Consider the following 55838-nt stretch of genomic DNA (forward strand, 5'->3'; position numbering starts at 1 on the left):
GAAAAGTCGGTAGAATTGCACCTAATATTTTAGAGCGTAATTTTCATACAGATGCACCGAATCAAAAGTGGGTAACAGACATCACAGAGTTTAAATTGTTTGGAGAAAAACTGTATGTATCACCTGTATTAGATTTGTATAATGGTGAAATTATTACCTATACAATTGGTTCTAGACCGACGTATTCGCTTGTTTCAGACATGTTAGAGAAAGCATTGGAACGTTTACCTGAAACGCACCAGCTACTGATGCATTCGGATCAAGGATGGCATTATCAAATGAGACAATACGTCCGTACACTAGAATCAAGAGCTATCGTCCAGAGTATGTCTCGAAAAGGCAACTGTTACGACAACGCAGTAATAGAAAATTTCTTTGGGATTATGAAATCGGAGTTCCTCTACATAAAAGAATTTGAAAATGTAGAGCACTTTAAAATAGAATTAGAAAAATATATAGATTATTATAATACGAAACGGATTAAGGCAAAATTAAAAATGAGCCCGGTACAATACCGGACTCACTTTTATCAAGCTGCCTAATGAAATAACCGTGTCTAACTTTTAGGGGTCACTTCAATTATATTCCATCTTGAACAGATTTCTTTACAATTACCCATGTGTCTTTCTTTTTAACCGTTATAGCTACATTAGTTCCATTAGATTCCTTATAAAAGATATATCCATTGTTTGAGTTTACATATGTAACTGGTTCACCTATGCAATCTCGCGAGCAGGATTTGTTGACTAGTTCAATTAAGGATAGTTCACTTGGATCGGTTTTACTGGCTTCTATAACAGCATCAAGGGTTGTTTTTCGATAACCTTGCAAGTTTATATGAAAAAGCTGCTCTATTTCTCCTGTAATGCTAGTGTTCATTACTTCTACTGAATTCTTTTTTTCTTGAAGAAAGCCGTTTTCATAAAGTAATTTTGTATAGCCAATCCATGCTATTAACACTAGCATGAAAAACATACCCGTCATTTTAAGTATTCGAAGTCGTTTGCTTATAATTGTTTCTGAGTATTTCATTCACTCTAATCCTCCAATGTTTTTAATTTAAAATATGCTTGGATACATACTTTTAGAAGAGGATGAAAGTTAATGAGTTTTTAATAAAAAAGAAAACATCCAGGGTTAGATGCTTTCTTTTTTTGGTATTTTTGGCTATCTGTTAGTTACTTGTTTCATAAGTGGTCTTATTTCTTTAACTGGTGGTTTCTTATCATAGGCATCAACGTAAGAAAAGTAGTAGTTTAAGTTTCTTAGAAGACCTTTTCCTATTTTTGCACTTAAGAAAGGAAAGACTTGTCCGGTATAATCATCGAGAGATTTACAGTAATATTTTTCATCTAAATATATACTGTATTTACATGTTAGTTCTACTAAAGGATTCCCTTCATCATCAAATACTTCTTTAGAATCAATAATATCTATTAGTGCAAATTTTTCATTTAAGTAAACTTTCTTTTTTTTCTCGTGTTTATTTGTAAGTATAAAAACGAGACCAATCGCGTTAATCAAACTATTTCCTCCTATAAAAAACGGATATTAATAAAATATATCGATATAAGCTAAATGTAAAGAGGAGAGGTGAAATATCATGGAGAGAAAACTAAATAAGCCGATTGGTGAGAGCTGATAATCAGTGGGGGATGAACAAACCCCTCACTGATTAAAGTTTCACTTTATTGAAATACTTGCGGGAATTGTTTTACGATTGCGTTTGTTATCATGTCAGCCATTTCTAATGCTTCTTTTTCAATTTTATCGTAAAGTTTTACTCCTGCTTCATAATCTTTATTTAGGAAGGCAAGTGCTTCTGCTTTCGTTAGTGCTAAATGTTCATAAAACATTTTTCTAAATTCTTCTTTATCTATATATGGGTTGATCCTGTTAAGGAATTCAATAATTGCGTCACCATTAGCGTACCATTTTTTCTCTATAGCGGCCGCTGCATTTTGATTACCAGCTTTTGCGGCTTTAACAAGATCCGCTGCAATTACTAAGTGATCTTTAATTAATGCACTATATTTTTTCACTGCATCCTCACCGTAAAATGGTTCAAGTGATAGTCCCATATGTGTTGCGTTTTGTAGAAGTCGTCCAACAGTAACATTAACATCTGGTAAATTAAATACTATACTTATAATAGCCAATCTCGTCCAAGCGACGTGTTGTTCCCATAAAGAACGCATATACCCTTTTAAAAAATTCTCATTTTTACTAATTCGGTAGTTCCGTACGGATAAATCATAGTTTACATAAGGGTTATGGTAGGGGGAGTAATACGATTGCCAATAAGAATACATAAATAGTAACACTCCTTTGAACATGTATAACTCAAAGTATGATGAAGATTTATTTTTAGTTACGTGTCCTAGATTATTTTTAGGGAATTTGAAATGGAGAAATTCAATGAATGGTGTTGTGGTATATATGAATAAATTGAATATAAAGTAAAAGAGGGTCTGTAAGGGAAGTTGCAGACCCTCAAAAGGGTATTGCCGAGATGTCGGACTCGACTACGTAATGTTATCATAAAATTCTTTTGAAAAAACCTGGTAAATGTGTCCAAATGAAATTGGGACCTTAATACAGTCAAAGGGACCTGCTTCCCGCGGCAGGCCCCATTAACTAGATAATGTCGATGAGCAAAAACTCATCTGGAGTACTTTCATAGTAACAAGTAAAATGTGTTTTGTGTATTGAGAAAGAAGAATTGCATAATTATATGTGAACAATTAAAATCCCAACAATTTATGATTATCATTAATTGTTGGGATTTAAATATGGTTATAAAATGGAAAAAAGACTTGGAAGTGAGATTGAGGTGTAGAAGTAAGTAATCATGAAAAAGACCTGCTAATATAAGCAGGTCAACTTAAGGGGTTTATCCAACAGATTATTATATATGGTAACAACTGAATTGTAGTAAGTCTATACATTTAATATTGAGAAAAATTCTGCGAATGATATATTTTTTGCGCATATATTAACATCTAAAAAGTTGAGAAAGAAAATTAAAAAGCTTTTTATAAGAGAATAATGGTTGGTACTTATAGTATGATTCATATTTCCACGCATCATTATTAGAGAATTGGAGTTGTGTTGTTTTCTTTTTTGCCGTGATGGAACTCATATTATGATGTTTCATATAGAAACCTCCTGAATTTATATGTATACGATTAGTAGTATTCAAGAAAGGGAAATAAAATGAATATTTAAATTGAAACTCTTTCTTCATGTTTACTGGATTTACGTTATAAATGTTGTAAAACATATAAAACATGGATGCTAATTCATATTAAATAGGTGGAGAAACATAGAATAATGAAAAAATAATAAGCATCTATTCATCTCTTTCAAGTCGCATAAGTGATTGATATAATAGAAGTAGATGAAAGATAAAGAAAAGCAGGTGACTCTTTTTTGTTTACTAAAGCACAAGAACTTTTAGCGTCCTACTTTGGTTATTCTTCGTTTCGAAGAGGACAAGATGAAACAATTAAAAATGTACTAGATGGGAAAGATACAGTATGTATTATGCCAACGGGTGGCGGTAAGTCGATTTGTTATCAAATTCCGGCATTAGTATTTGAAGGAACGACGTTGGTTATATCGCCTTTAATATCACTTATGAAGGATCAAGTAGATACATTGGTACAGAATGGCATTTCAGCTACATATATTAATAGTTCTATTTCTATTGCCGAAGCAAATCAGCGAATTCAATTAGCGAAACAAGGACATTACAAATTACTTTATGTCGCGCCTGAGCGTCTTGATTCGATGGAGTTTGTTGACCAACTTATCGATATGAAAATCCCTATGATTGCGATTGATGAAGCACACTGTATTTCACAGTGGGGACATGATTTCCGTCCAAGTTATTTACATATACATCGCATATTAGATTATCTTCCAGAAAAACCGCTCGTATTAGCATTAACAGCAACAGCAACACCGCAAGTACGTGAGGACATTTGTAACACACTTGAAATTAATCAAGAAAATACAATTATGACAACGTTTGAGCGTGAGAACTTATCGTTTTCTGTCATTAAAGGGCAAGATCGAAATGCATATTTGGCGGATTATATTCGTCAAAATCAAAAGGAATCTGGGATTATATATGCAGCTACTAGAAAAGTAGTCGATCAGTTATATGAAGATTTAATGAAGGCTGGAGTTTCTGTATCAAAATATCATGCTGGTATGAGTGATAGTGATCGAAATGAGCAACAAGAACTCTTTTTACGAGATGAAGTAAGTGTAATGGTAGCAACATCTGCATTCGGGATGGGTATTGATAAATCGAATATTCGTTACGTAATTCATTATCAGCTTCCAAAAAATATGGAAAGTTACTATCAAGAAGCAGGACGTGCTGGTCGTGACGGATTAGATAGTACATGTATATTGTTATATTCTTCTCAAGATGTACAAGTACAGCGTTTTTTAATTGATCAATCAACTGGAGAATCACGTTTTTCAAATGAACTTGAAAAATTGCAAAATATGACCGATTACTGTCATACAGAACAATGTTTACAATCATTCATTTTGCAATACTTTGGAGAAGAACCGAAAGAAGATTGTGGACGCTGTGGTAATTGTACAGACGATCGCGAGAGCATTGATGTGACAAGGGAATCACAAATGGTTTTATCATGCATGATTAGAACGAACCAACGCTTTGGGAAGCAAATGATAGCGCAAGTATTAACGGGGTCGAAAAATAAGAAAGTTATTGAATTTAATTTTCATACTTTACCAACGTATGGGCTTTTATCGAACCGTAGTGTAAAAGAGGTCAGTGAGTTTATTGAGTTTTTAATTTCAGATGAGTTAATTGCAGTTGAACATGGCACTTATCCGACGTTAAAAGTAACAGAAAAAGGGAAAGAAGTATTACTTGGTAAAGAGAATGTTTTACGAAAAGAACGAGTAGAGACAAGACAAATTGTACAAGACCATCCTTTATTTGAAGTGCTTCGTGAGGTACGTAAAGAAATTGCACAAGGAGAAGGTGTACCTCCGTTCGTTATTTTCTCTGACCAAACATTGAAAGATATGTGCGTGAAAATGCCGCAAAGTGATTCCGAATTGTTGACGGTAAAAGGTATCGGAGAACACAAACTTGTGAAATATGGCTCGCACTTCTTACAAGCAGTTCAGCATTTTATTGAGGAAAATCCAAATTACGCTGAAACGATTAAGACAGAAGTAGTTGCAGAGCGTAAAAAGTCAGGAAAAGCGTCCGCAAATTCTCATTTAGAAACGTATGAAATGTATAAACAAGGTATTGATTTGAATGAGATTGCAAAAGAACGTAACTTATCAAGACAAACAATCGAAAACCATTTAATTCGCTGCTACGAGGATGGAATGGAAGTAGAGTGGCAAAGTTTTGTTCCAGCAGAGTATGAATCTCTTATTGAAACTGCCGTTCAAAATGCTGAGGGTGGTCTGAAATCTATTAAAGAACAGCTTCCGAATGAAGTGAGTTACTTTATGATTCGTGCTTATTTACAAATAAAAAAGTAGAGACATATAAAGGGGATAAGATTTTATGTATCATGTTTTCGTTTATGGCACGTTAAGAAGAGGACAAACGAATGCTCATTATATGTTAGGTGCAACGTGCATTGCAGACAGAGCTTGGACATATGGAAAATTATTTGATACGAATGAAGGATATCCGGCTATGACTTATTCGATTGAAGAAAAGGTGTATGGAGAAGTTTATGTAGTAAATTATGAGATATTGTGTAAGTTAGATGAACTAGAAGAATATACAGGTAATGCGGAGACCGATTTATATGATCGAATCACGCAAACAGTATATGTTGCTGATAGGGAAATAGAAGCATATGTGTATATCGCTCAAGATAAAAAGATGATATTGAAAGTTATTGATTCTGGTGACTGGGTGGAGTATCAAAAAGAAAAATAAAAGTAGCTAAAGAGTAGATAGTGGAATAATCCATTATCTATTTTTTATACTTTCACTTTCAAAATTCTTATTATTTTGATGAATTGTAAATATAGGGAAATCAAAAGGAGGATTTTTCATGGGCATTAGAAATTTAGTTTCTCACCTGTAACAGAAAAATAATTTGCAGGAGGAGAATAATAATGAACGAATTAAATGTAAAAGAATTTTATAAAAAACAATTTGAACTAATAAGCTATGATATAAATAATGAAAATTGGTTACAGGAAGTTGCTAAAGAAGTGCAAGAACAAGTTGGATATCCAATTCAGACGATGTTAGAACTAGGAGCTGGAAATGGCGGATTTGCAAGGGCGATGTCTAATTTGAATGTAAAAATGACTACTGTTGAGCTTGTACCGGAGTTAGCTATGTTTGCAAAAGAACATGCTACTAATGATATTGAGGTTCATTGCGCCGATTTTTATAAAATTAACTTTAAAGAAAAGTTTGATGTTGTTATTTATTTAGACGGATTTGGTGTAGGAACAGATGAGGAACAATTGATTCTATTAAAACGAATTAAAAATTGGATGATGGATGATGGATGTGCACTTATTGATATTTATCAACCGTTATATTGGGAAAAGGCCAATGGACAAGAAATGCCGATAGGTTCTGCAATGCGAAAGTATGAATATGATAGTGAAAATGCAAGAATGCTAGACCATTGGTGGGAAATAGATTCTTCAAATGATATCGTGACACAATCTTTACGCTGCTATGCTGTAGGTGAGATTAGTAATTTATGTGCCGAGGCTCATTTAAGTATAGTTGGGATTTTCCCAGGAGGAGCGCATGATTTTGAAGCTGGGAAATATAAAGAGCGATCCTCTTTAAATGAATGTTTATCATATCGAATAAAAGTAAAAAAGAGTAGGGATTAAATCCTTACTCTTTTTACTTTTATTGTGTGAATAATTGTCGTTTTTGTATACATCAATTTAATATATGTGTAGTTGTGTGATTTAAATGTTGCATATTCTTTTTAAATTAGAAAGATGAAAAGTAAGTTTTTTCGGAAAATTTAAATAGAAACTATTGACTTTATGATTGGATTTTTAATACAATGATACTTCGACTGAAAAATTAGAACGGACAGGAGGGAATCGTCGAAATGAGCAACATATTTGAAGATGAGTTACAAAAAATGAAGGATACTTTGCATACGATGGATGAGCAATTGGATAAGCTTGAAAAAATCCCAGTTTATTATGGAGAAGATTTTAAGGAGCAAATTCTTGAAAGTATGAGAGAGTCTAATAGACAAAATTTACGTATTGGTGTGCAAGAGCCGTACTTTGGAAGGTTAGATTTTCAGGAAGATGGTAAAGAAGCAGCTATGCCGATTTATATTGGAAAAGTAGGGGTTTCGGATATGGACACGATGAAACCAATCATTATTGATTGGAGAGCACCTGTCGCAAGTATGTTTTATTCATTTACCGGTGGAGAAGAATTAGCATTTTATCAATCACCAGATGGGTTAGTAGAAGGTGATGTGTATTTAAAACGAAACATTTCTATTCGAAAAAGAGAACTTGAACGTGTCGTTGATACATATGTAAAAGGAAATGAAGATGTATCACATGCCGATGATTTTCTTCTATATCGATTAGGTGAGAATAAAGATAATAAACTAAAGGATATTGTTTCAACGATTCAATCGGAACAAAATGATATTATTCGTGCGGAAAGAAACTTGCCATTATTAATTCAAGGGGTTGCAGGGAGCGGAAAGACAACAATTGCTTTACATCGCCTTGCTTTTTTGATTTATGAATATCGTGAGCAGCTAGAAGCTGAGAGAATGATCGTATTTGCGCCGAATAGTCTGTTTTTAGACTATATTTCGAGTGTACTTCCTGAATTAGGTGTAGGGAATATTAGTCAAACAACGTTTCCGGATTGGGCATTACGTACGTTAGATGATTCAGTGAAACTAAAGCAGACAGAAGAAAAATTGAAAGAAGCATTTTCAATTAATCGTGATGAAGAAAAGGTTATGCTCGGTAAATTGAAAGGTACACTGGAATTTAAGTTCTTTATTGAAGAGAGAATGATTCAATTTGAAAATGAATTAATACCAACAAGTGATTTTGAGGCATGGGACAAAGCTATTATTCCAGTAGAAGACATAAAAAAATGGATGCAAGTTGAATATAAACATTATCCATTAAAGAAAAGAAGAGAAAGATTAGTCGGCCGAATGAAGCGCTGGATTGAAATTGAACTGAAAAAGTATGGAGAAACAAACGAGAAGAAATTATTAAAAAAAGAAGCGACAAAGAGATTGAACACTTATATGAAGTTTTGGCCGAAAATGAGCCCACTTTCACTATATAGTTCAATATTGAAAAGTAAAGAAATACTCGAAGTATTGCCTGAAGAACTTGTGAAAGAAACTGAAAAGAGTTGTCGTAAAAAAGAAGTGTATGTAGAAGATTTACCAGCTTTAATTTACATACATCACCGCATAACAGGTATTGAAATCGGACAGAAATTCCATCACGTCGTTATTGATGAAGCGCAAGATTTTCCACCATTCCAAGTTTATGTATTAAAAGAAATTACACTAGGTAATTCTTTTACTATATTAGGTGATTTATCTCAAGCAATTTATGATTATCAAGGAATTGAAGATTGGAGTGCTTTTAAAGAAGTATTCCAAGAAACAGGTTATTATGAACTGACGAGAAGTTATCGTTCTACAAAAGAAATTATAGAATTTGCGAACGAAATAATTAAAAATGCAGAGATTCCAGTTGGGCTCGCAACACCAGTTTTTCGCAGTGGTGAAGATGTTAAGGTAATCCATGCAGAAGATCAATTTAATGAGATTATGAAGACGTTAAAACATCTACAAAACGAAGATGTGAAAACCATTGCGGTAATAGGAAGAACAGACGATGAATGCCGCGATATATATGAGAAATTAACAAAAGCAGGATTGGCTGTAAACGTTATTGAAGCAGATCAAAGTAAATATGAAGGTGGTATTTCAGTAGTACCTGTCTATTTAGCGAAAGGTTTAGAATTTGATGCGGTGCTTTTAATTGATGTGGATGAAGAACATTACAAAAACACAAAACATGATGCAAAGTTACTATATGTCGGATGTACGAGATCACTTCATGATTTATGGATTTTCCATAGTGGGGAAGCGTCACCTTTAATTAAAGGATTAAAATAAAGTGAAACTATAATCAGTGGGGAGTTTTACTGCAAGCTAATGTGGGATAAATATAAAAAGAGGATTTTCTAGTACTGTATGAAAATCCTCTTTTTTATATTGAAATGGTAGATGTGTAAAATGACAATAAAGTTATTTAATTTTAAAACCTAAAACAAGTATAACCCCGCTCTAAATTTAGGACGGGGTTAAAACATAGTTATTTAATTTTCGATATAAGATACTTCACTGTACTTAAAAATATAACAATAAAGTCGTTTGAAAATCTAAGTTTTATTCAACAATATCGCCCATTGTTGAATAATGTTCAATTTTAAACGAATAAAGCCATTAATATTAAATTTTGATAGCTATCATCCAATTTTACACCCTTTGCTTTTCTACCCTCTTCAAAGAAGCCTAGATTCTTATATAACTGGATTGCACCTAGATTATCTTCCATTACCTCAAGACAAACTTTTTCAATCTTACTGTTATTTTTAGCCCAATTGATTAACGTTTCTAGAAGAGCTCTTCCAATACCATAATTTCGATATTCAGGTAGTATGGTCATCGCAAAAGCCCCTTGATGACTAATTTTTTCTTTGTTTCCGTTCTTAAAATCTATTGCACCGACTAACTTACCATCAACTTCAGCAATAAACTGTACATAATTTGGATTTTCATGATAAGCTTTTAACGTTTTTTGAATAGCATCGATACGCACCTTTTTTACATCCTCAACCGTACTTAGCGTGTATGGAGCGTTTATTAAAGCTTTTGAAGCAGAATCTAGTATTCTTTCTGCATCCTGTTCTTTAGCTTCTCTAATTATTACTGTTTTTCCATCCTTAGATTTATAAGTAAAAACATTAGTTGATAAGATACTACACACACCCTTTCGGAATATAATTAATTAAAATTTTTAACTGTTTCGCGATTCTTAAGTAAGAAAAAGTCGTATCACCTTTTTCTGCATTCGCTCTGCTTCAACTTAATAACGATTATTTCAAATGTTTCTAATTTTTACAATAATTTATTCCGTTATATAACCCGATTTTTGAATAACATGACTGGCGTTTTTTAAACAAATTCATTATCTCTGTACAAGATGAATTAACGACTTGAGCTGTTGTATAAATAATATACAATGACCTTTTCTAATTCCTTAGTTTGTCCTTTTTCCCGTATACGAACGGCATCTACTGGAATTTGTGTATGTTTTAACCAATCTAGAATAAGGTGTAGTTGTACTTGTATTTGACCAATGTGTAGCTTCTTTATGTTCTTATTCTGAATTCTATTAATTAATTGCAGCATATAGGGAAGTTTTTCTATACATTCGCTTAAATCTCCGCAATAACCTGAAGGGAATTCATTTGTACCAAATTCTAAAGTATTGATGTAATTAGAAACTAGGTATATCATGGCTTTTTGTTCGGTATAACCACCTAATTCAATCGCTTTTCGAAGGGATTTTTCTAAATCGTCTTCTTTATTGCTAGAGTCCATATAAATTCCTATCCATCTAAAAGGTCTTGAATCAATCGGATTGTTTTCTGTCCATCTATATAGAATATCAATTAGAAAACTATTTAGTGAGAAAGTTAAGACCTCATCTTTTTCGTTTAATGCATCTAAAATAGTAAACAGCGAAATGGCAAACTCTTCTTGATCTTTTGATTCCCATTTCTTTGCATTTGAAATAAATGTCTCTAAATGTTTATAAGCTAATTTTCGAAGTCCCGCTTCGCGATGCTGACAGTAACAAATAAAATCATGCCAATGTTCATTTGTATTCATATTTATAATAATGGTTTGTAATGCAGTATGAGGTTTATGTATTATAAGTCCCCCAATCTATTAAGAACGTGTTGAAAATTTAGTGTTATTATATCATTACATAAATTAAAAAGGGAGAGTTACTATGATTACAAAAGTAATTACGAAAAGTAATTGGGAAATCGCAAAAATAATTGGAGAAATTAATGAAGATTCACTTATAGAAGAGGGATTTATTCATTGTTCATTAGTAGATCAAGCTTTAAAAGTTGCAGAAAAATATTTCAAGCATGAAGAAGATGTTTTATTACTTACAATTGATCCAACCCTATTAAAAGCAGAAGTAAAATATGAACTTGCTTCTAACGGTCAAGAATATCCGCATGTTTACGGAGTAATTAATGTTGAGGCGATTGTAGAGGTTGTTCCATTGCATAAAGAAAACGGAGAGTTTATCCCGCATTAACAGACAGCTCGATTGGTGAGGGCTGATAATCAGTGGGGAATGAACCAAACCCCCACTGATTAAAAAAGATAAGTATGTTATATATGTTAGTGAGAAAAGCGCAAATCATATAGTTAGTGTATTTCATTATCCGTTTTTTTGTAAAAAATATTGTTTTTATCACACTAATACTGTACGATACATAGTATAAAACATATACTGTATGACATATAGTAATGGGAAAGAGGTGAGTGAATGGATGCTTTATTAAATTCGTTAATTACTGAACTAAGAAGAGGAACATTAACATTAGCGGTTTTAAGCCAGTTAAGAACACCGCAGTATGGGTATTCACTTGTCCAATTATTGGAGAAATCAGGGATCACAATCGATCAAAGTACTTTATATCCACTACTTCGCCGATTAGAAAAGCAAGAGCTAGTGACGAGTAGTTGGGATAAAACGGAGAGTAGACCGCGTAAGTATTACGTTTTAAGTGAATACGGATTAGAGATATTTTTGCAGTTAAAAAAGGAATGGATAAAGGATTCGAAGGAACTTTATAACTTATTAAAGGAGGAGGACAAGAATGAATTTAATTGATATTTATGTCGAGGAAGTAGCGAAGAGATTACCTGAAAAAAATCGTGAAGATATTATTCTTGAACTACGGTCAACAATCGAGGATATGTTACCGGATGATTATAATGAAGATGATGAAAAAAGAGTTCTTGAAAAATTGGGAAGTCCAGTTTCATTAGCTAATGGGTACTTGGATAGACCAATGCATTTAATTGGACCACGTTATTTTGATGTATATATGACATTATTAAAAATGATCTTACCAATCGCAGTTGTAATTGCGCTTATTTCAATGGTTGCAGAAAATTTTATTAGTTATAGTGGTGATCAGGCTGTATTAAATGTTATTTTAAAATTGATAGGTGAAGGCATTGGAAGAACGTTTGAAGTAGGTTTCCAAGTATTTTTCTGGCTGACAGTTGTGTTTGCTGTTATAGAAAGAATGGATAAAGAAAAGGACCCACAACCATTAACAACAAGTTTAAAAAAATGGACGCCAGATGATTTGAAAAATATTGCGTATATCCCGAAGAAAAAGGCGATCTCAAAGTTTGAAGTGTTTGGAGGTCTAATGTGGACGGCAATATGGGCTACACTTTACTTTTATGCGAATCATCTCGTTGGCGTATACAATGGTACGGAAAATGGACTGAAGTTTGTCTCGCCAACTTTTAATCAAGATGTTTTACTGCAGTACTGGCCAATCGTTGTAATTATGATCGTTTTTGAAATAGGTATATCCCTTTATAAATTAGTGCAAGGAAAATGGACGCAAAGATTGGCGATTGGAAATGCTATTCTTCAAGTAGCTGGGACGATAGTATTCATTGTAATTGTAGTAAATCCACATTTATTTAACACAGGATTTATTACGTATTTGGCAAATGCATTTACTATTTCCACAGAGGAGTTTAAAACGTGGCTCATTGGGGGAGGAATTTTCTTCTATACGTTATCTGCTGCAATAAATATATTTGATGGTTTCCGAAAAGCTAGTATTCGTACTTAGATAAAAATCGGAAATTTCGGTAAAATAAAACTATTAAAAAGATAGTGAAATAAGATGAACATGATGAAAGGAAGAAAACAATGATAAGGGAAGCAACGAAAAGAGATTTAGCATACATTTTAGATATTTATAACGATGCGATACTTTATACAACAGCTGTATATGCGTATAAACCTGTAACCCTTGAAAATAGAATAGATTGGTATGAACAAAAAAAGGCCGAAGGGTATCCAATTTTCATATACGAATTAGATAATAAAGTAGTAGGATTTGCGACATTCGGCCCATTTAGAGCGTGGCCTGCTTATAAATATTCAGTTGAACATTCTGTGTATGTAGATAAGACATATAGAAAAAATGGCATTGGGTCTTTATTCATGAAAGAATTAATTAAAATTGGGAAGGAACGAGAGTATATGACCTTAATTGCTGGAATTGATGCAGAGAATGAGAAAAGTATTGCCTTGCATCAAAACTATGGATTTGTTCATGCAGGGACAATAAAAAAAGCTGGTTATAAGTTTAATAAATGGCTAGATTTAGCTTTTTATCAGCTGGAGCTTAACGGTCCTGAAAATCCTATAGAAGAATAAATATTTTTCGGTAGCAAGAAAAAATTCATGCTACCTTTTTCTTATTTTAATAGCTGATGAAAAGGTTTTTTATATTCAATATTGAATTATTAGAAGTTAATATAACGATATGAAAAGAGGGATGGAAATGGAAACTGTCATAAATAAAATAAAAGAGGTACAATCTAATTATGTGGGAATGGAAATTTATTCTACAAAAAACAATCGTATAGTTGCTTCATATAATAGTGAATTAAATATTCCGTTAGCATCAGCAGCAAAATTAGTTATTGGATTTGTAGTAGCACAAATGGTGAAGGAAAATAAACATAATTGGAATGATATACTTCATCACATTAAATTTAATCCGCATGAAGATAGTACGCAGTTATATCCGCATTTACAAGGAAGAACTTCTTTAACACTTAGTCAAGCGGTCGAGGTAATGATAGCTTGTCATGATAGTTACGTTGCACAGTCAGTTGTAATGCACTGTGGTGGATGGGATGCTGTGAAAATGTATGTACAAACGTACTTTTCAAAAATTCATATACAAGAGAATGCTAGAGATGAGAAAAATATTGGAGACTTAAATGAAGTTCTTGCCCTTTTGATACAAACCTTTCAAGGTTATAAATCAGAACCAGAATTATGGGAACCAATTATTAGTGGCATGGTAAGACAACAAGGAGAGTATGAAGAAATCCCATATTATCATTTAGCTCATATGACAGGTGGATTGCTCACAGCTACAATAAATATTGGTATAATAGGAATGTTTAACGAATTTCCGCTTCTTTATGTGATTGGGGGAAAAGATTTACCGAATCGACGTGAAAATAAAGAGGTAGATGAAGCTTTTGCAGTAGTTTTAAAGTACATATACAAAGAATATAGTGAAAACATGCTAGGAGTGAGCGGTTGAAAAGAAACTTAAAGATTTCAACAATCATTATTTTAATTTTAACGATTATTGCTCTTGAAGTTGGAATCGCACTATATAATCACAATTTGTCATTAGATACAATTTACTTTGCAGCAATCCTTATTTGTATTGTATTGCTTTTTGGTACACGTGTTTCTGAAGGGAAAGAAAGTAAATCGAAACGAGGGCGAAGAAAAACAGCTCTTATATTTTGGCCATCTATTTTATTGTCTATCATTTGTTTCGCAGTTATAAGTTACATAAGGATAGGCTATGTCTCTGTACCAGGGATAATTGGCTTTTCATGCTTTGTTACATATGGTGGATTCGTATGTATTAGTATTTTAAAGAGAAAAAATAAAATGTAGCTTACTAAGCTGAAAGGAAGCAATATATATGAAACATATAAAGAACGGTACACGCACTGAAGGAGAATATATTAAAAATAAAGTTATTCAATATAATATGTCCATCTTAACAGATGAGGCAAGACAGACGATGGAAGAAGTAAGCCTCGTAGTAAAAAATGAAGAAGGAAAAATTTTTGGTGGCGTAACAGGTACAATGTATTTTTATCACCTTCATATCGACTTTTTATGGGTTGATGAATCAGTTCGTCATGACGGTTATGGTAGCCAACTTTTACATGAAATTGAAGGTATTGCGAAGGAAAAAGGGTGTAGATTAATATTGCTAGATTCATTTAGTTTCCAAGCACCAGAATTTTATAAAAAGCACGGTTACAGGGAGTATGGTGTCGTTGAAGATCACCCGAAAGGTCATAGTCAGCACTTTTTTGAAAAGAGATTATAAAGTGAAACTTTAATCAGTGGGGGTTTTACGGGTAGCCGGATCCCACCAAACTTCTTTGCTTTTGCTGAATTTTGAGGTGGGGTCTTACTGCACGGCAAATAGCGGGATAATAATATTATGTATATTGGTTGATGGGAGAAAGCATATGTACACGTATAAATTGCAACAAGAACAACCAGTCTGTGCAGAAAAAATAAAAAAACTTTATGATTCTGTCGGTTGGTGGCCAGAAAGAAAAGAAGTCGATATTGAAATAATGTTAAAGAATAGTATAGCAATTGGAGTATGGGAAGAAAATGAATTAATTGGATTTGCTAGAGTCGTTTCTGATGGTGTTTTTCGAGCATACATTGAAGATGTTGTCATACATGAGAGTGTAAGAAATAAAGGTATTGGAGAGAAGATGCTTACAATATTACTTCGAGAAATATCTCATATTGATATTGTTAGTCTATTTTGCGGAGAGAAGCTAATAAAGTTTTATGGTGAGCAACAATTTCAAGCAACGAAGCAAATTGTGATGCATCGTAATCAAACAGGGAAAGAATAAGAGGTGCCAATTAAAATGAATGCAACAAGAGCGTACTGTTTATCGAAAAGAAAAGCGACAGAAGATTCTCCAGATGGTTGGAGTGCAACATGTATGAGGCTTAATAATAAAATATTTGCGATAGTAAATCATGAAGAAGGTGAAAAAGCTGCGATTACATTGAAGTGTGATCCAGAAGTCGCATTAAGAATAAGAGAAGATTATCCAGAAACAATTATTCCAGGGTATCATATGAATAAAAAACATTGGAATACCGTTTATATTCGTAAGGGTATAGAACAGGAGCAAATAAATAAAATGATTGATTGGTCGTATGATTTAGTACTACAATCATTTTCAAAGAAAAAGCAGCAGGAGTTAATGAATTAATATGTATTAGGAGTGTGTGTAATGAAAGATTCGATTAAAGATACGTATGATAAATTAGCGAGTACATATAAAGAAAATCTAGATTTCGCAAATCCATATAACAGTTATTATGAAAGACCGGCGATGATGGAGCTTATTCCAAAGGAACTAGAAGGAAAAAAGATACTAGATGCTGGATGTGCAGCTGGATGGTATACTTCTCAATTCATAGGAAGAAGAGCAAATGTTACAGCAATTGATATAAGTCCTGAAATGGTAAAAGCAGCAAAAGAAAATATAGGAGAAGAAGCAACGTTCCTTTGTCATGATCTGCAAGAAACATTGCCATTTGAAGATAGTACGTATGATGTGATTGTAAGTTCGTTAACTCTTCATTACTTAGAAAATTGGAATCAAGTATTTCAAGAATTTCGTCGTGTACTGAAGCCAGGTGGAGAACTTATTTATTCTATTCATCATCCTTTTATGGATTTCACAAAGTTTCCATGTGAAAATTATTTTGAAAAACAGTTATTAATAGATACTTGGGTTAAACCGAATATTACTATTGAAGTCAAGTTTTTCAGAAGGTCACTACAAGACATAATAAATGAAACTACAAATTATTTTGTATTAGAAGAGATAGTGGAACCGAAGGCAGTTGAAAAGATGAAAGAAGTAGACGAAAAATCATATTATTATCTAAATATGAATCCACATTTTCTTATCATAAAAGCAACTAATAAATAGCTAGTAAAATAACTTTATTTTACTAGCTATTTACAGTTATACATTATATATTAGGAGACTTTAAAATGAATACGAAACGAAATAGAGTATTATATGCACTATTTACTATAGTTGTTATTATTTTAGGTCTTAGCTCAAGGAAGTTTTCTTTTGCACTACCACATCTATTAAATGATTACTTAGGCGATGCTTTATGGGCATTAATGATTTTCACTGGCTTTGGATTTTTGTTTCTTAAAACAGAGACGAAGAAGTTGTCTTTTATTAGTTTAATGTTTTGCTACGGGATTGAAGTGAGCCAATTGTATCATGCTGAATGGATAGATAGCATGCGTGCAACGACTTTGGGTGGACTCGTGTTGGGATACGGTTTTTTGTGGAGTGATTTAGTGGCTTATACAATTGGTGTTGGAGTGGGAATACTGTGTGAGGTTATTTTTCGGAAGAAATAAGAATTGTAAAAGGAGTATTTGTAAATGGAACAAGCACTGGAAATTGCAAAGTTTTGGTTTCAAAATGAACATGTCACAGCTACTATAATGCAACCAAAAGTAGCGAAGGTTATATGCAAGAATAAAGAGTATATTTTAAAGAGAACGGGATCGATAGACCAACTTCTAGTTGAATTCGATGTTTTGGATCAACTGTATGAAAAGGGAATTAAAGTACAGAGAGTAGTAAAGACAGAAAATGATGAACAATATGTATTATATAAAGAAAAATATTATTGCTTATATGAGTATGTTGCCGGAAGTGTTTTAGAAATAAAAGATACGGATAAGCTGGAAAGGCTAGCAAGTACAATTGGAGAAGAAATAGCTAATCTGCACAAAGCATTACATTCGGTGAATAGTGATCATGAGTTAATAAAAAGAAATTTATATAAGACGGTATTTGAATGGGCTATACCAATTTTAGAAAAGAATGAGTATGTTCATCGAGAGGTAATTCAAAAGATGGAGCGAATGCACACAGATTTCAAGGAAACGGTCCATCCATTACCGAGACAAATTATTCATCGTGATATGCATCTATCAAATGTAATCTTTAAAGATGATAAACTGGAAGGGTTTATAGATTTCGAGATTTTAGAAAATAATGTAAAAATATTTGATGTATGTTATTGCTGTACAAGTGTATTAAGCGAGCTATTTAGTGATGAAAGATTAAGAGGAAAATGGTTACATATCGTTAGCAAAGTCTTTGAAGGTTATTATAAACAAAATGATTTAACGAAAGAAGAACTAAAAGCTATTTGGTATGTTATGCTTTCAATTCAAATTATCTTTATTGCTTATTTTGTCCAGTTACCAGATTTATTAAAGTTAAATGAAGAAATGTTCTTCTGGATCTTTGCTAATAAGGAAGATATTGAAGAAGTTATAGAAGGTATCGTAAAGGTATGAAAAAAATAATATTAATTGGTTCTGGTGGTTCAGGAAAATCTAAACTAGCAAGACAGTTAGGAAATAAATTAAATATTAAGGTGCATCATCTTGATGTATTATTTTGGAAACCGAATTGGGAAGGTGCTCCGAGAGAAGAACAAATAACAGTTCAAAATAACTTAATTAAAGATGAGAAGTGGATTATTGATGGGAATTATGGCGGGATGATGGGTATCAGACTGAATGCAGCTGATACAATTATTTTCCTTGATATTCATAGAACAATTTGTATTTATCGTGCTTTTAAAAGAATTGTAAAATACCGAAATAAAACAAGACCAGATATGGGCGCGGGATGTGAAGAAAGATTTGATTTGCAATTTTTTAAATGGATATGGGAATATCCTAATGCTAAACGACCTACAATTTTAAAAGAGTTAGAGCAATTGCCCGAAGAGAAAAAGGTTATTGTTTTAAAATCTCCAAATGAGGTTCGGAAATTTTTAGAGCACATATAATAATAGAATGTAACACAAAAATTCTTTGTGGATCTTACCGATTAGTTTAATAAAACTAATCGTTTTTTATTATGAAAAATTTAACGCTTTTTGAAAATTGTATTTTGTAATGAGTATATGACTATAAGTTCATATAAAATGAACGTTTGGAGGAATAGAAAATGACTAACGATTTAATTCAACTAATCGATTCATTAATGGTCAATATTCCAGCTGGAGAGGTAGTATTAAGAGATGATCGAATAAAAAAAGAATGGCTAGTACAAATTCAACCATTTCTTCTTGCAAAGTATGCTGTAACAATGGAACTATATGATGCTATTACAAATAGTACATTAAATAATTTTGAAAAAAATCATAAACCAGTTGTAAATATTTCATGGAACGATGCCATTGCGTTTTGTAATGTACTTTCAAAAATAGCGGGATTAAAAGAATATTATTCTATTAGTGATGTTGGTCAAATTGTGAAATGTAATTTAGATTCGAATGGCTACCGATTACCATCTGAGGCAGAGTGGCAATATGCATGTAAAGCAAGTACAACCGGATATACATACGGGAAACTTCTTGATATAGCGTGGTATAATGAAAATTCAAATGGACAAATTCATGACGTTGGCCAAAAGGAACCGAATGCATGGGGACTTTATGATATGCTAGGGAACGTTTGGGAATGGTGCTATGATTTGTATGATGAAAAAGTATACGGATCATACCGCATTTTTCGTGGAGGTAGTTGGGCGGAGGCAGCGAGAGGTTGCGGCGCTACTTGTCGTCGCCGAAGCCATCCCACATTTCATATAGAAGATCTCGGTTTTAGACTTGCTAGGTCAATTTAGCAGGAATATGATACGAACAACAAAGAAAAGAGTATGGAGAGAATCCATACTCTTGCTAACATAGAAATGATTTAACGTAAGGAGTGTTTATAATGGCGCGTGTTTTATGTATTAACGCTGGATCAGAAGGACATATAAATCCAACTTTACCGGTTGTAGAAGAATTGATTTCTCGCGGTGAAGAGGTCGTTTATTTCTCAATAGAAGCTTTCAGGGAGCGGATTGAAAAGACAGGTGCTACTGTACGAACGATTGATGATCAAAAATTTATAAAAGCGTTTCTATCTGGAGGCAGAAATTATTTACAGGAAAGAATAAACGGTCTTCTACATACAGCGGATATTGTTATACCTAGTGTTCTAGAACAAATTGAAGGTGAACATTTTGATTACATAATTCATGATTCTATGTTTGGCTGTGGGCACTTAATTGCTCAAATTCTTAAACTGCCATCCATAAATTCATGTACATCTTTTGCGCAGGATGAAAAATCTTTTGAACAAATGTTAGGTCATCTGTCAAAAAATATTCCAGTAGAAATTCATGATAAAATACAGAATGATTTTCAAAACTTAACGAAGGGAATTGCTGAAAAATATGGTGTTGAAATAAAATCACAGTATGAAGTTTTCTGTAATCCTGCACCCCTTACTATTGTGTATACAATTAAGGAGTTCCAGCCTTTTGGTGATACGTTTGATGAAACATATAAATTTGTAGGACCATCTATCTCTGCACACGTGAAAAACAGAGACGTTGATTTTACTTCAATTGAAGAAAAAAGTCCGATTTATATTTCATTAGGTACTGTTTTTAATGAAGCGATTGACTTTTATAAACTGTGTATGAAGCCCTTTGAGAATAGTGAGCATACAATTGTTATGTCTATTGGTAATAAAACGAAAATAAGTGATCTAGGCGAAATTCCTAAAAACTTCATTGTGAAACACTATGTGCCTCAAACCGAACTGCTTACTTATACGAAACTATTTATTACACACGGCGGGATGAACAGTACGCATGAAGGACTATATAACGGGGTTCTGCTCGTTGTAATACCGCAAAGTGCAGATCAGCCAGCAATCGCAAAGCAAGTGGAGAGTCTTGGAGCAGGAGTTCAATTACATATGAATGAATTAACCGTGGAGAAATTGCGTGAAAGTGTGGAGTTAATTTTAAATAACCCTTCATATAAAGAGGCTGCTTTGAATTTGAAGGAATCATTCCGAACATCGGGTGGATATAAGGAAGCTGTTGATGAAATTTTTACATTTGTAGGTCAGTAATAAATATAAAGTTATACATGAAAAAAGTGTCTATATTAAATGATATAGACACTTTTCTGTTGTAAGAAGAGAAGAATTGTTTAAATGGAAAAAATGAAAATACTAAATGTGAATTTTGAGAACTAAGTCTACAATTTCTGCTGCACACTTTTATTTTATCCCGTATTAACCGACCGTAAAACCCCAACTAATTAAAGTTTTACTTTATGATTTCAGGATGTGGTTTTATATGTTAGTAATAATTTCACTGTTTCTGCACAACTTCTGCACATGCTTAGGCGAGTTCTATGTCATTATATATTCATAAAGTGAAATATTTCACAAGGAAAAAATATATTTTCACTGCGGTGTATGCATAATTAATACATACATCGGTACAAGTTTGTCTCTTGTTATTCTTTTACATCAAAGCCCACATTCCACTACAAAGTATAACAAGAAGGAGACATGAACATGAATAATCGATTTTTAAAACAACTACAAAACATGAAAATGAACAAAAAAAGTTTAGGAGCTGTAGCATTAACAGCTGGAATTATTAGTACGACACTTATTCCTCAAAATGCTTATGCGCACGGTTTTGTTGAAAAGCCCGGTAGCCGATCCGCTTTATGTAGTCCAACTTATGGTGCGCTAAATGTAAACTGCGGAAGTGTTATGTATGAACCACAAAGTTTAGAAGCTCCAAAAGGGTTCCCACAAGGTGGTCCAGTAGATGGACAAATTGCTTCAGCAGGCGGAAAATTTGGTGGTATTTTAGATCAACAAACAGCAAATCGTTGGTTTAAAAATACAATCACTGGTGGGGAAAATACATTTACTTGGAAGTATACTGCGCCTCACTTAACGAGTAAGTGGCATTACTATATTACTAAAAAAGGATGGAATCCAAATAAAGCGCTAACAAGAGCAGATTTTGAACCAATTGGAACTGTGCAACACGATGGTTCTGCAGCTTCAAATAATTTAACTCATAAAATTAATGTACCTACTGATCGTAGTGGATATCATGTGATTTTAGCAGTATGGGATGTAGCTGATACAGCAAATGCATTCTATAATGTAATTGATGTTAATCTTATTAATGATGTGAAACCAGACATAGAAGCGCCAAGTATTCCAAATGGACTTCAGACGAAAAAAGTAACAGCGAATAGTGTAGAACTAACATGGAACTCTTCTACGGATAATGTAGGGGTAAGAGGATATCAAATCTTCCGTAACGGAGAGATGATCGATACAATACTAGGCACTCATTTTATTGATAAGAAATTACAACCAAGCACAGAATACTCTTATACTGTAAAAGCAATTGACGCAGCTGGAAATGTATCGAAAGAAAGTACAGCGCTTACAGTAAAAACAACAGTTGCGACTCCTGATACAGAAGCACCAACACAACCAAAAGGATTACATAGTATGGGAACGACAGCATCAAGTGTGGATTTAATGTGGAGTCCATCTGACGATAACATTGGTGTAGACCATTATGATATTTATAGAGAAATAGAAGGATTAATGAAAAAGATTGCAACATCCAATACAACTTCTTATATGGATAAAAATCTGCTTGCTAATACTACTTATAAATATGTAGTGAAAGCTGTTGATGTAGCTGGAAATGAATCCGTACAGAGTGATATATTCACAATTACTACAAAAGATGAAAGCGCTTCATATGAAGCGTGGGATGCAAAAAAAGCATATAAAAAGGGAGATAGAGTTCTACACGAAGGAAAAGTATATGAAGCAGTCCAGAGTTATCAAGGAAATGGTGATCCAAACTGGATTTATGCATTATCATTATGGAAAACAGTGTAAGCTTTACCTAGGCATGAACTAAGAGATGATGGGCTTTGATGCAAAAGGGAATCTTGAGAATTCGCTTTTCTATTTATAAAAAAGACGACGTATTCAGCGTCGTCTTTTTTTCTAAATTTTACTTCCCTTCATTCAATGATGATAAGTCCCGTAATTAATTAAACTAAAGTGTTATTTTAATAAAATAGCGGGAAAAGGAGAGATTTATAGAAAAATCGTTGTGTATGATTCTAAAATGTTTTTGAAAATGTATGGAGTGAAATAAAAAGAACCCTTTGTAAAACGGGTTCTTTTGGTGCGTTAATCTATTAATTACAATCTTGATGATATTCATCACACGAATCTTTATTATCGTTACAGCAAATACAAAATGTTTTTTGCACAAATAAACTAACTATACTAGTAGGGCCTTCCTGTTTCGTAAAAGTAAGACTTTGAAAATCTTCAACTTGAAATATTTTTGTTTGAACAGGTTGTAATGTTGTAGTAATTGGGCGGCTAGATTTTCTTGTTAGAATAGTTACTTGAACGGGTGCACTCATCCCGACAACGAATAACTGAATTAATGTTTTATTATGATTGTTTGTGAAATCCTCAAATACAGTTTGTGGAGCGGTGGTTTCAAGGAAAACAGATAAAGGTATATTTCCATTTGCATTTTCTTCAGAACCAGTTATCGTATGAGTTTCAATAAAACAGTTATTTTTTTGATCGTTCGAATACGATTGGTTTTTATAATATTTTTTACCATCTTTATAAAAATAATTAGCCATAATTATTTTGCTCTCCTTTCTTTGGGATATCAATATATAGTATTAATTAAAAGGAAAGAGTGCTTGTACTAAAGAATAATATCCGCTCTTGAAAATAATTGAAAAAACAATTTGATATGCATACTATTTGAGAATGTTGTAGTTTCTAACTAAAAATAAGCACACATTAAAGTGTGCTCTAGATAAGAAAGGTAAGAATCTTATGAATGGAGAATCTCCATTCAATAGCATATGCTTGTCAAATTTTAAGGTGAAAACTTTTTAACAAGAAAGTTATTCAGAAAATTTTCCTGTGATGATAAAATTATATTTTTGATTTTAAATGTTTGGAATTATGGATGTCGAGATGGATTTTTAAAAAAATTATAGAAATTTAATTTTACTATAAATAAAGGAGCAGTTAGCCAAGTTTAACTAATCGATATATAGATATTATATTGAGTTATGTATTGTATTCGAGGAGGAATAAAGAATGTGTACGTATTGGGAAACGTATTTAGAGAATTCTCCGAGAAGCAAGAAAAAAATAAATGAGCCGTTAGCAAAAGCTAACGGCAAACAGGGATGTCATACTAGATGTATTTATAATATTAAAGAAATATTGATTTTTATTCAAATGGAGAGAAGTAGGCTATTAACATGGAGATGCATAAATTCATATCCTGTAAGTAGTAAATTAATGACGGGATAGATTGAAAATGGATGATCCGATTAAGGAGATAGTTGGTGCTTGGTTTGTTGCAGTAGGGACAATTATTGCTGCGGTTGGTAGTACACCTTTTAAAAAATTGAATGACGAATTAAGAAGAGATTTAAACGTATGGGGGAATGTATTACAGGCAACAGGGAACGGCCTAGAAGCTGATGGACAAGGGGAAATATCTCTTGAAAAAATCGGTAATGAAATCCAATCAATTGGTAATGTAACGGTTTTAACAGGACTCATTATAGAATTTGAAGATAATACACAAAAAAAAGTAGTGATTGCAGGGAATTGGATTCAAGCATTAGGTGGTATTACATCAATAGGTGGTGAATTAGAGGATAGTTCCGACATAGATGAATCGTATAACATTTTTGGGAATGTGTTACAAGCGACTGGAAATTCATTACAGGCAATAGGTGGAATAGATGAATTGAAAGCTAGTCGGGATAAAGTGGAAGAAATTTCGGAAGGAAATGAGGAGGATGGACAGATTATAGTGATTACGGGGAGCTGGATTCAAGCGGTTGGTTCAGTAGTTTCATTAATCGGTCAAATAAGAGAAGAAAGACAAGAGATTTTAGACAACAATTCATAGTGAGTTTAATAAAATATTCTTTTTAAAGTGAAAGCAAACAGAATATAGTGCGAATAGAAAACTAGAGAATGCCAATTTCATTAAGGGTGTTTTAAGACTATGTATGCTAGGTTCTTTGCTTTCAAGTTAAAAGTTCTTTCATTGGAATATTCACTAAAGAGACTTTCAAGTGAATAAGATACAGAGAGGTGACTATATGAATAAACAATATAGTCACCTTTCTATTATGATAACATTTTCGTCATAAGTATATGTGGAATGCTATCTTCCATGAATATATCAGAAGAAGTTTGATAGCCTAATTTTTTATAAAATCCTTCAGCTTGTGTTTGACCGTGTAGCTTCACTTTTGTAACTTGTTCGTTACGAGCAATTTCTTCTAACGTTTGAATGATAACTTTACCTAATCCGTATGTACGATAATCTTTTAAAATACAAATACGTTCTAATTTTCCGACACCATCAACAAATCGTATACGCCCTGTGCCTACAGGAAACTCATGATAATAAACTAAAATATGTTTACATTGCTCTCCGATTTCATCGAATATATCGAATTCATCTGCAAGAGGGACACCTTGTTCTTTTACAAATACTTCTTTTCGAATGTGAAAGGCAGTTTCTAAATCAGTAAGTTCTGTTATAAGTTTGGATTGCAAAATGTTCAGTCCTTTCTAGTGTAATCAGCTTGTGTTTTCATAGTATATCATAATAAAGTGCTATTAAGAGAAGATGAACATACTAAAAAGCCAACTTTAAAAAGTCAGCTTTTATTACAATTCCTTTATCCCATTTTTAGTGCCGATAATTGCTTTACTCGTCATACTTATAAACAATCCTGTTTCAACTACACCAGTAATCATTTTTAATTGGGTGTGTAAATGGGCAGGATTAGAAATATGATTAGAGAATATACAATCGATAATCATGTTATTGTTATCGGTTATATAGGTTTCATTATTTTTCAAACGTAATGTTGTTTGACACCCTAAAGACTGAATTTTATTTTCGGTTTGTTTCCATGAAAAAGGGATGATTTCAACAGGTAATGGAAAATTACCTAAATGTGTTACAAGTTTCGATTCATCAGCAATGATAATTAGTTCTTTAGAGGAAGAGGCAACGATTTTTTCACGAAGTAATGCACCACCACCGCCTTTTATAAGTTGTAAATTTGAATCAATTTCATCCGCTCCATCAATTGTAAAATCAAGACTTTGTACGTCGTTTAACGAAATTAGGGGGATATTTAGTTGCTGTGCTAATGCTTCAGTTTCCTTTGATGTCGGTACAGCTTGAAATGATAATCCTTCTTTTACATACTCACCTAATTTTTGTATTGTCCAATATACAGTAGAACCTGTACCAAGCCCAATCTTCATGCCATCATTTACAAAGTTAGCAGCATATTCGCCAGCGAGTTGTTTTAAATTCATTGCTTTACTCCGCCGGACGTGGCCCAGCATCAAGACTTGAATTTTCAACTGTAAGTACCGGACGAACGACTATATCTTTATGTACACGCATTTGACAAGATAATCGTAAATGATCTTCAATCCCTTTTTCCGTCATTGCATGTTTCTCATTCGCACTCGCTTCACAGAAATCACCTGCTAGTATTTCTACTCTACAAGTCGTGCAACGTGCATTCCCGCCGCAACGATGGAGAATGTTGACACCGCTATCTTCAATTGCTAATACTAACTTTGTTCCTTCTTTCACATCAAAAGTTCCCGCACCTTCAATTGTTAATTTTGGCAAATTTGTTCCTCCTCACGTAAAATTGTACATAACATATTTATGACCGCGAATTCTTGAACATAAACATTATTTTTTTATACCCCCGTAACTTTTTTAAATGTAGAATCGTTTATTAAGTAAGCGCTGAAAAGGAGTGGTTATTTTGTGCACAAAAGTAACTCATGTTTTAAAGAATCATATCGATATGAATCATTCAAATATAAATTTTTTAATTGAACAATATGGAGAGCTAAAAAGATACTGTACTTTTTTAACGAAAAACAAATGGGATGGGGAAGATCTCGCCCAAGAAACGGTGTGTAAAGTGCTTCAAAAATATAGAAATAAAGATATTTGTATGACACTCGTCTATAAAATAGCTAGAAATCGTTGGTTAGATCAGATGAAGTCTAAGTCTGTTCATGAAAAAATAAGAGAACAAATCACTGTTGAAGAACCACATGAGAACATTGCAGATTTGCATGAAATGGTAGGGAAAGTATTGTCTTCATTAAATGTACAGCAATCCGCAATTTTATTATTAAAAGATGTTTTTCAATATAGTATCGCTGATATTGCTAAATTGTGTTCTGTATCAGAAGGTGCAGTGAAAGCTTCTTTATTTCGGAGTAGAAATAGGCTGAAAACTGTAAGTGAAGAAGGGATCGAGATAGTCGAATTCACAGAGGATATTGAAGTTGTTGTAACGTCTATTCGTGAGGAAAGACCGGAATTGTTAACGAAACTTCTTCCGACAATAGATTTTACTAAGTTACCATCTAAACAGCCAGTCTTATTATTTAGTGTAAAAGAACCTTCTTCCTACAGTTGTATGCTTTGCGTTGCATAACAAGTATTGGGGGGATTTAAAATGAATGCAATTCCATATGTAGTAGAACAAACAAAATTAGGAGAACGTTCCTATGATATATATTCAAGGCTATTAAAAGACCGCATTATTATTATCGGTTCAGAAATTAATGATCAAGTAGCGAGTAGTGTCGTAGCTCAACTATTATTTTTAGAAGCAGAAGATGCAGAAAAAGATATATATTTATATATCAATAGCCCAGGAGGTTCAACGACAGCAGGTTTTGCAATATTAGATACGATGAATTTAATTAAACCAGATGTACAAACGCTATGCATGGGCTTTGCGGCATCATTTGGTGCATTGTTATTATTATCAGGAGCAAAAGGAAAACGGTTTGCGCTCCCTAACAGTGAAATTATGATTCATCAGCCGCTTGGTGGTGCACAGGGGCAAGCAACAGAAATTGAAATAACAGCAAAAAGGATATTAAAGTTAAAGCATGATATTAATAAAATGATTGCAGAAAAAACAGGCCAACCGATTGAAAGAGTAGCGCATGATACAGAAAGAGATTATTTTATGACCGCAGAAGAAGCTAAGGAATATGGAATTGTAGATGATGTTGTTACGAAAAAATAAGATGAAAAAGGCTAGAGGATATGTTAATTCTCTAGCCTTTTTATTAATCTTTTACCCATTCATCAACTAATGCTTGATTTTTTTTAATCCATTTTCGCGCAGCTTCTTCAGGATCTTTTGTTTTATTTAACATGACCATTAACGTACCAAGTTGTTCATCGGTCATTTTCCATTTATCAAAGTATTTTATAACATCTGGGTGATCTTTTTCGAAACCTTTACGAACGGAGTAATAAATGTCATCTTTTTCACCATATACTTTCTTAGGGTCTTTTAAATATTTTAAGTCAAATTCTGAAAAACCCCAATGCGGATTCCAAAGCGTAACAGCGATTGGTTTCTTTTTCGTATATGCTTTCTTTAATTCACTCATCATCGCAGCTTCTGAGGATTGGACAAGTTTTAGTTTTATATCATATTCTTTCATTGCTTTATTCGTTAAATTCATAAGACTACTACCAGGTTCGATACCGACAATTTTATTATCTAATTCATCTTTATGAGCATTTAAGTCTTCAATACTGTTAATATTTTTCACATAGGAAGGTACGACTAGACCAAGTCCAGTACCTTCGTACCATTTTGATTTTAAGACAATATCATCTTTATAACGATCGTTTAGCGGCTTATCCGTAACGGGTAGCCATACTTCTAAATTCGCATCAACATCACCACGAGCGACACCAGTCCAAATTGCGGCTTTTTCTAAATACATGAGCTCAACTTTGTAGCCTTTTTCTTCTAATAAAACTTTCCACATGTTTGCAGTTGCAATATTTTCTTTCCAACTTGTTACACCAAGTTTAATTTTTCCTTTCGAATTTGCATTTGTTGCATTACATGAAGTGAAAATCATAGTAATAAATAATGCAAGGCATATAAACCAAATTTTCTTTCGCATCGAAAACCTCCTAAGTAGTGTTTGCCTTATAAAATAAATGTATAAGTAAGCATTCTTATTATGAACGGAAACGAGAATTTTAAAGAAATCTTATGAATGTCATTTTTATGTAATATTTCTTTGCAAAATCGCAACACTATGTGAATAGATGGGTAGAAAAGGAGTAGTGACATGGATAATACAAAGGTGCGTGTTGAAAACGTAACAAAAGTATTCGGGAAACATCCGCAAAGAGCCCTTTCTTTATTAAAAGAGGGGAAAAGCAAATCGGAAATTTTAAAAGAGACAGGAATGAACGTTGGTGTAAAAAAAGCAACGTTTGAGGTATACTCTGGAGAAATTTTCGTTATTATGGGTTTGTCTGGTAGCGGGAAATCTACGCTAGTTCGTATGTTAAATCAATTGATTAAACCAACTGCAGGTCATATATACATAGATGGTGAAGACATCGCAACGATGGGAAAAGAAGAGTTACGGAGAGTAAGAAGAACGAAAATGAGTATGGTATTTCAGAAGTTCGCTCTATTTCCGCATCGTACGGTTATACAAAATGTTGCATATGGTTTAGAAATACAAGGGGTTTCGGTAGAAGAGCGAGAGAAAAAAGCGTTAGAATCGCTACAGTTAGTAGGACTCGATCATCATAAAGATAATTATCCAAGTCAACTTAGTGGTGGTATGCAGCAGCGCGTTGGAATCGCAAGAGCACTAACGAATAATCCAGATGTATTACTAATGGACGAGTCATTTAGTGCATTAGATCCACTTATTCGAAAAGAAATGCAAGATGAATTGTTAGAGTTACAAGATAAAATGGAAAAAACGATTATATTTATTACACATGATTTAGATGAAGCGCTTCGAATTGGGGATCGTATCGCATTAATGAAAGATGGAGAAATTGTCCAAATTGGAACGCCAGAAGAAATTATGATGAGCCCCGCTAATGAATTCGTAGAAAAGTTTGTTGCGGATGTGAATTTAGGAAAAGTAATTACAGCGGAATCTATATTAAAACGACCAGAAACTTTATTAATTGATCGTGGACCACGTGTAGCCCTTCAAATTATGAGGAATGCAGGTGTTTCAACTGTATATGTTGTCAATAAAAAGTATGAGTTTTTAGGTATATTAACCGCGGATGATGCGAGTAAAGCAGTTCAAAAACAATGGCCGATTGCTGATTTATTACTTAATGATATTCCGCATGTGTATTTAGATACTTTACTGGAAGAGACATATGCAAAAATGGCGGAGATGAAATATCCGTTACCAGTAATCGATGAGAAGAAAAGGCTAAGAGGAATTATTAAACGTGAAAGTGTCATTCAAGCTCTTGCAGGAAACATTGAGGAAGAGGTGAAAGACGATGAATAATATACCACGTATTCCTTTAGGAGAATGGGTCGACTCATTTGTTGCAAGTTTATATGAGCACCTTGAAGGCATATTCCGAGGGTTCTCTTATATTATCGGCGGATTCGTTGATTTACTCACTAATTTTTTAACAATAATACCGGCCATATTGATGATTATTATCCTTTGTTTCCTCATTTGGTACACAACGAGAAAAGTATCATTAATTATTTTTACACTAATCGGCTTATTGTTTATTTTAAATATTAACTACTGGGCACAAACGATGCAAACATTAGCACTCGTACTTACGTCTGTTATTATTTCAATTATTGTCGGAATTCCAATTGGAATATTAGCATCTCAAAATGAACGTTTTTCAAAATTTTTAAAACCAACATTAGATTTTATGCAAACAATGCCGGCATTCGTATACCTCATTCCAGCGATTACATTTTTCGGAGTTGGTGTAGTACCTGGAATTATTGCATCGGTAATCTTTGCAATGCCACCTACAATTCGTTTTACTGACTTAGGAATTAGACAAGTTCCAGAAGATTTAATTGAAGCAGCGAATGCATTTGGATCCACAGCATCACAAAAACTATTTAAAGTACAATTACCACTTGCAACCGGAACGATTATGGCTGGTGTGAACCAAAGCATTATGCTTTCGTTATCAATGGTTGTAACAGCGTCACTTGTAGGAGCTCCTGGGCTTGGAGTTGATGTATATCGCTCGGTAACACAAGTTAATATCGGAATGGGATTTGAAGCTGGATTAGCTATCGTAGTAATCGCAATTATATTAGACCGAATTACACAAGGGTTCCATACGAAAAGAAAATAATGACCAAAAAACACACTTTTATAATACAAAGTGTGTTTTTTATTGCATCCAGTTTACTTACGAACGATAACAGAACCTCCAGCTGGTGCACAAACTTGATTTTGCTGTTGTTCCATGGATTTAATTAATTGATTATTTTCTTCGATTAATGAGATTAATTTAGCTAACTGACTTTCAAGGCTAGCGATGCGCTGCATCATATATTGTGAATCATGATGCAATGTAGTCCTTACAGGATGGGGGAATAAACATACTGTTGATTTATATTTGGATTCCAATGAGGATGCATTTGAATCTTTCCTCCTTCAATAAATTACGGATCTTTCTTATAGTAAATGCCTATATATATTTAATGGTTACTTGAAATTTTTTCATTATAAAAGGAGTATGTACAGAAAATGGAAAATATTATATGTGAAGTTAAAGTGCATTTTTTGAAAAGATTCAAGCGAGATAGTGCGTATATTAATACATTTAAGTGAGTGCATGTTGTTTAGGGAGAAATGATGGGAGGAGATGCAATTTTGGCTAAAAATAAAAAAAGAAATGATGCTTTGGCAATAGGTGTCGGTATAGGGGTTGTAATCGGTGTATTTCAAGGGCACTTTACAAATAATTTAGTAATCGGAATTGTGATTGGGATTATAATTGGGATTGCGTTTTTGAAGAAATAATGAGGTGTAAATTCATTTCAAAGTTGCAGTATCAAAAGAATGAATATTCTGAATGTTAAACCTGTTTTTCCTTTTTTTGTGATATTATATATGAAAAGGATGGTGATGGATATGTCAACAAACAATCAAGTAGAACAAAACTGCTTCATTTGCGAAAAACATAAAGGAAATATTATAGTTCCAGGTGGAGCTATTTACGAAGATGAACTCGTTTACGTTGGACATGTCTACTGGGATAGTGAAGAATCATACCTAGGTTATGTAATGATAGATATAAAAAGACATGTACCTGGCCTCGCTGAACTAACAGATGAAGAAGCGAAAGCGTTCGGACTTATAACAAGTAGAGTAAGTAAAGCGCTAAAAGAAAGCGAAGGTGCAGAGCATATTTACACTTTTGTTTCAGGAAATGGTGTACCACATATGCAGGTGCACATTATTCCACGTTATCCGAATACACCAAAAGAATTTTGGTCACCAACCGAAGTAGCGAAATGGACTGGTGCACCATATGGTGATGAAGAGAAAATAAAAAAACTATGCGAAAGAATACGTAAGTATATGGTAAATGAGTATGCATACAACAAATAATAGAAAATATTCATGGGTTGGAAATAAGAAGATGTGTTTAGACGAAGTTTCAGTAAAACAATATGGTGATATCGTACTCGGAATATATGGCGGTAATATAAACGCTGGAGCAAAAAAGAATGAAGATGGTGCGTTAGTTTGGTCGAATGATGATTGGGAGTTTACAGCTATTTTAGATGGACATAATAGTGCGGAAAGTGTTGATTTAGTAGTAAATACAATCGAAAAAGAATATGAAAATATAAAAGTAATAATGAATGAATCGATTGATACAGTATTTCGATCTGTTGAAAATCATATACTTTCAATTTTTCAATCCTCTTCATTTAAAGAAAAATGCCAAAGAATTAAAGGTGAAACAGCTTGCTTACTATGTGTAAGAAAAGAAAATTATATATGGTGGCTTTCTATTGGTGATTGTTTAGTGTATGTATTTCATGAAGAGTTACATAAGTTAGGGCAATATGCATTAAATCAACGTCATTTTTACGAATGGATTGGAAATGTAAACACATTTGATTTACCTGTTCCTTGCTATTCATCAGGTATTCGTGAATTACGTACTGGAAAGAACCGAATTGTAATGGTGACAGATGGGGTATTAGAATGCGGGGAACGCCGATATGAAACGCCATTAAATCTGTATAATAATATGAATAGAAATAATATTAAACTTAAAGAAAATGTTCACAATGTTTTAGAACATGTTCATCATCAATTCGGACGAGATAGTGCGACCATTATTAGTTGGGATGTTGAAAATAAAGATAATGCTACGTATCCGAGTGATCAGCCGGAGAAAAGGTAAAGGAGGAGGCCTTTCTGTTTCTTTTGAAACTAATTGTCTTATTGTTATGGATTATAATTTTAATTTTTTTAGAAAAAATCGTGAGGAAGAAGTTAAATATACCGAGACAAACAGGATGGAATAGTAAATATGTCAGTCAATCACATAAATGGGGACAATGGATCATCATTATTTCTTATGTAGTACTTATGATGATAGGTTCAATTTGGAATCCAATATACATGACTTATATACCAATTTTCTTTTTTATGACGTTGTACATTTTTCAAGGATATATGCAGTGGAAATATGATAGTAAAGCAAAAGAATATATTATTTCGTTTGGAATTGTTCCGTTATTAATAATTACAGGTATTATTTTGAATGTATTCTATAATACGTATTGGTGATGGATGGTCATACAAATAAAGGGTGAGAAAATGATAAGACCACATTTACGGGCTGAAGTAATGATTGTAAACGACGAACATTCAAAAGTACTAGTACAATGTGATGAAAACGAATCATTTTATCGTTTTCCAGGTGGCTCTATTGAATTTGGTGAAACGTCAAAAGAAGCAATAATTCGAGAGTTAATAGAAGAATACGATTTGAAAGTTCATGTTCAAGAGTTAGCAATTGTAAATGAACACATTTTTGAGTGGGACAACGAAAAAGGTCATCATTGTACATTGATATATTGGGGGACTGTTGAAAAAATCATTACAAATGAAATAAGGCATAAAGAGCATGAGGATATTATATTAATTTGGAAAAGTCTAGAGGAATTACAGGAGAAGCCGACATATCCTGAAGGAATCATAAGTTATTTAGAAGGGGATAACCGTAATATAGTCCAATTTATTTCAAGTAATTAAATGAAATAATAGGAGGGGTGAAAATAGGAGCTTCTACTTTTTGGATTATAACTATTGTTTTTTGTATAGCTGTCTATTTTCTCGATAAGTTTTTAAGAAAAAAATTGAATATGCCCAAGGGTGGTTTTTGGGGATATAAGAAACATGTAAATAGTTTACATAAAAAATTGGAAATAGGACTACTTTTTATTTATTTAATAACTAGCTTTATGTTTATCTTTAAATTCGAAAGTGTTAATATTGCTTATGTCATTTTTACTTATTTAGGTGGGAAGTTAATCTTAAGAGCATTGATGGAATGGAAGTATGATAGAGAGTCGAAAGAATATATATTTTCGGTAATTGGGGTATTCACGTTTATTTTTATGACTTCGATACTATTTTACTTCTTTCCACCTGCTGTATAATAAAAAAATTGATAGTATAAATAATAAGATAACTAACGAATAAGAAACCATTTACTTAGGAATAAACGGTTTCTTATTCTGTGTATGAAATTCTGTCTTTTTCATTCAATCATTTATTTTAGCTAGTATGAATGTAATGAAATTTGTTTTGTCCTCCGCATACTTATGTTTATCAGTAGGATTAGCTTGTGAAAGTTGAATTTTTAATTGTTCATACTGTATACGAGATGTTTTATTGTCTATTAAGTAATCTCGAAATTGTAATTGTTCTATTAAATATTTATTTCCTTGTTCATACATATGAATTTGATGAGTTCGTGGCTCTCCTTTATTAAAATAGTATCTTTCAGGCAATACATCTTTTCTGTATTTATAATTTAGTAGTTCCAACTTTGCGATACATTGTATGCCAACTGCATTATCTTTTAGTTCTATTGCTATATCAATAATTGGCTTTGCACTTAAATATGGAATAGAAGTACTACCAATATGGTGTATCGCTAAAATATGTTCGCCAATTTGTTCCTCAATGATTTGCTTCTCTTTCATAAACTCAATTTCCCATTCTTCAGTCCACGGCACTAAAAACACTTTCCCATACGGTAAACCTAACATTTAATTAGCACCTCTTTCAAAATAGTTTTCAAAAAGTTTATTACATCTTCTTAAAACTCCTCAACACAAGAAACTCCCACAATCTCCAAGGAAGAATTTTCTTCGCGAAGATCATAAATTTCACACCTTTACCGATTGGATATCGTAAATTTGTACGCTTAGATTCAGCAATTTCTACAATTTTATTAGCAACCTCTATCGGATGACCAAATGTATCACTACCGCTATTAATATGTTTTTGTATTTTATCCATATATTCTTTGTAAGGAGATGTTGTATCAGATTGGTTTTCAGCTAGTTGTTTACCAACCTCCCATATATTTGTGTTGTAAGAACCAGGTTCAATTAAAGCGACGTCTATTCCGAAAGGTTTTAATTCTAAGCGAAGCGATTCACTCCAGCCTTCTAATGCATATTTTGAAGATACATAAGGAGATAAACCAGGAAATCCAACTTGGCCGCTAATGCTGCTTATATTAATGATTTTTCCGCTTTTTTGTTCTCTCATATATGGTAAAACAAGCTGGGTAATTGATATAGCTCCAAATAGGTTCGTTTCAAATTGTTTACGGTATTCCTCTACTGGAATTTCTTCTACAAAGCCGCCATTTGCATATCCTGCATTATTAACAAGAAGGTCTACTTTTTGTATTTCTTTTAAAAATAATTGGAAGTTATGTATAGAATTTTGATCGGTTACATCTAATTGTTGAACTTTTATATTTTGCTGTAAGTTAAGTTGAGTAACTTGAGATATTAAGTTTACTTGTTTTTCAAGGTTTCGCATTGTAGCGATAACTAAATAATCTTTTTTTGCGAGTTCGAGTGTAGTTAATAGTCCAAATCCACTTGAGGCTCCTGTAATTATTGCGATTTTTTTATTCATTTTCCGCCAGCTTTCTTTTTCTTTTATCATAACGAGTTATGATAAGAAAATCTATTATTCTTACATTTAGTATGAAATCAATTTGTATGTAAAAAAGGGGATTATAGGGAATGAGCGTATATAGAGTAGTGTATATTAATATGATAATGAAATGAGGGAAAAAAATGGTCCATGTGAAAGATGTATTAGCAGATCAGCTATTAGCGAATGCAAATGATCCTAGTTGGTATATGCCATTTTCCGATGCAGTTAAGGATTTATCTGAGAGGGAAGCTTGCTGGAAACCGAATGAAGAGAGTAATAGTATAGCTGAAATCGTACAACATTTACTGTATTGGAACTCTACGTGGCAAACTAGGTATAAAGAATCAAATGTGAATGCAGTACCCGCTATAGGAGATAATAACAAAAGTTTTATGCTTTCAGATAATCAAACTTTCGATGAATTACGGGAAAAACTATTAGAAAAACTGTTACAATGGCAAAATCTCATTAATGAAGAAAAGGTTGAAAGTGATGTAGTGGGATTTCCTGTTTCTGCAAAGTGGTGGGAAGTGTTAGCGAATGTAACAACTCATAATGCATATCATATTGGGCAAATTATTTACATCCGAAAATTACAGCAGAGCTTTGATAATGAATAAGATAATAGTTCTCAAATTAGGTGAACAAAAGTGGACAAAACGAGACATCTGTCTCATTTTGTCCACTTTTTTATTATGAAAGAAATGAGAAAACCCATGAAATCAAGGATTAGAATTTGGCATAGTACTTGCAATATAACAGACGAACAAGAAAATAGGAGGGCTGGACATGTTAAAAACAACTGAAAGTAAAGGGAATGAAATTACGAAAGAACAAGCTCGTTGGATGTATAAAAAAATGTTAGAGATTCGTAAATTTGAAGATAAGGTGCATGAATTGTTCGCGCAAGGCGTTCTGCCAGGTTTCGTTCATTTATACGCAGGTGAAGAAGCGGTAGCAGTTGGTGTATGTGCCCACTTAACGGAAAGTGACAGTATTACAAGTACACATAGGGGGCACGGACATTGTATCGCAAAAGGTTGTGATTTAAATGGTATGATGGCTGAGCTTTTCGGGAAAGCGACAGGGTTATGTAAAGGCAAAGGTGGTTCCATGCATATTGCCGATTTAGATAAAGGAATGCTTGGTGCAAATGGCATTGTAGGTGGCGGTTTCCCACTTGCTTGCGGTTCAGCATTAACAGCTAAATATAAAGGAACAAAGGATGTAAGTGTTTGCTTCTTCGGTGACGGAGCAAATAATGAAGGGACATTTCATGAAGGGGTTAATTTAGCAGCGATTTGGAAGTTACCGGTTATTTTTATCGCAGAAAATAATGGTTATGGTGAAGCAACTACATTTGAATATGCTTCAAGTTGTGATTCTATTGCCAATCGTGCAAAAGCTTATAATATTCCAGGTGTTCAAGTAGATGGAAAAGATCTTCTCGCTGTATATAAAGCTGCTGCAGAAGCAGTGGAACGTGCGCGTAATGGTGATGGTCCAACAATTATTGAATGTATGACATATCGTAATTATGGTCATTTCGAAGGTGAAGCGCAAACATATAAAACAACAGAAGAAAAAGAAGAACATTTAAATGAAAAAGATGCAATTGTGAATTTCCGTAAGCATTTAATTCATGAAGGTTTATTAACGGAATCTGAACTTGTTAATATGGAAAAAGCAGTAGATGATGCAGTACAAAGATCCATTGAATTTAGTGAAAATAGTCCATACCCAGAGGATGAAGAATTATTAAAAGATGTATACGTTTCTTACAAATAAGAGGAGGGTGAAAAATTATGACTAGAACAGTAAGTATGTCAACTGCAATTTCTGAAGCGATGAAAATCTCAATGCGTCGTGATGAAAATGTAATTTTAATAGGTGAAGACGTTGCAGGCGGTGCACAAGTTGATCACCTGCAAGATGATGAAGCTTGGGGTGGTGTTCTTGGTGTTACGAAAGGACTTGTACAAGAGTTTGGCCGAAATCGTATATTGGATACACCAATTTCTGAAGCGGGTTATATGGGAGCTGCGATGGCAGCTGCTGCAACTGGGTTACGTCCGATAGCTGAGTTAATGTTTAATGATTTTATCGGTAGTTGTCTTGACCAAGTATTAAACCAAGGTGCGAAATTCCGTTATATGTTTGGAGGTAAAGCAAAAGTACCCGTTACAGTACGTACGATGCATGGCGCTGGTTTTAGTGCAGCAGCTCAACATTCACAAAGTTTGTACGCATTATTTACGAGCATACCAGGTATTAAAGTTGTTGTTCCTTCCACACCGTATGATGCAAAAGGCTTATTATTAGCGGCAATTGAAGATGATGATCCAGTAATCTTCTTTGAGGATAAAACACTTTACAATATGAAAGGTGAAGTGCCAGAAGGATACTATACAATTCCATTAGGAAAAGCAGATATTAAACGGGAAGGTTCTGATGTAACAATTGTCGCAATCGGAAAGCAAGTTCATACAGCGCTTGCAGCTGCAAAGCAATTATCGAAAAAGGGGCTTGAAGTAGAAGTAATTGATCCACGATCTTTATCACCGCTTGATGAAGATACTATTTTATCATCTGTTGAAAAAACAAATCGTCTTATCGTCATTGACGAAGCGAATCCTAGATGTAGTATTGCAACAGATATTGCGGCAATTGTAGCGGATAAAGGTTTTGATTTGTTAGATGCACCTATTAAACGAATTACAGCACCACATACACCTGTTCCGTTCTCACCACCACTTGAAAAGTTGTATTTGCCAACGCCAGAAAAAGTAATTGAAACTGTATCAGAAATGATTGGAGACCAATCTTTATTACATGTGTAATAAAACGATGAGAAGGGAGAGAGACACATGGCTGTAGAAGTTGTAATGCCGAAGTTAGGTATGGCGATGAAAGAAGGTATTATTACGAGCTGGAATATTAAAGCAGGCGATAATGTAGCAAAAGGAGAACTGATCGCTAGTATTAACTCAGAAAAAATTGAAACGGAAATTGAAGCACCCGCTGATGGTACGGTACTTGATATAGCTGTAAGTGAAGATGAAGGAGTGCCGCCTGGTACTGTAATTTGCTACATCGGTAAACCGAATGAAAAGGTAGAAATGCAGGAAAGCACACATGTTGTAGAAGAAAAAACATCTAATATAGAAGTACAAAATGTACAAAATCAAGAAGCAAATGGGAAAGAAGTATCGAAGCAAAGAATTAAAATTTCACCTGTAGCCAAGAAAATTGCAAAGTCTGAAAATCTGGATATCAAGGCATTAGTTGGTACAGGTCCTGGCGGAAGGATTACAAAGGCAGATGTATTAAAAGTACTTGAGGTAAGAGTAAACGTTCCGGAAATATCTGAACGAGAAGAAAGTAAAGCGGTTCCTGTTACTGGTATGCGTAAAGCAATCGCAAATCGTATGCACGCAAGCTTACAAAATAGCGCACAATTAACGTTAACGATGAAAGTAGATGTAACAGATTTAGTTGCTTTACATAAAGAAATAGCAGAAGTTGTACAAAAAAGATATGATAACAAACTAACCATTACGGATTTCGTCTCTCGTGCTGTTGTATTAGCGCTTGGGGAGCATAAAGAAATGAACAGCGCTTATATAGATGATGCAATTCATCAATTTGAACATGTTCATTTAGGCATGGCAGTCGCATTAGAAAAAGGATTAGTCGTTTCGGCTATTCGCTTTGCAAATAATTTATCTTTAGTAGAGTTGTCTAAAGAGATTAAGAATGTGGCACAAAAGGCACGAGCAGGTAGCTTAAGTAGTGATGATATGCACGGAACGACATTTACAATTAGTAATTTAGGTAGCTTTGGTATTGAATATTTTACGCCGGTATTAAATACACCTGAAACTGGTATTTTAGGTGTAGGTGCAATTGAACATGTTCCTGTATATAAAGGGAAAAAACTAAGAAAAGGAAGTATGTTACCTTTAAGTTTAACATTCGATCATCGTGTATTAGACGGTGCACCAGCAGCTGCATTTTTACGCACAATTAAACATTATTTAGAAGAACCTATAACAATTCTTTTATAAAGAGAAGGTGAGAGAATGAGTAAATTAGTTGTTATTGGGGGCGGACCTGCTGGCTATGTAGCAGCAATTACCGCGGCTCAAAATGGCAAAGATGTCACTCTTATTGATGAAGCTGACCTTGGCGGAACATGTTTAAATGTTGGGTGTATGCCTACGAAATCACTGTTAGAAAGTGCTGAAGTACATGACATTGTGAGAAAAGCGAATGATTATGGAGTTACGATTAATACAGAAAATATCTCAATTGATTGGGGTCAAATACAGGCGAGGAAATCACAAATCGTAAAGCAACTCGTCCAAGGAATACAATATTTAATGAAGAAAAATAAAATTAAAGTTGTAAAAGGAAAAGCGAAATTCGAAACGGATCATCGTGTGCGAGTTGTACAAGGAAATAAAGAAGAAGTAATTGATGGAGGGAGCTTTATTATTGCAGCTGGTTCCGAACCTACAGAATTACCATTCGCTCCGTTCGATGGAAAATGGATTTTAAATAGTAGCCATGCAATGTCTCTTGAGAGTGTACCATCTTCATTGTTAATCGTTGGCGGTGGTGTAATAGGATGTGAGTTTGCAAGTATTTATAGTAGACTCGGCACAAAAGTATCGATAGTTGAGATGGCACCGCAATTACTACCTGGTGAAGATGAAGATATCGCGAATATTTTAAGAGAGAAATTAGAAAAAGATGGTGTGGAAATTTTTACGGGAGCAGTTTTAAAAGGATTAAATAACTATAAGAAGCAAGCTTCATTTGAATACGAGGGAATTACTCACGAAGTAACTCCAGAATTTGTTCTTGTTTCTGTAGGAAGAAAACCACGAGTACAACAATTAGGATTAGAAAAGGCAGGAGTTCAGTTTTCAAATAAAGGGATTGCTGTGAATGAACATATGCAAACGAACGTATCACATATTTACGCAGTTGGTGATGTGATCGGTGGAATTCAGCTTGCTCACGTTGCCTTCCATGAAGGAACGACAGCAGCATTACACGCAAGCGGAGAAGACGTGAAAGTAAATTATCACGCTGTTCCCCGTTGTATATACACAGCTCCAGAAATAGCTAGTGTCGGGTTAAGTGAAAAAGGTGCAAGAGAACAATATGGTGATATTCTCATTGGAGAATTCCATTTTACAGCGAACGGAAAAGCTCTTATTTTAGGAGAACAAACGGGTAAAGTAAAAGTCATTGTGGAACCTAAATACCAAGAAATTGTAGGGATTTCTATTATCGGTCCTCATGCAACTGAACTTATTGGTCAAGGGACCGTAATGATTCATACAGAAGTTACCGCTGATATAATGAGAGATTATATTGCAGCGCATCCAACCTTATCTGAAGCGATTCATGAAGCATTATTGCAAGCTGTAGGACAGGCTGTACATGCTTAAATCGAATTATAATAAACCACTATTCTCTAAATGAATGAGAGAATAGTGGTTTTAATTTTTATAGAAGAAATTAAATCCTCTATTACTTTTTAATGTCAATAGCTGAAGTTTTATCGTTCCATTCAGGAGCTAAATTAGCAGTTTTACCGTACCAATCAGCGTGTTTAAATAAAACGCCTTTTCCATATCCTTGTGTTGAAGTGTGTTCCCAAAGTGTTGTTGAATAACTTGCAGAAGGCGACGCTGTACTTACAGAAGAAATTCTGTCATTCCAGCTAGATGGTAAGTTTTTAAAGCCACTGCTCCAGTAAATATATTGGCCACCTTTATCTTTATGTTCATAAAAATCAGTACTACCAGCACCACTACCTAAAGGATTAATATTATTTTTAATTGCTTTTTTATCCTTTGCAATATACGCATCCAATGTTTCGCGGCTAGTAAAACCATAAGCTAGCCAATCTCCATTTTCATTTTGCTTAGGTAATACCATAGTAATTTGGATATCTTTCTTATCCTGATCACTTAATTTTGCAAATGAATTAACATTTTGTTCATCCACTTTTAAATAATCAAATGACTTAATTGTGTTACTTTTTTCCTCAGCACTTACTGCACCTAGTCCTCCAGTTAATGCAAAACCCGCTACTAATGTCCCTGCTACTAATTTCTTCAACATATAACCATCCCTTTTTGTTTGAATTTTTGTACAGGTGAATCTTGTACAGCTAAAATGTATTCTAATTTTATACTTTTGTAAATATTCTGAAGTTTTAGAAATAATAGGCGGAATATTTACATTTTTACATTATTTCTTTAGAAAAAATGGTTATTGGAATGATATAATAAGTGGATGTATTGCTTTTACTGGATGTAAAGATATTTTAGGAGAGGTGTCATTGAAATATTTTACAAGAGAATGGTATAAAAAAATGCAAGTTTTAGAATTTGTAAGTTTTATAGAGTCTATAAAAGAATGGTCGGAAATGGATATACAAAGTTTAAAGGAAGAAATAGAGGAAAGGAAAATAGATTTATTAAAATTCCTTCCTGAATCGATATACTCAATTATACAAAACATAACAATTAATTCAGAATACCCATCAGGTGAACTGAAAAAACTTATGCAAGAGTGGACAACAGATTATGAGAAAAGAATGGCACAATTAGATCAATCATACGTAGAATATTTTAATTCCATTGAGAAAAAACTTCTGTCAAATGTCGCTCAGTTACACAAGACATCACTACACGATAGTGTAATTAAAGTAATAAAGAGAGAATCAGAAGATACTTTGTCTATCGTATTAGATTGCAGTGGTACTTTTAGTGAATTTGATAAACTTGAAGTAACCTTTATAGGAGTAACAAAGTGTTCTATGCAGGAAAACTTTGGCAGTGCTTGGTGGTTATATCATGAAATAGCTCTTACTGAAGATGGTTTTGAACTAGGTGTTTTATTTGACTGTCCATTTAGAGAAGTGTCGATTTGCGCAGCCGATGTATTACTTGTGAAGAAATAATGTTGTATGGAGTATTAGAAACGTTTGACATAATAAAAAAACAAAGGTATTGTAGATACATGAAGTCTACAATAGGAGCTGTACTATGAAATATTCTAAAGCTACAAATTATGCTCTTCATACAATGCTTTTTCTGGCAAAGGCTACACCAAATAAGTTAGTTAGTGTTCACCAATTAGCAGAAATGCAAAATGTGTCACCAACGTACTTGTCTAAAATACTAACTAAGTTGACGAAGGAAGGGATGATACATTCATCATCTGGTCCAAAGGGCGGTTACTCGCTTAGTAAGAATTGGGAAGATATTTCATTTTTAGATATTATACATGCAATTGAAGGCAAAACATCATTGTTTGACTGTTGTTTACATGACAAACCTGGATGTTTAATTAATGAGGCAATGCTCGCAGCAGAAGAGAAAATGGAAGAAGAGTTAAGAAATCAAAAAATCGTAGATCTTGCGAAAAAAATAAAAGTGGATTTTTAATCTGCTTTTATTTTTAAATTGATTAAGGATAAAAAGACTCTTTGATATCTTTAATTGTAGTTAGAAAATGATATGAAGAAGGAGAGAAGATGATGAATAAATTTTGGAATGATCGATATAAATCAGGTGAATATTTTTACGGGGAAGAACCTAATACATTTATTAAAGAACAAGCATTTCGTTTAGCAAATCACGATAAAGTAATAGCATTTGCGGAGGGAGAAGGTAGAAATGCTGTATTTCTAGCAAGACAAGGGAACGAAGTAACAGCTATTGATTATTCGGAAGATGGATTAGAAAAGACAAAAAAATTGGCAGAGAAGCATAACGTAAACGTGCATACAAAAAAAGTAGATTTATTAGCTGATAGTTTGCCAGAAAATGAATACGATGCGGCAATTATGGTATTTGGACATTTTCATGATGAATATAAAAAAATGATATTAGGTAAAATGATACAAACGATAAAGCCTGGTGGATTAATTATGTTTGAAGTTTACTCAAAAAAACAAATAAACTATAGTACTGGTGGACCAAAAGATGTTGATATGCTGTATGATCCAATTGATATCCTTACTTGGTGTGAAGAACATAAGGTAATTCATTTCTTTAATGGAGAACAAGAGCGAGTTGAAGGGAAAGGGCACACTGGTTTAGTTGATGTTATTCAAGTTGTTATTAGAAAATTAATATAAGTGTTAATGAAAGTTAAATGTATGAATGTAAAAAGACCAGTCGTATAAGACTGGTCTTTCTATTTAGATACTAAATTATCAAGTTTCCAATATGTATTTGTTAACGGCGCAGCTTTGCTATCTATGTATAAATACATATTATTTAAATCTTTTGGTGAAGTTTTCAGTTCAAACACAATGTCAGTAGTTAAAGAAAATTCGTGTGGAACATTTTTATAGTGCTCGTCATCTATCGGATGAGCTTCACCTTCATATTTCTCACCAGTTTTTTCATCTTGTATGAAATATTTTATTTCCGAAAGATCAATAGTTTGTCCATCGTCTCGAACATTATTAATCATAACACGAGTAGTAAGGCGCCGCTCTTTGTCTATTTTTTCAAACTTTGCATTCTCAACTGTCGCTCTATAGTATTCATTTTTAACTATTTCTCCATAGTGCATTGCATTCTTTTCGAGAGCGCTCTTTTCTTGTTTTGATGTAGTATTGCTATTACATCCTGTTAATATTCCAGTAAATAATAATGCTGTACATGTCGTTTTGATTAATGATTTCATAGTAATCCCTTTCTGTATTAAAAAGTAAAACATAGGAATAATTTTACATCAATAGGAAGGTAAATGGAAGTATTTTTGCGTAATATACAGATATACATTTATTTGGTTGTCAAGTTAACAGGATAGAAAGAGGGAGAAGACTGTATAAAACGGAATAAATAAGAATTGAAAATATTGTAAAACGGAAGAGGCATGCATATAATTAAAATAAAGTTTAAGTTTCTGAACCTTCAATAACGGTGGTGATAACATGTTTACTGAAGAACGTCGAGAGAAAATTTTAGAACTACTTAATACAGATGGAAGAGTAATAGCAAAGGATCTTGCGGAAAGATTTGATATGTCTATTGATTCTATAAGAAGAGATTTGTCTATTATGGAAAAGGATGGTTTATTAAAAAGAACGCACGGAGGTGCAATTGAACTTACGCGAGTGAGAAACTTAGCTGCGGAACCAACTAAACGTTATAGTGATAGCTCAATATATGAGGACACAATTGCAAGAGTTGCGGTATCTTATATACAAGAAGGTGATTCAATTTTTATTGGTGGGGCTTCCGTTCATAATGCGATGCTGAAATATTTACCGGAAGTATCATTTACGGTTATTACGAATTCTATAGAAATAGCTGGTTATCTACGAGAATATAAGAATATTGATACGTATTTAATTGGCGGAAAAGTAAAACCTTCAGGGAATATTACTGATACACTTGCCTCTGAATTGATAAGTAGATTTTCTATTGATCTGTATTTCTCTACAGGTGGAGGCATTTCATTACAAGGTATTAGTACCGCAACACCTGAAGTTGCTTATTTTAGTAAAAGAGTAAGTGAAATTGCTAGAAGAAATATTTGTTTAGTTCCGCATAATAAACTTGGAATAGATTGTTTTATAAGAGGAGAGTCTCTAAAAAAAATTGACATTATTATAACTGACGAAGAGGCTAGTAAAGAAACTGTTCAGGACTTTGAGAAACAAGGTAAACAAGTTGTAATAGCGCCATTATATTCATTTGAAAGGAGTTTGACATGATTGTAAAAGAGCAAGAGTTTCATATAAATGGATTAACTTATACAATTCGTTCTGCAGCTGAGAAAGATGCAGAGCAGTTATCGAAAATTAGAGTTCAGATTGATGGAGAAACTGAAAATATGGATAGAGATGCTGGAGAGGGATTTATAGATGATCTAGGATTTCAAAAAATAATAAAAACAGATAGTGAAGAGACTAAGAATCTCTTTTTAGTTGTAGAAGTGCACAATCGAATCGTTGGATTTTCAAGATGTGAAGGGTCAAATTTTAAGAGATTATCTCATAAAGTGGAGTTTGGTGTTTGTATTTTAAAAGAGTTTTGGGGATATAGAATGGGTAAGAGTCTATTGCAACAATCTATTAAATGGGCTGATGAAAATGCAGTAAATAAAATATCTTTACAAGTATTAGAGACAAACGAGAAAGCTATTCATCTGTATAAAAAATTAGGTTTTGAAGTAGAAGGCATTTTGAAAAATGACAAAAGACTATCGGATGGAAAGTATTATAATACGGTAGTGATGGGAAGGTTTACTGATACTTTTCATAAAAGAGGGGAAGAGGTATGTTTTACAGAAGGAAGTACTATGTAGTGAAAAATGAATTCATAGAAGTATTTAATGATCATTTCAATAACACGAACTTACCTAATCAGTTAAAGCATGGCTCTAGGCTAATAGGACGCTGGATGAAAGGTAATAAGAATGGTACGTCTGAAGTATTCGCCATATGGGAATATGATAGTTTTGAAAGGTATAAAGAAATTGAATCGAAAATTAGAAGTGACGAGATTCATGTAAAAAGAATACATGATTGGTATGAAAAACATGGCGGAAGAGAATATGTTTTACAGAAGTACATAGTAGAGATGAAAAATGAAGAGTTAGTATGTACTGTAAAATAATAGGAGCGAAGACTAATGCAGGTCAGAACGAAATTATATATTAGTTTATCAGCCGCTATTTTATTTGCAATAGCCGTGATTGTTTTCTTTATAAATGGTAATCCACAAAAGTGGTTTTGGTTATGTATTTTCTTTGCGTCCATTATACAAAATATGATGCTACTAAAAAAGAATAAAGACGCGCATTAATATATTCAAATTATTAACATATTTGTGTCATCTTTCTAGTTGTATTGAAAACGCTTTTATTCAGTTTTATAATAGAAGTATGTTTTATAAATCTCCAAAACAATTAAAAGGGAGATGATACAATGTTAGCTTCACCGTTTTACTTACATACATGGAAAAAGTTTATTGATGAAGGAGTCTTTGATTCGAACCGTATAAACGAAAGAATTTCAGAGTCATGGCATCGATGTAGACAAGCAAATGTGAATCCTTATATGAATAAAGGTCAGAAAATTTTGTCTTCTAATTTTTTTCAAGATCAAAAGAAAAAGAGTGAAATTTTTCTTGATATAGCATTACCTCAAATACAAAATATGAGAAAAACCATTGATGAACTACAAATGATGGCATTATTAATCGATCCAGATGGTTATGTTCTATCGTTAAGTGGAAATAAACAAACGTTAAAGCGAGCGAAACATATTAATTTTATTGAAGGTGTAAAATGGACAGAAGCAGCTGTTGGTACAAATGCAATTGGAACAGCGCTAGAAATTGAAGAAGCTATTATGATAAGTGGTACTGAACATTATTCCGTGGCATCTCATAGCTGGAGTTGTGCGGCTGCTCCTATCCATAATGATGACGGGAAATTAATTGGTGTTCTAGATTTCTCCTGTCCAATTGAATTTTCGCATCCATATATGCTCGGTATGGTAACTTCAATTGCACATGCAATAGAACGTGAATGTAGCATAAGAGTTCATCAAAATGAATTACACTTAATTCATCGTTTTTTGGATGTCATTGATAGTGACGAACAAGTAGTTATTTGTAATCATCGTGATGTTATCGTTTCTGCGAGTAAGAGTGTTCGTGAACGAATAAATAATTGGTCAAGAATGAAGCTTGAAGAGTTAATGCACCATGGATTGGAAACTAAATTAGAGATACCAGTATATAGTAATGAAAGAATGATTGGGAAATGTATGTATTTAAAGAAAAACAAACAAATAAATACATATTCTGCTTTCGCATTTATAAAAGGAATTACTTTTTCAGGAGTTACCGGGACAAGCAAAGCATTTCAACACACACTAGAAGAAATTAAGCTTGTTTCACCGACTGATGCTAGTGTGTATGTATGTGGTGAGACAGGAGTAGGAAAGGAATATGTTGCGAGAGCGATTCATGAAAATAGCCTAAGAAAAGATGGGCCCTTTATAGCTGTTAACTGCGGTTCTCTGCCTAAAGAATTAATGGAAAGTGAATTGTTCGGTTACGTTGAAGGTGCGTTTACAGGTGCGCGACGTCAAGGGTATAAAGGGAAATTTGAACAAGCGCATGGAGGAACATTATTTTTAGATGAAATTGGTGAAGTACCACCAGAGATGCAAGTAGCATTATTGCGTGTTTTACAAGAACGTACAATAACTCCAATAGGAAGTTCAAAAGAGGTACCAGTAAATATTCGTATTATTACTGCCACACATAAAGATTTACTACGGTTAGTAGAAGAAGGGAAATTCCGTCAAGATTTATATTATCGTTTGCACGTTTATCCGTTATATGTTCCATCGTTAATAGAAAGAAAAGAGGATATCTCATATTTTATACAACACTTTTGCGAACGGAAGAATTGGAATGTTGTATTTCCAAAGAGTATTTGCAATCAATTTTTACAACATACATGGCCCGGAAATATTCGAGAACTAGTAAATGTATTAGAACGCATTTACATCTTGTCGCAAGGACGGGAAATATGCGAAAAGCAAGTCGCTTTTTTGCTACAAACAATGATGGGAAATCAACAACAACTTGAGTTACAAGTTGAAAATAAAACAGAACATCCACTAAATTTTCGCGAAAAAATACAGCGTGATAGCATGATTGAAGTATTACAAAAGACAAACGGAAATGTTTCATTAGCTGCAAAACTATTAGATGTACCCCGTAGTACATTTTATAAGCGAATGCAAAAATATAAGTTATAAAGTAGATTTTTGTAATCTACTTTTTCTTTGTGGGCTCATGTTCTGTCGGAATCTGCGCTTACCGGGGAAATAATAGAATTGTTAGAAGGGAAATTTCCTAATGGAGGTTAGTATGTGAAGTATATTGAGATTGGAATCGGGAATAAGTGGTTCGTTCGAACGGAAACTGAAAATAAAGATGGGACTGAATTTGAAGAACGAGGAATTATAAAACCTATTTACTTAGAGTCTGTATACGTACGAATTTGGTTTCGAAAAACGTGTTTTATTTTTGATACGAAAGAGGGTTTTAAGAAAGATAAGAAGAGAAGGATTGAATATAAATTTATTGTTGGAATTGTGAGTAGGGTGACTGAAGAAAAAGTACGCTAATGAAAAGCATGTAAAGTAAAAGTGGTACTCAATCTATTGAGTACCACTTTCAGTAAATGATAGAAATTTGTTTGCAAGTTTTTCTTGCGACATGTTTTTATCCTTTCTATATAGAAGTTTGTATTAAGAATATTATGCAATAAATATCAGAAAATACAGTTATTAATAGATTAGGAGAGAATAGTATGTCAATGTCACTATATTATAAAAAAATCCGTGAGCAATTAGGGCATGAACTAATATTCATGCCGAGTGTAGCTGCTATTATAAAAAATAAACAGGGGGATATTTTATCCCGCATTAACGGGCAGTAAGACTCCCATCTCAAAATTCAGCGAAAGCAAAGAAGTTAGGTGGGGGATCAACTGCCCGTAAAAGCCCGATTGGTTCAACTAATAATCAGTGGGGATAATAAAACCCCCACTGATTAAAGTTTCACTTTATTTCAATATCCTGGTGGGGAATACTGGAGTTTGCCAGCTGGAGCAATTGAACTTGGGGAAACTCCAGAAGAAGCAGTAGTTAGGGAAGTTTGGGAAGAAACAGGATTGAAAGTACAAGTAAAAAAACAAAAAGGAGTATTTGGAGGAGAAAAGTACCGCCATACATATCCGAATGGTGATGAAGTAGAATATATTATTGTTGTGTTTGAGTGTGAAGTTAGCGGTGGCGAGTTGAAATCGATAGATGGTGAATCGTTAAAACTAAAATATTTCCCTTTATCTGAAAAGCCCCTTTTAGCATTGCCATACCTAGATAAAATATTTTTATAAATGTAAAATAGCACACCGTATTTATTGCAGGTGTGCTATTTATATAACCCCGTCGTATACATTTCCGTCAATGTATGTACTATCTCTTCTAACTCTAATTTTTTATCATTTTTCACAATCGCCCAAAGAAACATCTCATTCATTGCGAACCAAGCACGTGCTACAATTTCTTTATTTAATTCAGGCTGTGCTAATCCACTTTCTTGAGAGTATGTAATATCCTGCGTAATATTGTTTATGAAGCGTTCCCGTATCTCGTCCCATTTTTTACGTATCTCTTTTGATAATCCGATTGCTTCTTCTACAACTTGTAAAATAGCTCGTTCTTTCTTTGCTAGTTGGAGAAATGCTCTAACTTGATTTCGAATCATTTTATGAGCTTCTTCCTTCGTTTGAGGCAAAAAGGAGCGCTTGGCAATATTATGAAATTGATTCATAACATCTTCCATTAAACTAATTAGGAGATCGTCTTTGTTTTTGAAGTATACATATGCTGTTCCGTAACCGGTTTCTGCATGTTTAATAATTTGTGTAATTGTCGTTTTTTGAAATCCGTTACGTATAAAAATAGTGTAACCAGAGTGTAGTAGTTTCTTCTTCGTTTCTAAGGAGCGGTGTTTTCTTGATGAAAGAGTAGAGTTTTTCAAAGAATCACCTCTTTATACTGAAATGTCTGAAAATATAACTGTATTGTAAAAGAAGTTCATATATAAAGTCAACTGACATAATATCATTGACGTTATATCAATTAAGGTGCTATATTTCAATTAGTTAGAATAAAAAGAAAATTAAGAGAAGGTGACACCATGTATAAAGAACCATTTCAACCAACTTATGAGTATGCGCTTGAATGTGATAAACATGATGAACTGAAAGATTTTCAAACTGAATTCTATAAAAAAGAAGGTACTATATATTTAGATGGAAACTCATTAGGGCTACTTTCAAAAAGAGCAGAGAAATCATTACTTACGTTGCTAGATTCGTGGAAAGAATATGGAATTGACGGCTGGACTGAAGGTGAGCACCCGTGGTTCTTCCTTTCAGAGAAATTAGGTAAACTTACAGCCCCTCTTATTGGAGCTTTACCGGAGGAAACTATTGTAACCGGTTCTACGACTACAAATATACACCAAGTTATTGCGACGTTTTATGAACCGAAAGGAATACGTACAAAAATACTTGCGGATGAATTAACTTTCCCGTCAGATATTTATGCACTTCAAAGTCAAATACGTTTAAAAGGATTAGACCCAGATGAGCATCTAGTAAGAGTGAAAAGCCGAGATGGTAGAACACTTTCTGAAGAAGATATTATTCATGCGATGGAAGATGATATCGCTTTAATTTTATTACCTTCTGTTTTATATAGAAGTGGTCAAATTCTTGATATGAAACGTTTAACAACGGAAGCACATAAACGAGACATTCATATCGGATTTGATTTATGTCATTCAATAGGATCTATTCCGCATCATTTCAAAGATTGGGATGTTGATTTTGCTGTTTGGTGCAATTATAAATATTTAAATGCAGGACCGGGTGGTGTTGCAGGACTTTATGTAAATAATAAACATTTTAATAGACTGCCAGGATTGTCTGGATGGTTTAGTTCTAAAAAAGATAAGCAGTTTGATATGGAGCATACATTAACAGCCGCTGATCATGCAGGTGCTTATCAAATTGGTACACCTCACGTATTAAGTATAGCACCATTAATTGGTTCTCTTGAAATTTTCAAAGATGCTGGTATTGAACGTTTACGTGAGAAATCTTTACATATTACGAGATACATGCTGAATTTAATTGATCATGAATTAAAAGATTTCGGATTTACAATTGGAAATCCGTTAGAGGATGAAAGTCGAGGCGGGCACATTTATTTAGAGCATGCAGAAGCAGCACGTATATGTAAAGCGCTAAAGGCAAATGGAGTAATTCCAGATTTTAGAGCGCCAAATGGAGTGAGACTTGCGCCGGTCGCTTTATATAACACATACGAAGAAGTGTGGAAATCTGTACAAATATTAAAGGGAATTATGAAAGAAGAAAAGTATAAGCAGTTTGAAAATAAGCGAGAGGTTGTGGCATAAGTATGAAAACATCAGAGTGGATTGATATTTCACAACCGCTAAATAATAATATTGCAACGTGGCCAGGAGACACACCGTTCTCGTATGAAGTTTCATGGTCAAAAGAAGAAAGCGGCTCGGTAAATGTCGGAAAGTTAACGATGAGTATTCATACAGGCACTCATATTGATGCACCATTTCATTTTGATAATGATGGAAAGAAAGTATTGGATTTAGATGTTCAAGTTTATGTTGGCCCAGCACGGATTATTGACGTTTCTAATCTTGAAAGCATCGGGAAAAAGGAATTAGAAAACTTTCATTTAGAAGGTGTAGAACGATTATTATTACGTACATCTTCACATGGAAAAACTGAAGAATTTCCAGATGTGATCCCTCATTTACGTGCAGACATAGCACCTTTTCTATCAGAGAAAGGTATTCGTTTAATCGGAGTAGATGTACCATCAGTTGATCCGTTAGATGATAAAGAATTAGCAGCGCATCATCAATTATTTAAACATGGAATTCATATTTTAGAAAATGTCGTATTAGATCATGTAGCAGACGGTGATTATGAACTTATTGCATTACCACTTGCATTAACTGATGCAGATGGAAGTCCAGTTCGAGCCGTTATTAGACCAATATAAGTAGAATTATATAAAAGGGGCGTTTGGCTAATATGAAAAAAAATGAAAAAGTAATTATGGAAAAAGGGATTCATACGGATTTTAAAGAGAATATGACGTATGGGGAGTATTTACAATTAGATAGTTTACTATCTTCTCAAAAAAGATTATCGGACCATCATGATGAAATGTTATTTATCGTTATCCACCAAGCAAGTGAGCTTTGGATGAAGCTCATTTTACATGAGCTAAATGCGGCGATTGAATCTATTAAACAAGATAAATTACAACCAGCTTTTAAAATGTTAGCACGTGTATCGAAAATTCAGTCTCAAATTATTCAATCTTGGGATATTCTTGCGACATTAACACCATCAGAATATATTGAGTTTCGTGATTCACTCGGTCAAGCTTCAGGTTTTCAATCGTATCAATATCGTATGATTGAGTATGCACTTGGCTATAAAACGCCGCACGCATTAAAAATTTATGAAAAGGATCCAGAATTACATGCACGACTTCATAAAGCGCTACATGCACCAAGTCTATATGATGTCGCGATTCAAGCATTAGTAAAAGAAGGATTCCCTATTCATAAAGATGTGTTAAACCGTGATATTACGCAGCCTTATGAAGAAGATGCAACAGTAGAAGCGGCGTGGTTAGAAGTGTATGTGGATGTGAAAAAATATTGGAATTTATATCAGCTTGCTGAAAAATTGATTGATATTGAAGACTGGCTACAACAATGGCGTTTCCGTCATATGAAAACAGTAGAAAGAATTATTGGACATAAAATGGGAACAGGTGGATCCTCCGGTGTTTCTTATTTAAAACGAGTACTTGATCAAAGATTCTTCCCAGAGCTTTGGAATGTTCGTACGAAATTATAAAAATAAACCTGTCAGTTCATTATGGCTGACAGGTTTATTTTTATTTGAGCACAATTATGTTTAAAATGAAGTAACAAGATATAATAAATGGAGTAACTATTTAAATGGAGGTAAAGTTTTTGGATTTCAAGCAACTAGAAAATAAATTCGAAAAGAAAAAAGTGAATACATTTCTTGTTTATCAAAAAGGGGAATTAACAACTGAGTATTATAAAACACCTGAATGTGCAAATAACTTATATAAAATAAATTCGATTACAAAAAGTATCGTATCTTTATTAATTGGTATTGCAATTGATAAGGGCTATATAAATGATATACATACACCGATTACAGAGTGGATTGAAAATGTACCTGGGGAAAAACATGATTTGACGCTTTATCACTTATTAACAATGACTACTGGTGAGGATTGGAAAGAGTTTGGGAATGGAGTAGTATTCCCAAATGACTTTGTAGAATCAGAGAACTGGGTACAGTACATATTAGAAAAGCCAATAATTGAAAAACCTGCTACAAAAATGAATTATAATTCAGGTTCTTCTCATTTACTGAGCTATATTATTCAAGAAGCTACTGGAATGTCGACAGAGCGGTTTGCAAAGAAATATTTATTTGATCCATTAGAAATTAACGAATACGAATGGCAACAAGATCCGCAGGGTATATATGTTGGCGGCTTCGGTATGAAAATGAAATCTACAGATTTATTAAAATTAGGAAAATTATGTTTACAAAATGGATATTGGAATGGGAAAGAATTTGTATCAGCACAATGGTTAGAAGAGTCAAGCAGGGCGCAATTTGAAACATATGAACATGTCGGCGCATATGGATATCACTGGTGGGTATTACATAACGAAAGATTTCACATACCGTATTGTATATATTTCGCTATGGGATATGGCGGACAATACATCGTTATCATTCCTCAGTTAGAAGTAGTAGCTATTATAAGTAGTCATATGCCAAAGCGTGGGCTCGTTCCATTAAAATTATTTATTGAGCATGTACAGGGAAATTCTAATTATTTATAAGAAAAGGAGGGAATGTATGAGGGGTGAAAAAACTTTATCTTTATTTAGATTATGTTTAAGTCTTCTAGCATGTAGCGCCATTATTACGCAATTCATAATCAGGGCACAAGTGAAACCGTTCAATCCAGTTAACTTTTTTAGTTTCTTTACGATCGAAAGTAACATTTTAGTTGCATGTATTCTCCTTTTAAGCAGTATCGGAACAGCTACATTTGGTCGATCAGAGCAGTTTGGTATACTTCGTGGTGCGGCAACGGTATATATACTTACGACAGGACTAATTTATTTTTTACTATTAAGAGGATTAGAAGAATCACTTCAAACTGCAATACCATGGGTAAATACGGTGCTGCATTATATCATGCCAATTACCATGCTTTTAGATTGGGTTTTAAATCCACCAAATAAGAAAATCACCTGGAAAAAAGCTGCAAGTTGGCTCTTATTCCCGTTTTTTTACGTTGTATATAGCTTATTACGTGGTCCAATCGTAAATTGGTATCCATATCCTTTTTTAGATCCGAGAATAGGAGGATATGGTAGAGTCCTTTTATATAGTATAGGGATAGCTGTTGTAATTGGCGCTATTTGTATATTGGTAAGATTTTTAGGGAATCGAAATTTTAGGAAAGAATTTTAGAAATGTAAGAACCCCCACTGTTTCTGTTTTTAACAGTGGGGGTTCACTTTATCTACTCGTCTTCTGAAACGACAACTTTATAAATTTCTCCGTCTTCGTTTCAAATTCTACATCAACAAAAACACCATATTCTTTTCCATCTTCACGTAACCACAATTTAAATTTTTCAACAGTTATTTGAACTGTTTTGGGTTTTCTACCTATATGTAGATAATCAATAATTTCTGCTTTTGGGTATTGTTCTTTCGTCTTTTCTACGGCAAGTTTACCCCATTTGGCATACGGCGGCTGCGCATGAACAATTGATGAGCCTGTATATATATTTGAACATGTTGTTAGGAACAGAATGACGAGTGCGACACGTTTTAACGATTTCTTCATGATGAACTCCTTTTATCCTTTTTTTATATTGTTTACATATTTTTTCAACGATATTAGTTTGGATTTTTTTGTCTTCTTTACATAAAAGCGAGGCTTTTACAAAACATAACCAAGAAATCATTTCTGTAATTAAGGAGGGAAAAGTATGCGCCAAAAAGCTATTTTTAAAATAGCA

Annotated in this window: 70 protein-coding genes and 2 pseudogenes (1 of these 72 running past the window's edge); 55 read left to right on the top strand and 17 right to left on the bottom strand. The window is 33.5% G+C overall.

All coding sequences use genetic code 11. From position 1 onward, the window contains the following. A partial coding sequence (locus ACYFX0_RS25740; RefSeq protein ID WP_460270783.1) for an IS3 family transposase occupies positions 1-542 on the top strand: 542 nt, incomplete at its 5' end. 37 nt (positions 543-579) lie between these two features. On the opposite strand, the gene ACYFX0_RS25745 is transcribed toward ACYFX0_RS25740, so the two are convergent. From ACYFX0_RS25745 to ACYFX0_RS25755, 3 genes are all read right to left on the bottom strand, one after another. Beyond that, the gene (locus ACYFX0_RS25745; protein WP_000877575.1) at positions 580-1032 is read right to left on the bottom strand and encodes a hypothetical protein; all 453 of its coding nucleotides are present in this window, start codon (positions 1030-1032) and stop codon (positions 580-582) included. Between the two features lie 135 nt (positions 1033-1167). Further along, the gene (locus ACYFX0_RS25750) at positions 1168-1524 is read right to left on the bottom strand and encodes a hypothetical protein (RefSeq protein ID WP_000606231.1); all 357 of its coding nucleotides are present in this window, start codon (positions 1522-1524) and stop codon (positions 1168-1170) included. Positions 1525-1688: 164 nt separating this feature from the next. After that, positions 1689-2312: a hypothetical protein gene (locus ACYFX0_RS25755; protein ID WP_000287725.1), complete on the bottom strand. Its 624-nt coding sequence runs from the start codon at positions 2310-2312 to the stop codon at positions 1689-1691. Between the two features lie 1120 nt (positions 2313-3432). On the opposite strand from ACYFX0_RS25755, the gene recQ reads away from it, so the two are divergent. The 4 genes from recQ (at position 3433) to ACYFX0_RS25775 (ending at position 9191) form a co-directional block, all read left to right on the top strand. Beyond that, a complete protein-coding gene (gene recQ, locus ACYFX0_RS25760) occupies positions 3433-5550 on the top strand; it encodes a DNA helicase RecQ (protein ID WP_106082118.1) in 2118 nt (705 codons plus the stop codon). A 25-nt stretch (positions 5551-5575) separates the two neighbouring features. After that, positions 5576-5959: a gamma-glutamylcyclotransferase family protein gene (locus ACYFX0_RS25765; RefSeq protein ID WP_106082117.1), complete on the top strand. Its 384-nt coding sequence runs from the start codon at positions 5576-5578 to the stop codon at positions 5957-5959. 182 nt (positions 5960-6141) lie between these two features. Next, complete coding sequence (locus ACYFX0_RS25770; protein ID WP_001004294.1) at positions 6142-6885, top strand: class I SAM-dependent methyltransferase; 744 nt, start codon at positions 6142-6144, stop codon at positions 6883-6885. A gap of 230 nt (positions 6886-7115) precedes the next feature. Next, positions 7116-9191, top strand: a complete 2076-nt coding sequence (locus tag ACYFX0_RS25775) for a HelD family protein (RefSeq protein ID WP_000065164.1) — start codon at positions 7116-7118, stop codon at positions 9189-9191. Positions 9192-9504: 313 nt separating this feature from the next. On the opposite strand, the gene ACYFX0_RS25780 is transcribed toward ACYFX0_RS25775, so the two are convergent. Further along, positions 9505-10065 carry a GNAT family N-acetyltransferase gene (locus ACYFX0_RS25780; RefSeq protein WP_000337120.1) on the bottom strand — a complete coding sequence of 187 codons (561 nt, stop codon included), beginning with the start codon at positions 10063-10065 and terminating at the stop codon, positions 9505-9507. Between the two features lie 221 nt (positions 10066-10286). Beyond that, the gene (locus ACYFX0_RS25785) at positions 10287-10973 is read right to left on the bottom strand and encodes a hypothetical protein (RefSeq protein WP_001095278.1); all 687 of its coding nucleotides are present in this window, start codon (positions 10971-10973) and stop codon (positions 10287-10289) included. A 124-nt stretch (positions 10974-11097) separates the two neighbouring features. Between ACYFX0_RS25785 and ACYFX0_RS25790 the strand changes: the two genes are divergently transcribed. The 16 genes from ACYFX0_RS25790 (at position 11098) to ACYFX0_RS25865 (ending at position 22801) form a co-directional block, all read left to right on the top strand. After that, positions 11098-11418 (top strand): DUF952 domain-containing protein, encoded by a 321-nt coding sequence (locus ACYFX0_RS25790; RefSeq protein WP_086398322.1) that lies wholly within the window; start codon positions 11098-11100, stop codon positions 11416-11418. A gap of 234 nt (positions 11419-11652) precedes the next feature. Further along, entirely contained in the window at positions 11653-12000 is a 348-nt protein-coding gene (locus tag ACYFX0_RS25795; protein WP_000339347.1) for a PadR family transcriptional regulator, read from the top strand. Continuing rightward, positions 11987-12988, top strand: coding sequence for an HAAS signaling domain-containing protein (locus tag ACYFX0_RS25800; RefSeq protein ID WP_106082116.1), 1002 nt, complete (start codon positions 11987-11989; stop codon positions 12986-12988). Before ACYFX0_RS25795 ends, ACYFX0_RS25800 begins: the two co-directional genes overlap by 14 nt. Positions 12989-13068: 80 nt before the next feature. After that, positions 13069-13581, top strand: coding sequence for a GNAT family N-acetyltransferase (locus tag ACYFX0_RS25805; RefSeq protein ID WP_106082115.1), 513 nt, complete (start codon positions 13069-13071; stop codon positions 13579-13581). A 127-nt stretch (positions 13582-13708) separates the two neighbouring features. Further along, positions 13709-14485 (top strand): serine hydrolase, encoded by a 777-nt coding sequence (locus tag ACYFX0_RS25810; protein WP_000450757.1) that lies wholly within the window; start codon positions 13709-13711, stop codon positions 14483-14485. After that, complete coding sequence (locus tag ACYFX0_RS25815) at positions 14482-14853, top strand: hypothetical protein (protein WP_106082114.1); 372 nt, start codon at positions 14482-14484, stop codon at positions 14851-14853. Before ACYFX0_RS25810 ends, ACYFX0_RS25815 begins: the two co-directional genes overlap by 4 nt. A 28-nt stretch (positions 14854-14881) precedes the next feature. Next, positions 14882-15298, top strand: a complete 417-nt coding sequence (locus tag ACYFX0_RS25820) for a GNAT family N-acetyltransferase (protein ID WP_000680538.1) — start codon at positions 14882-14884, stop codon at positions 15296-15298. A gap of 145 nt (positions 15299-15443) precedes the next feature. Further along, entirely contained in the window at positions 15444-15848 is a 405-nt protein-coding gene (locus ACYFX0_RS25825; RefSeq protein ID WP_000288980.1) for a GNAT family N-acetyltransferase, read from the top strand. A 15-nt stretch (positions 15849-15863) separates the two neighbouring features. Further along, entirely contained in the window at positions 15864-16217 is a 354-nt protein-coding gene (locus tag ACYFX0_RS25830; RefSeq protein WP_000994625.1) for an MmcQ/YjbR family DNA-binding protein, read from the top strand. Positions 16218-16238: 21 nt separating this feature from the next. Beyond that, on the top strand, positions 16239-16946 hold the full coding sequence (locus tag ACYFX0_RS25835) for a class I SAM-dependent methyltransferase (protein ID WP_000655260.1): 708 nt from the start codon (positions 16239-16241) through the stop codon (positions 16944-16946). Between the two features lie 65 nt (positions 16947-17011). Continuing rightward, positions 17012-17398 (top strand): ribosomal maturation YjgA family protein, encoded by a 387-nt coding sequence (locus ACYFX0_RS25840; RefSeq protein WP_001093452.1) that lies wholly within the window; start codon positions 17012-17014, stop codon positions 17396-17398. A 24-nt stretch (positions 17399-17422) separates the two neighbouring features. Beyond that, entirely contained in the window at positions 17423-18352 is a 930-nt protein-coding gene (locus tag ACYFX0_RS25845) for a phosphotransferase enzyme family protein (RefSeq protein WP_106082113.1), read from the top strand. Then, positions 18349-18852 carry a DNA topology modulation protein gene (locus ACYFX0_RS25850; RefSeq protein WP_106082112.1) on the top strand — a complete coding sequence of 168 codons (504 nt, stop codon included), beginning with the start codon at positions 18349-18351 and terminating at the stop codon, positions 18850-18852. The genes ACYFX0_RS25845 and ACYFX0_RS25850 overlap by 4 nt, the downstream gene beginning before the upstream one ends. 161 nt (positions 18853-19013) lie before the next feature. Further along, positions 19014-19694 (top strand): formylglycine-generating enzyme family protein, encoded by a 681-nt coding sequence (locus ACYFX0_RS25855; RefSeq protein WP_000180349.1) that lies wholly within the window; start codon positions 19014-19016, stop codon positions 19692-19694. 92 nt (positions 19695-19786) lie between these two features. Beyond that, a complete protein-coding gene (locus tag ACYFX0_RS25860) occupies positions 19787-20980 on the top strand; it encodes a macrolide family glycosyltransferase (RefSeq protein ID WP_460272008.1) in 1194 nt (397 codons plus the stop codon). A 453-nt stretch (positions 20981-21433) separates the two neighbouring features. Next, positions 21434-22801: a lytic polysaccharide monooxygenase gene (locus ACYFX0_RS25865; protein ID WP_106082110.1), complete on the top strand. Its 1368-nt coding sequence runs from the start codon at positions 21434-21436 to the stop codon at positions 22799-22801. Between the two features lie 308 nt (positions 22802-23109). Here ACYFX0_RS25865 and ACYFX0_RS25870 read toward each other — a convergent pair whose 3' ends face one another. Then, positions 23110-23574, bottom strand: a complete 465-nt coding sequence (locus ACYFX0_RS25870) for a hypothetical protein (protein ID WP_000024965.1) — start codon at positions 23572-23574, stop codon at positions 23110-23112. Between the two features lie 472 nt (positions 23575-24046). On the opposite strand from ACYFX0_RS25870, the gene ACYFX0_RS25875 reads away from it, so the two are divergent. Together ACYFX0_RS25875 and ACYFX0_RS25880 are read left to right on the top strand one after the other, a co-directional pair. Further along, positions 24047-24265, top strand: a complete 219-nt coding sequence (locus tag ACYFX0_RS25875) for a hypothetical protein (protein WP_000337734.1) — start codon at positions 24047-24049, stop codon at positions 24263-24265. A 7-nt stretch (positions 24266-24272) separates the two neighbouring features. Further along, complete coding sequence (locus ACYFX0_RS25880) at positions 24273-24875, top strand: DUF6944 family repetitive protein (protein WP_016098621.1); 603 nt, start codon at positions 24273-24275, stop codon at positions 24873-24875. A gap of 224 nt (positions 24876-25099) precedes the next feature. Here the strand turns inward: ACYFX0_RS25880 and ACYFX0_RS25885 are convergent, their stop codons facing one another. The 3 genes from ACYFX0_RS25885 to ACYFX0_RS25895 form a co-directional block, all read right to left on the bottom strand. Then, complete coding sequence (locus tag ACYFX0_RS25885; RefSeq protein WP_001190875.1) at positions 25100-25534, bottom strand: GNAT family N-acetyltransferase; 435 nt, start codon at positions 25532-25534, stop codon at positions 25100-25102. A gap of 114 nt (positions 25535-25648) precedes the next feature. After that, entirely contained in the window at positions 25649-26311 is a 663-nt protein-coding gene (gene rpiA, locus ACYFX0_RS25890; RefSeq protein ID WP_106082109.1) for a ribose 5-phosphate isomerase A, read from the bottom strand. 4 nt (positions 26312-26315) lie between these two features. Then, positions 26316-26636, bottom strand: a complete 321-nt coding sequence (locus ACYFX0_RS25895; RefSeq protein WP_001125391.1) for a 2Fe-2S iron-sulfur cluster-binding protein — start codon at positions 26634-26636, stop codon at positions 26316-26318. Positions 26637-26778: 142 nt separating this feature from the next. Here ACYFX0_RS25895 and ACYFX0_RS25900 point away from each other — a divergent pair, with 142 nt between their 5' ends. Together ACYFX0_RS25900 and clpP are read left to right on the top strand one after the other, a co-directional pair. After that, a complete protein-coding gene (locus ACYFX0_RS25900; RefSeq protein WP_000337517.1) occupies positions 26779-27465 on the top strand; it encodes an RNA polymerase subunit sigma-70 in 687 nt (228 codons plus the stop codon). Positions 27466-27486: 21 nt separating this feature from the next. Continuing rightward, on the top strand, positions 27487-28068 hold the full coding sequence (gene clpP / locus ACYFX0_RS25905) for an ATP-dependent Clp endopeptidase proteolytic subunit ClpP (RefSeq protein WP_000991620.1): 582 nt from the start codon (positions 27487-27489) through the stop codon (positions 28066-28068). 43 nt (positions 28069-28111) lie between these two features. On the opposite strand, the gene ACYFX0_RS25910 is transcribed toward clpP, so the two are convergent. After that, positions 28112-28969: a glycine betaine ABC transporter substrate-binding protein gene (locus ACYFX0_RS25910; RefSeq protein ID WP_001227626.1), complete on the bottom strand. Its 858-nt coding sequence runs from the start codon at positions 28967-28969 to the stop codon at positions 28112-28114. 171 nt (positions 28970-29140) lie between these two features. Here ACYFX0_RS25910 and ACYFX0_RS25915 point away from each other — a divergent pair, with 171 nt between their 5' ends. Both ACYFX0_RS25915 and ACYFX0_RS25920 read left to right on the top strand, forming a co-directional pair. Then, positions 29141-30346 (top strand): quaternary amine ABC transporter ATP-binding protein, encoded by a 1206-nt coding sequence (locus ACYFX0_RS25915; RefSeq protein ID WP_000370608.1) that lies wholly within the window; start codon positions 29141-29143, stop codon positions 30344-30346. After that, a complete protein-coding gene (locus ACYFX0_RS25920) occupies positions 30339-31175 on the top strand; it encodes an ABC transporter permease (protein WP_001059837.1) in 837 nt (278 codons plus the stop codon). Before ACYFX0_RS25915 ends, ACYFX0_RS25920 begins: the two co-directional genes overlap by 8 nt. Positions 31176-31228: 53 nt before the next feature. Here the strand turns inward: ACYFX0_RS25920 and ACYFX0_RS25925 are convergent. Next, positions 31229-31464 (bottom strand): annotated as a pseudogene (locus tag ACYFX0_RS25925) (hypothetical protein). A gap of 217 nt (positions 31465-31681) precedes the next feature. Between ACYFX0_RS25925 and ACYFX0_RS25930 the strand changes: the two are divergent. From ACYFX0_RS25930 to ACYFX0_RS25955, 6 genes are all read left to right on the top strand, one after another. Next, complete coding sequence (locus ACYFX0_RS25930) at positions 31682-31849, top strand: hypothetical protein (RefSeq protein WP_000508401.1); 168 nt, start codon at positions 31682-31684, stop codon at positions 31847-31849. Positions 31850-31939: 90 nt separating this feature from the next. Beyond that, entirely contained in the window at positions 31940-32440 is a 501-nt protein-coding gene (locus ACYFX0_RS25935; protein ID WP_142398827.1) for an HIT family protein, read from the top strand. Further along, positions 32424-33248, top strand: coding sequence for a PP2C family serine/threonine-protein phosphatase (locus ACYFX0_RS25940; protein ID WP_106082108.1), 825 nt, complete (start codon positions 32424-32426; stop codon positions 33246-33248). The genes ACYFX0_RS25935 and ACYFX0_RS25940 overlap by 17 nt, the downstream gene beginning before the upstream one ends. A 23-nt stretch (positions 33249-33271) precedes the next feature. Continuing rightward, complete coding sequence (locus ACYFX0_RS25945) at positions 33272-33637, top strand: DUF4181 domain-containing protein (RefSeq protein WP_000767737.1); 366 nt, start codon at positions 33272-33274, stop codon at positions 33635-33637. Positions 33638-33667: 30 nt separating this feature from the next. Continuing rightward, the gene (locus tag ACYFX0_RS25950) at positions 33668-34105 is read left to right on the top strand and encodes an NUDIX domain-containing protein (RefSeq protein WP_000620904.1); all 438 of its coding nucleotides are present in this window, start codon (positions 33668-33670) and stop codon (positions 34103-34105) included. Positions 34106-34128: 23 nt separating this feature from the next. After that, positions 34129-34512, top strand: coding sequence for a DUF4181 domain-containing protein (locus tag ACYFX0_RS25955; RefSeq protein WP_041488163.1), 384 nt, complete (start codon positions 34129-34131; stop codon positions 34510-34512). Positions 34513-34617: 105 nt separating this feature from the next. Here the strand turns inward: ACYFX0_RS25955 and ACYFX0_RS25960 are convergent, their stop codons facing one another. Both ACYFX0_RS25960 and ACYFX0_RS25965 read right to left on the bottom strand, forming a co-directional pair. After that, complete coding sequence (locus ACYFX0_RS25960; protein WP_000901210.1) at positions 34618-35127, bottom strand: GrpB family protein; 510 nt, start codon at positions 35125-35127, stop codon at positions 34618-34620. Positions 35128-35167: 40 nt separating this feature from the next. Then, a complete protein-coding gene (locus tag ACYFX0_RS25965) occupies positions 35168-36013 on the bottom strand; it encodes an SDR family oxidoreductase (protein WP_460272009.1) in 846 nt (281 codons plus the stop codon). Positions 36014-36177: 164 nt separating this feature from the next. On the opposite strand from ACYFX0_RS25965, the gene ACYFX0_RS25970 reads away from it, so the two are divergent. The 5 genes from ACYFX0_RS25970 to lpdA all read left to right on the top strand — a co-directional run bounded on the left by ACYFX0_RS25970 (position 36178) and on the right by lpdA (position 41499). Next, positions 36178-36657: a DinB family protein gene (locus ACYFX0_RS25970; protein WP_000233788.1), complete on the top strand. Its 480-nt coding sequence runs from the start codon at positions 36178-36180 to the stop codon at positions 36655-36657. Positions 36658-36826: 169 nt separating this feature from the next. After that, positions 36827-37825: an acetoin:2,6-dichlorophenolindophenol oxidoreductase subunit alpha gene (gene acoA / locus ACYFX0_RS25975; protein WP_460272010.1), complete on the top strand. Its 999-nt coding sequence runs from the start codon at positions 36827-36829 to the stop codon at positions 37823-37825. A gap of 17 nt (positions 37826-37842) precedes the next feature. Next, a complete protein-coding gene (gene acoB / locus ACYFX0_RS25980; RefSeq protein ID WP_460272011.1) occupies positions 37843-38877 on the top strand; it encodes an acetoin:2,6-dichlorophenolindophenol oxidoreductase subunit beta in 1035 nt (344 codons plus the stop codon). 27 nt (positions 38878-38904) lie between these two features. Then, positions 38905-40104, top strand: a complete 1200-nt coding sequence (locus ACYFX0_RS25985) for a dihydrolipoamide acetyltransferase family protein (protein WP_106082106.1) — start codon at positions 38905-38907, stop codon at positions 40102-40104. Between the two features lie 15 nt (positions 40105-40119). Beyond that, positions 40120-41499 carry a dihydrolipoyl dehydrogenase gene (gene lpdA, locus ACYFX0_RS25990; RefSeq protein ID WP_000041184.1) on the top strand — a complete coding sequence of 460 codons (1380 nt, stop codon included), beginning with the start codon at positions 40120-40122 and terminating at the stop codon, positions 41497-41499. A gap of 82 nt (positions 41500-41581) precedes the next feature. On the opposite strand, the gene ACYFX0_RS25995 is transcribed toward lpdA, so the two are convergent. Continuing rightward, complete coding sequence (locus ACYFX0_RS25995; protein WP_000914437.1) at positions 41582-42178, bottom strand: hypothetical protein; 597 nt, start codon at positions 42176-42178, stop codon at positions 41582-41584. Positions 42179-42398: 220 nt separating this feature from the next. On the opposite strand from ACYFX0_RS25995, the gene ACYFX0_RS26000 reads away from it, so the two are divergent. The 3 genes from ACYFX0_RS26000 to ACYFX0_RS26010 all read left to right on the top strand — a co-directional run bounded on the left by ACYFX0_RS26000 (position 42399) and on the right by ACYFX0_RS26010 (position 44204). Continuing rightward, complete coding sequence (locus ACYFX0_RS26000; protein WP_142398830.1) at positions 42399-43022, top strand: DUF4085 domain-containing protein; 624 nt, start codon at positions 42399-42401, stop codon at positions 43020-43022. 85 nt (positions 43023-43107) lie between these two features. Further along, positions 43108-43509: an Rrf2 family transcriptional regulator gene (locus ACYFX0_RS26005; protein WP_000877649.1), complete on the top strand. Its 402-nt coding sequence runs from the start codon at positions 43108-43110 to the stop codon at positions 43507-43509. Positions 43510-43598: 89 nt separating this feature from the next. Beyond that, the gene (locus ACYFX0_RS26010; protein ID WP_460272012.1) at positions 43599-44204 is read left to right on the top strand and encodes a class I SAM-dependent methyltransferase; all 606 of its coding nucleotides are present in this window, start codon (positions 43599-43601) and stop codon (positions 44202-44204) included. A 59-nt stretch (positions 44205-44263) separates the two neighbouring features. On the opposite strand, the gene ACYFX0_RS26015 is transcribed toward ACYFX0_RS26010, so the two are convergent. Next, entirely contained in the window at positions 44264-44761 is a 498-nt protein-coding gene (locus ACYFX0_RS26015; RefSeq protein ID WP_000838465.1) for a hypothetical protein, read from the bottom strand. Between the two features lie 250 nt (positions 44762-45011). Between ACYFX0_RS26015 and ACYFX0_RS26020 the strand changes: the two genes are divergently transcribed. The 8 genes and pseudogenes from ACYFX0_RS26020 to ACYFX0_RS26055 form a co-directional block, all read left to right on the top strand. Beyond that, the gene (locus ACYFX0_RS26020) at positions 45012-45797 is read left to right on the top strand and encodes a DeoR/GlpR family DNA-binding transcription regulator (protein WP_000493642.1); all 786 of its coding nucleotides are present in this window, start codon (positions 45012-45014) and stop codon (positions 45795-45797) included. After that, positions 45794-46390 carry a GNAT family N-acetyltransferase gene (locus ACYFX0_RS26025; protein ID WP_000635676.1) on the top strand — a complete coding sequence of 199 codons (597 nt, stop codon included), beginning with the start codon at positions 45794-45796 and terminating at the stop codon, positions 46388-46390. The genes ACYFX0_RS26020 and ACYFX0_RS26025 overlap by 4 nt, the downstream gene beginning before the upstream one ends. Continuing rightward, positions 46363-46701 (top strand): NIPSNAP family protein, encoded by a 339-nt coding sequence (locus tag ACYFX0_RS26030; RefSeq protein WP_000499995.1) that lies wholly within the window; start codon positions 46363-46365, stop codon positions 46699-46701. The genes ACYFX0_RS26025 and ACYFX0_RS26030 overlap by 28 nt, the downstream gene beginning before the upstream one ends. 15 nt (positions 46702-46716) lie before the next feature. Further along, the gene (locus ACYFX0_RS26035; RefSeq protein WP_187299008.1) at positions 46717-46890 is read left to right on the top strand and encodes a hypothetical protein; all 174 of its coding nucleotides are present in this window, start codon (positions 46717-46719) and stop codon (positions 46888-46890) included. Positions 46891-47012: 122 nt separating this feature from the next. Next, the gene (locus ACYFX0_RS26040) at positions 47013-48863 is read left to right on the top strand and encodes a sigma-54-dependent Fis family transcriptional regulator (RefSeq protein ID WP_460272013.1); all 1851 of its coding nucleotides are present in this window, start codon (positions 47013-47015) and stop codon (positions 48861-48863) included. Between the two features lie 114 nt (positions 48864-48977). Then, positions 48978-49235, top strand: coding sequence for a DUF3977 family protein (locus ACYFX0_RS26045; protein ID WP_000873836.1), 258 nt, complete (start codon positions 48978-48980; stop codon positions 49233-49235). A 185-nt stretch (positions 49236-49420) separates the two neighbouring features. Further along, positions 49421-49549: an NUDIX hydrolase gene (locus tag ACYFX0_RS26050; RefSeq protein WP_000062924.1), complete on the top strand. Its 129-nt coding sequence runs from the start codon at positions 49421-49423 to the stop codon at positions 49547-49549. Between the two features lie 126 nt (positions 49550-49675). After that, a pseudogene (locus ACYFX0_RS26055) lies at positions 49676-50008 on the top strand (NUDIX domain-containing protein); the annotation flags it as partial. A gap of 35 nt (positions 50009-50043) precedes the next feature. On the opposite strand, the gene ACYFX0_RS26060 reads toward ACYFX0_RS26055, so the two are convergent. Continuing rightward, positions 50044-50655: a TetR/AcrR family transcriptional regulator gene (locus ACYFX0_RS26060; RefSeq protein ID WP_000798548.1), complete on the bottom strand. Its 612-nt coding sequence runs from the start codon at positions 50653-50655 to the stop codon at positions 50044-50046. A 159-nt stretch (positions 50656-50814) separates the two neighbouring features. Between ACYFX0_RS26060 and kynU the strand changes: the two genes are divergently transcribed. From kynU to ACYFX0_RS26085, 5 genes are all read left to right on the top strand, one after another. Then, positions 50815-52101, top strand: coding sequence for a kynureninase (gene kynU, locus ACYFX0_RS26065; RefSeq protein WP_000276296.1), 1287 nt, complete (start codon positions 50815-50817; stop codon positions 52099-52101). A gap of 2 nt (positions 52102-52103) precedes the next feature. Then, positions 52104-52733, top strand: coding sequence for an arylformamidase (kynB, locus tag ACYFX0_RS26070; protein WP_086390569.1), 630 nt, complete (start codon positions 52104-52106; stop codon positions 52731-52733). 32 nt (positions 52734-52765) lie between these two features. Next, positions 52766-53605, top strand: coding sequence for a tryptophan 2,3-dioxygenase (gene kynA, locus ACYFX0_RS26075; protein ID WP_097981609.1), 840 nt, complete (start codon positions 52766-52768; stop codon positions 53603-53605). Positions 53606-53724: 119 nt separating this feature from the next. Continuing rightward, entirely contained in the window at positions 53725-54642 is a 918-nt protein-coding gene (locus tag ACYFX0_RS26080; protein WP_199670227.1) for a serine hydrolase domain-containing protein, read from the top strand. Between the two features lie 16 nt (positions 54643-54658). After that, a complete protein-coding gene (locus ACYFX0_RS26085; protein ID WP_001213867.1) occupies positions 54659-55282 on the top strand; it encodes a Pr6Pr family membrane protein in 624 nt (207 codons plus the stop codon). A gap of 48 nt (positions 55283-55330) precedes the next feature. On the opposite strand, the gene ACYFX0_RS26090 is transcribed toward ACYFX0_RS26085, so the two are convergent. After that, a complete protein-coding gene (locus ACYFX0_RS26090) occupies positions 55331-55663 on the bottom strand; it encodes a DUF3889 domain-containing protein (protein WP_000749154.1) in 333 nt (110 codons plus the stop codon). A gap of 145 nt (positions 55664-55808) precedes the next feature. Between ACYFX0_RS26090 and sleB the strand changes: the two genes are divergently transcribed. After that, positions 55809-55838, top strand: the 5' portion of a protein-coding gene (gene sleB, locus ACYFX0_RS26095; protein ID WP_001249046.1) for a spore cortex-lytic enzyme. The gene runs 732 nt beyond the window's last position; 30 of the gene's 762 nt are visible here — the first part of the coding sequence; the start codon lies at positions 55809-55811; its stop codon lies off the right edge, out of view.

This window comes from Bacillus sp. NEAU-Y102 (assembly GCF_054788175.1).

What these genes read in the sequence shown, in the direction of transcription:
- ACYFX0_RS25745 (WP_000877575.1), bottom strand. Translation starts at nt 1,032, where the DNA reads ATGAAATACTCAGAAACAATTATAAGCAAACGACTTCGAATACTTAAA.
- ACYFX0_RS25755 (WP_000287725.1), bottom strand. Translation starts at nt 2,312, where the DNA reads ATGTATTCTTATTGGCAATCGTATTACTCCCCCTACCATAACCCTTAT.
- ACYFX0_RS25765 (WP_106082117.1), top strand. Translation starts at nt 5,576, where the DNA reads ATGTATCATGTTTTCGTTTATGGCACGTTAAGAAGAGGACAAACGAAT.
- ACYFX0_RS25770 (WP_001004294.1), top strand. Translation starts at nt 6,142, where the DNA reads ATGAACGAATTAAATGTAAAAGAATTTTATAAAAAACAATTTGAACTA.
- ACYFX0_RS25775 (WP_000065164.1), top strand. Translation starts at nt 7,116, where the DNA reads ATGAGCAACATATTTGAAGATGAGTTACAAAAAATGAAGGATACTTTG.
- ACYFX0_RS25785 (WP_001095278.1), bottom strand. Translation starts at nt 10,973, where the DNA reads ATGAATACAAATGAACATTGGCATGATTTTATTTGTTACTGTCAGCAT.
- ACYFX0_RS25790 (WP_086398322.1), top strand. Translation starts at nt 11,098, where the DNA reads ATGATTACAAAAGTAATTACGAAAAGTAATTGGGAAATCGCAAAAATA.
- ACYFX0_RS25795 (WP_000339347.1), top strand. Translation starts at nt 11,653, where the DNA reads ATGGATGCTTTATTAAATTCGTTAATTACTGAACTAAGAAGAGGAACA.
- ACYFX0_RS25800 (WP_106082116.1), top strand. Translation starts at nt 11,987, where the DNA reads ATGAATTTAATTGATATTTATGTCGAGGAAGTAGCGAAGAGATTACCT.
- ACYFX0_RS25805 (WP_106082115.1), top strand. Translation starts at nt 13,069, where the DNA reads ATGATAAGGGAAGCAACGAAAAGAGATTTAGCATACATTTTAGATATT.
- ACYFX0_RS25810 (WP_000450757.1), top strand. Translation starts at nt 13,709, where the DNA reads ATGGAAACTGTCATAAATAAAATAAAAGAGGTACAATCTAATTATGTG.
- ACYFX0_RS25820 (WP_000680538.1), top strand. Translation starts at nt 14,882, where the DNA reads ATGAAACATATAAAGAACGGTACACGCACTGAAGGAGAATATATTAAA.
- ACYFX0_RS25825 (WP_000288980.1), top strand. Translation starts at nt 15,444, where the DNA reads ATGTACACGTATAAATTGCAACAAGAACAACCAGTCTGTGCAGAAAAA.
- ACYFX0_RS25830 (WP_000994625.1), top strand. Translation starts at nt 15,864, where the DNA reads ATGAATGCAACAAGAGCGTACTGTTTATCGAAAAGAAAAGCGACAGAA.
- ACYFX0_RS25835 (WP_000655260.1), top strand. Translation starts at nt 16,239, where the DNA reads ATGAAAGATTCGATTAAAGATACGTATGATAAATTAGCGAGTACATAT.
- ACYFX0_RS25840 (WP_001093452.1), top strand. Translation starts at nt 17,012, where the DNA reads ATGAATACGAAACGAAATAGAGTATTATATGCACTATTTACTATAGTT.
- ACYFX0_RS25845 (WP_106082113.1), top strand. Translation starts at nt 17,423, where the DNA reads ATGGAACAAGCACTGGAAATTGCAAAGTTTTGGTTTCAAAATGAACAT.
- ACYFX0_RS25850 (WP_106082112.1), top strand. Translation starts at nt 18,349, where the DNA reads ATGAAAAAAATAATATTAATTGGTTCTGGTGGTTCAGGAAAATCTAAA.
- ACYFX0_RS25855 (WP_000180349.1), top strand. Translation starts at nt 19,014, where the DNA reads ATGACTAACGATTTAATTCAACTAATCGATTCATTAATGGTCAATATT.
- ACYFX0_RS25860 (WP_460272008.1), top strand. Translation starts at nt 19,787, where the DNA reads ATGGCGCGTGTTTTATGTATTAACGCTGGATCAGAAGGACATATAAAT.
- ACYFX0_RS25865 (WP_106082110.1), top strand. Translation starts at nt 21,434, where the DNA reads ATGAATAATCGATTTTTAAAACAACTACAAAACATGAAAATGAACAAA.
- ACYFX0_RS25870 (WP_000024965.1), bottom strand. Translation starts at nt 23,574, where the DNA reads ATGGCTAATTATTTTTATAAAGATGGTAAAAAATATTATAAAAACCAA.
- ACYFX0_RS25875 (WP_000337734.1), top strand. Translation starts at nt 24,047, where the DNA reads ATGTGTACGTATTGGGAAACGTATTTAGAGAATTCTCCGAGAAGCAAG.
- ACYFX0_RS25880 (WP_016098621.1), top strand. Translation starts at nt 24,273, where the DNA reads ATGGATGATCCGATTAAGGAGATAGTTGGTGCTTGGTTTGTTGCAGTA.
- rpiA (WP_106082109.1), bottom strand. Translation starts at nt 26,311, where the DNA reads ATGAATTTAAAACAACTCGCTGGCGAATATGCTGCTAACTTTGTAAAT.
- clpP (WP_000991620.1), top strand. Translation starts at nt 27,487, where the DNA reads ATGAATGCAATTCCATATGTAGTAGAACAAACAAAATTAGGAGAACGT.
- ACYFX0_RS25910 (WP_001227626.1), bottom strand. Translation starts at nt 28,969, where the DNA reads ATGCGAAAGAAAATTTGGTTTATATGCCTTGCATTATTTATTACTATG.
- ACYFX0_RS25915 (WP_000370608.1), top strand. Translation starts at nt 29,141, where the DNA reads ATGGATAATACAAAGGTGCGTGTTGAAAACGTAACAAAAGTATTCGGG.
- ACYFX0_RS25920 (WP_001059837.1), top strand. Translation starts at nt 30,339, where the DNA reads ATGAATAATATACCACGTATTCCTTTAGGAGAATGGGTCGACTCATTT.
- ACYFX0_RS25930 (WP_000508401.1), top strand. Translation starts at nt 31,682, where the DNA reads ATGGGAGGAGATGCAATTTTGGCTAAAAATAAAAAAAGAAATGATGCT.
- ACYFX0_RS25935 (WP_142398827.1), top strand. Translation starts at nt 31,940, where the DNA reads ATGAAAAGGATGGTGATGGATATGTCAACAAACAATCAAGTAGAACAA.
- ACYFX0_RS25940 (WP_106082108.1), top strand. Translation starts at nt 32,424, where the DNA reads ATGCATACAACAAATAATAGAAAATATTCATGGGTTGGAAATAAGAAG.
- ACYFX0_RS25950 (WP_000620904.1), top strand. Translation starts at nt 33,668, where the DNA reads ATGATAAGACCACATTTACGGGCTGAAGTAATGATTGTAAACGACGAA.
- ACYFX0_RS25960 (WP_000901210.1), bottom strand. Translation starts at nt 35,127, where the DNA reads ATGTTAGGTTTACCGTATGGGAAAGTGTTTTTAGTGCCGTGGACTGAA.
- ACYFX0_RS25965 (WP_460272009.1), bottom strand. Translation starts at nt 36,013, where the DNA reads ATGAATAAAAAAATCGCAATAATTACAGGAGCCTCAAGTGGATTTGGA.
- ACYFX0_RS25970 (WP_000233788.1), top strand. Translation starts at nt 36,178, where the DNA reads ATGGTCCATGTGAAAGATGTATTAGCAGATCAGCTATTAGCGAATGCA.
- acoA (WP_460272010.1), top strand. Translation starts at nt 36,827, where the DNA reads ATGTTAAAAACAACTGAAAGTAAAGGGAATGAAATTACGAAAGAACAA.
- acoB (WP_460272011.1), top strand. Translation starts at nt 37,843, where the DNA reads ATGACTAGAACAGTAAGTATGTCAACTGCAATTTCTGAAGCGATGAAA.
- ACYFX0_RS25985 (WP_106082106.1), top strand. Translation starts at nt 38,905, where the DNA reads ATGGCTGTAGAAGTTGTAATGCCGAAGTTAGGTATGGCGATGAAAGAA.
- lpdA (WP_000041184.1), top strand. Translation starts at nt 40,120, where the DNA reads ATGAGTAAATTAGTTGTTATTGGGGGCGGACCTGCTGGCTATGTAGCA.
- ACYFX0_RS25995 (WP_000914437.1), bottom strand. Translation starts at nt 42,178, where the DNA reads ATGTTGAAGAAATTAGTAGCAGGGACATTAGTAGCGGGTTTTGCATTA.
- ACYFX0_RS26005 (WP_000877649.1), top strand. Translation starts at nt 43,108, where the DNA reads ATGAAATATTCTAAAGCTACAAATTATGCTCTTCATACAATGCTTTTT.
- ACYFX0_RS26010 (WP_460272012.1), top strand. Translation starts at nt 43,599, where the DNA reads ATGATGAATAAATTTTGGAATGATCGATATAAATCAGGTGAATATTTT.
- ACYFX0_RS26015 (WP_000838465.1), bottom strand. Translation starts at nt 44,761, where the DNA reads ATGAAATCATTAATCAAAACGACATGTACAGCATTATTATTTACTGGA.
- ACYFX0_RS26020 (WP_000493642.1), top strand. Translation starts at nt 45,012, where the DNA reads ATGTTTACTGAAGAACGTCGAGAGAAAATTTTAGAACTACTTAATACA.
- ACYFX0_RS26025 (WP_000635676.1), top strand. Translation starts at nt 45,794, where the DNA reads ATGATTGTAAAAGAGCAAGAGTTTCATATAAATGGATTAACTTATACA.
- ACYFX0_RS26030 (WP_000499995.1), top strand. Translation starts at nt 46,363, where the DNA reads ATGTTTTACAGAAGGAAGTACTATGTAGTGAAAAATGAATTCATAGAA.
- ACYFX0_RS26035 (WP_187299008.1), top strand. Translation starts at nt 46,717, where the DNA reads ATGCAGGTCAGAACGAAATTATATATTAGTTTATCAGCCGCTATTTTA.
- ACYFX0_RS26040 (WP_460272013.1), top strand. Translation starts at nt 47,013, where the DNA reads ATGTTAGCTTCACCGTTTTACTTACATACATGGAAAAAGTTTATTGAT.
- ACYFX0_RS26050 (WP_000062924.1), top strand. Translation starts at nt 49,421, where the DNA reads ATGTCAATGTCACTATATTATAAAAAAATCCGTGAGCAATTAGGGCAT.
- kynU (WP_000276296.1), top strand. Translation starts at nt 50,815, where the DNA reads ATGTATAAAGAACCATTTCAACCAACTTATGAGTATGCGCTTGAATGT.
- kynB (WP_086390569.1), top strand. Translation starts at nt 52,104, where the DNA reads ATGAAAACATCAGAGTGGATTGATATTTCACAACCGCTAAATAATAAT.
- kynA (WP_097981609.1), top strand. Translation starts at nt 52,766, where the DNA reads ATGAAAAAAAATGAAAAAGTAATTATGGAAAAAGGGATTCATACGGAT.
- ACYFX0_RS26085 (WP_001213867.1), top strand. Translation starts at nt 54,659, where the DNA reads ATGAGGGGTGAAAAAACTTTATCTTTATTTAGATTATGTTTAAGTCTT.
- ACYFX0_RS26090 (WP_000749154.1), bottom strand. Translation starts at nt 55,663, where the DNA reads ATGAAGAAATCGTTAAAACGTGTCGCACTCGTCATTCTGTTCCTAACA.